57 protein-coding genes (1 of these 57 running past the window's edge) are annotated in these 55,502 nt (G+C 64.6%); 28 read left to right on the top strand and 29 right to left on the bottom strand.

The genetic code is table 11. From position 1 onward, the window contains the following. On the bottom strand, positions 1–1,204 hold the 5' portion of the coding sequence (locus VGR99_RS35675) for a CHASE3 domain-containing protein (protein ID WP_326904641.1). It extends 650 nt beyond the left edge of the window; only the first 1,204 of its 1,854 coding nucleotides appear in the window; it begins with the start codon at positions 1,202–1,204; its stop codon lies beyond the left edge, outside the window. Between the two features lie 231 nt (positions 1,205–1,435). On the opposite strand from VGR99_RS35675, the gene VGR99_RS35670 reads away from it, so the two are divergent. After that, entirely contained in the window at positions 1,436–2,776 is a 1,341-nt protein-coding gene (locus VGR99_RS35670; RefSeq protein ID WP_326904640.1) for an ABC transporter substrate-binding protein, read from the top strand. A gap of 69 nt (positions 2,777–2,845) precedes the next feature. Here the strand turns inward: VGR99_RS35670 and VGR99_RS35665 are convergent, their stop codons facing one another. After that, positions 2,846–4,753: an acyl-CoA synthetase gene (locus VGR99_RS35665; RefSeq protein ID WP_326904639.1), complete on the bottom strand. Its 1,908-nt coding sequence runs from the start codon at positions 4,751–4,753 to the stop codon at positions 2,846–2,848. Positions 4,754–5,000: 247 nt separating this feature from the next. On the opposite strand from VGR99_RS35665, the gene VGR99_RS35660 reads away from it, so the two are divergent. Together VGR99_RS35660 and VGR99_RS35655 are read left to right on the top strand one after the other, a co-directional pair. Next, entirely contained in the window at positions 5,001–6,098 is a 1,098-nt protein-coding gene (locus tag VGR99_RS35660) for a SecDF P1 head subdomain-containing protein (protein WP_326904638.1), read from the top strand. Positions 6,099–6,341: 243 nt separating this feature from the next. After that, positions 6,342–7,148 (top strand): cyclic nucleotide-binding domain-containing protein, encoded by an 807-nt coding sequence (locus tag VGR99_RS35655; protein ID WP_326904637.1) that lies wholly within the window; start codon positions 6,342–6,344, stop codon positions 7,146–7,148. A gap of 39 nt (positions 7,149–7,187) precedes the next feature. Here VGR99_RS35655 and VGR99_RS35650 read toward each other — a convergent pair whose 3' ends face one another. Continuing rightward, positions 7,188–7,940 (bottom strand): SDR family NAD(P)-dependent oxidoreductase, encoded by a 753-nt coding sequence (locus VGR99_RS35650; RefSeq protein ID WP_326904636.1) that lies wholly within the window; start codon positions 7,938–7,940, stop codon positions 7,188–7,190. 148 nt (positions 7,941–8,088) lie between these two features. Between VGR99_RS35650 and VGR99_RS35645 the strand changes: the two genes are divergently transcribed. Then, positions 8,089–8,994: a LysR family transcriptional regulator gene (locus VGR99_RS35645; protein ID WP_326904635.1), complete on the top strand. Its 906-nt coding sequence runs from the start codon at positions 8,089–8,091 to the stop codon at positions 8,992–8,994. Positions 8,995–9,013: 19 nt separating this feature from the next. Here VGR99_RS35645 and VGR99_RS35640 read toward each other — a convergent pair whose 3' ends face one another. After that, entirely contained in the window at positions 9,014–9,655 is a 642-nt protein-coding gene (locus VGR99_RS35640) for a glutathione S-transferase (RefSeq protein WP_326904634.1), read from the bottom strand. Between the two features lie 297 nt (positions 9,656–9,952). Next, complete coding sequence (locus VGR99_RS35635; protein WP_326904633.1) at positions 9,953–10,504, bottom strand: cytochrome b; 552 nt, start codon at positions 10,502–10,504, stop codon at positions 9,953–9,955. Positions 10,505–10,677: 173 nt separating this feature from the next. On the opposite strand from VGR99_RS35635, the gene murI reads away from it, so the two are divergent. From murI to VGR99_RS35595, 8 genes are all read left to right on the top strand, one after another. Continuing rightward, positions 10,678–11,469 carry a glutamate racemase gene (murI, locus tag VGR99_RS35630; protein WP_326904632.1) on the top strand — a complete coding sequence of 264 codons (792 nt, stop codon included), beginning with the start codon at positions 10,678–10,680 and terminating at the stop codon, positions 11,467–11,469. Positions 11,470–11,530: 61 nt separating this feature from the next. Next, positions 11,531–12,304, top strand: coding sequence for an HpcH/HpaI aldolase family protein (locus VGR99_RS35625; protein ID WP_326904631.1), 774 nt, complete (start codon positions 11,531–11,533; stop codon positions 12,302–12,304). Between the two features lie 170 nt (positions 12,305–12,474). After that, positions 12,475–12,858 (top strand): cupin domain-containing protein, encoded by a 384-nt coding sequence (locus VGR99_RS35620; RefSeq protein ID WP_326904630.1) that lies wholly within the window; start codon positions 12,475–12,477, stop codon positions 12,856–12,858. A gap of 104 nt (positions 12,859–12,962) precedes the next feature. Next, positions 12,963–13,730, top strand: a complete 768-nt coding sequence (locus VGR99_RS35615) for an acyltransferase (protein WP_326904629.1) — start codon at positions 12,963–12,965, stop codon at positions 13,728–13,730. 201 nt (positions 13,731–13,931) lie between these two features. Beyond that, positions 13,932–14,549: a 30S ribosomal protein S4 gene (rpsD, locus tag VGR99_RS35610; protein ID WP_326904628.1), complete on the top strand. Its 618-nt coding sequence runs from the start codon at positions 13,932–13,934 to the stop codon at positions 14,547–14,549. A gap of 114 nt (positions 14,550–14,663) precedes the next feature. Next, entirely contained in the window at positions 14,664–14,891 is a 228-nt protein-coding gene (locus tag VGR99_RS35605; protein WP_326904627.1) for a hypothetical protein, read from the top strand. Beyond that, a complete protein-coding gene (locus VGR99_RS35600; protein ID WP_326904626.1) occupies positions 14,870–15,172 on the top strand; it encodes a type II toxin-antitoxin system RelE/ParE family toxin in 303 nt (100 codons plus the stop codon). Before VGR99_RS35605 ends, VGR99_RS35600 begins: the two co-directional genes overlap by 22 nt. 36 nt (positions 15,173–15,208) lie before the next feature. Beyond that, positions 15,209–16,276 (top strand): threonine aldolase family protein, encoded by a 1,068-nt coding sequence (locus VGR99_RS35595; RefSeq protein ID WP_326904625.1) that lies wholly within the window; start codon positions 15,209–15,211, stop codon positions 16,274–16,276. Between the two features lie 103 nt (positions 16,277–16,379). Here the strand turns inward: VGR99_RS35595 and VGR99_RS35590 are convergent, their stop codons facing one another. From VGR99_RS35590 to grxD, 4 genes are read right to left on the bottom strand one after another with little or no spacing between them, the layout of a single operon-like run. Further along, complete coding sequence (locus VGR99_RS35590; RefSeq protein WP_326904624.1) at positions 16,380–17,645, bottom strand: serine hydrolase domain-containing protein; 1,266 nt, start codon at positions 17,643–17,645, stop codon at positions 16,380–16,382. Between the two features lies 1 nt (position 17,646). After that, on the bottom strand, positions 17,647–18,933 hold the full coding sequence (locus VGR99_RS35585; RefSeq protein WP_326904623.1) for a serine hydrolase domain-containing protein: 1,287 nt from the start codon (positions 18,931–18,933) through the stop codon (positions 17,647–17,649). Positions 18,934–18,979: 46 nt separating this feature from the next. Then, positions 18,980–19,531, bottom strand: coding sequence for an O-acetyl-ADP-ribose deacetylase (locus VGR99_RS35580; RefSeq protein WP_326904622.1), 552 nt, complete (start codon positions 19,529–19,531; stop codon positions 18,980–18,982). 3 nt (positions 19,532–19,534) lie between these two features. Then, positions 19,535–19,861, bottom strand: a complete 327-nt coding sequence (gene grxD / locus VGR99_RS35575) for a Grx4 family monothiol glutaredoxin (protein WP_008139425.1) — start codon at positions 19,859–19,861, stop codon at positions 19,535–19,537. A 241-nt stretch (positions 19,862–20,102) separates the two neighbouring features. On the opposite strand from grxD, the gene egtB reads away from it, so the two are divergent. Further along, positions 20,103–21,401 carry an ergothioneine biosynthesis protein EgtB gene (gene egtB, locus VGR99_RS35570; RefSeq protein WP_326904719.1) on the top strand — a complete coding sequence of 433 codons (1,299 nt, stop codon included), beginning with the start codon at positions 20,103–20,105 and terminating at the stop codon, positions 21,399–21,401. 63 nt (positions 21,402–21,464) lie between these two features. Then, positions 21,465–22,436 carry an L-histidine N(alpha)-methyltransferase gene (gene egtD / locus VGR99_RS35565; RefSeq protein ID WP_326904621.1) on the top strand — a complete coding sequence of 324 codons (972 nt, stop codon included), beginning with the start codon at positions 21,465–21,467 and terminating at the stop codon, positions 22,434–22,436. A 193-nt stretch (positions 22,437–22,629) separates the two neighbouring features. Here egtD and VGR99_RS35560 read toward each other — a convergent pair whose 3' ends face one another. Both VGR99_RS35560 and VGR99_RS35555 read right to left on the bottom strand, forming a co-directional pair. Continuing rightward, positions 22,630–23,823 carry a low temperature requirement protein A gene (locus VGR99_RS35560; RefSeq protein WP_326904718.1) on the bottom strand — a complete coding sequence of 398 codons (1,194 nt, stop codon included), beginning with the start codon at positions 23,821–23,823 and terminating at the stop codon, positions 22,630–22,632. Positions 23,824–23,850: 27 nt separating this feature from the next. Next, positions 23,851–24,087, bottom strand: coding sequence for a BolA/IbaG family iron-sulfur metabolism protein (locus VGR99_RS35555; RefSeq protein WP_008139419.1), 237 nt, complete (start codon positions 24,085–24,087; stop codon positions 23,851–23,853). Between the two features lie 198 nt (positions 24,088–24,285). Between VGR99_RS35555 and VGR99_RS35550 the strand changes: the two genes are divergently transcribed. Further along, complete coding sequence (locus VGR99_RS35550) at positions 24,286–24,645, top strand: DUF427 domain-containing protein (RefSeq protein ID WP_326904620.1); 360 nt, start codon at positions 24,286–24,288, stop codon at positions 24,643–24,645. Positions 24,646–24,712: 67 nt separating this feature from the next. Further along, complete coding sequence (locus VGR99_RS35545) at positions 24,713–25,816, top strand: alpha/beta hydrolase (RefSeq protein WP_326904619.1); 1,104 nt, start codon at positions 24,713–24,715, stop codon at positions 25,814–25,816. Positions 25,817–25,835: 19 nt separating this feature from the next. On the opposite strand, the gene VGR99_RS35540 is transcribed toward VGR99_RS35545, so the two are convergent. After that, positions 25,836–26,009: a DUF1328 domain-containing protein gene (locus VGR99_RS35540; protein WP_148773053.1), complete on the bottom strand. Its 174-nt coding sequence runs from the start codon at positions 26,007–26,009 to the stop codon at positions 25,836–25,838. Between the two features lie 179 nt (positions 26,010–26,188). Here VGR99_RS35540 and VGR99_RS35535 point away from each other — a divergent pair, with 179 nt between their 5' ends. Beyond that, positions 26,189–27,376: an acyltransferase gene (locus tag VGR99_RS35535; RefSeq protein WP_326904618.1), complete on the top strand. Its 1,188-nt coding sequence runs from the start codon at positions 26,189–26,191 to the stop codon at positions 27,374–27,376. 112 nt (positions 27,377–27,488) lie between these two features. Here the strand turns inward: VGR99_RS35535 and purL are convergent, their stop codons facing one another. After that, complete coding sequence (purL, locus tag VGR99_RS35530; RefSeq protein WP_326904617.1) at positions 27,489–29,699, bottom strand: phosphoribosylformylglycinamidine synthase subunit PurL; 2,211 nt, start codon at positions 29,697–29,699, stop codon at positions 27,489–27,491. Between the two features lie 185 nt (positions 29,700–29,884). On the opposite strand from purL, the gene VGR99_RS35525 reads away from it, so the two are divergent. Together VGR99_RS35525 and VGR99_RS35520 are read left to right on the top strand one after the other, a co-directional pair. After that, the gene (locus VGR99_RS35525; protein ID WP_326904616.1) at positions 29,885–30,364 is read left to right on the top strand and encodes a PaaI family thioesterase; all 480 of its coding nucleotides are present in this window, start codon (positions 29,885–29,887) and stop codon (positions 30,362–30,364) included. A gap of 74 nt (positions 30,365–30,438) precedes the next feature. Continuing rightward, a complete protein-coding gene (locus VGR99_RS35520; RefSeq protein ID WP_326904615.1) occupies positions 30,439–31,404 on the top strand; it encodes a DMT family transporter in 966 nt (321 codons plus the stop codon). Between the two features lies 1 nt (position 31,405). On the opposite strand, the gene VGR99_RS35515 is transcribed toward VGR99_RS35520, so the two are convergent. The 6 genes from VGR99_RS35515 to purC form a co-directional block, all read right to left on the bottom strand. After that, positions 31,406–32,143 carry a tetratricopeptide repeat protein gene (locus tag VGR99_RS35515; protein ID WP_326904614.1) on the bottom strand — a complete coding sequence of 246 codons (738 nt, stop codon included), beginning with the start codon at positions 32,141–32,143 and terminating at the stop codon, positions 31,406–31,408. A 129-nt stretch (positions 32,144–32,272) separates the two neighbouring features. Further along, the gene (locus tag VGR99_RS35510; protein ID WP_326904613.1) at positions 32,273–33,247 is read right to left on the bottom strand and encodes a tripartite tricarboxylate transporter substrate binding protein BugD; all 975 of its coding nucleotides are present in this window, start codon (positions 33,245–33,247) and stop codon (positions 32,273–32,275) included. Continuing rightward, positions 33,244–33,945 (bottom strand): phosphoribosylformylglycinamidine synthase subunit PurQ, encoded by a 702-nt coding sequence (gene purQ / locus VGR99_RS35505; protein WP_326904612.1) that lies wholly within the window; start codon positions 33,943–33,945, stop codon positions 33,244–33,246. The genes VGR99_RS35510 and purQ overlap by 4 nt, the downstream gene beginning before the upstream one ends. Further along, positions 33,942–34,196 carry a hypothetical protein gene (locus tag VGR99_RS35500; RefSeq protein WP_326904611.1) on the bottom strand — a complete coding sequence of 85 codons (255 nt, stop codon included), beginning with the start codon at positions 34,194–34,196 and terminating at the stop codon, positions 33,942–33,944. The genes purQ and VGR99_RS35500 overlap by 4 nt, the downstream gene beginning before the upstream one ends. A gap of 11 nt (positions 34,197–34,207) precedes the next feature. Then, complete coding sequence (purS, locus tag VGR99_RS35495) at positions 34,208–34,450, bottom strand: phosphoribosylformylglycinamidine synthase subunit PurS (protein WP_326904610.1); 243 nt, start codon at positions 34,448–34,450, stop codon at positions 34,208–34,210. Positions 34,451–34,463: 13 nt separating this feature from the next. Then, entirely contained in the window at positions 34,464–35,231 is a 768-nt protein-coding gene (gene purC, locus VGR99_RS35490; RefSeq protein WP_172782948.1) for a phosphoribosylaminoimidazolesuccinocarboxamide synthase, read from the bottom strand. A gap of 330 nt (positions 35,232–35,561) precedes the next feature. On the opposite strand from purC, the gene VGR99_RS35485 reads away from it, so the two are divergent. After that, a complete protein-coding gene (locus VGR99_RS35485) occupies positions 35,562–35,885 on the top strand; it encodes a DUF1476 domain-containing protein (RefSeq protein ID WP_326904609.1) in 324 nt (107 codons plus the stop codon). 92 nt (positions 35,886–35,977) lie between these two features. On the opposite strand, the gene cynS is transcribed toward VGR99_RS35485, so the two are convergent. The 4 genes from cynS to VGR99_RS35465 form a co-directional block, all read right to left on the bottom strand. Further along, complete coding sequence (cynS, locus tag VGR99_RS35480) at positions 35,978–36,466, bottom strand: cyanase (protein WP_326904608.1); 489 nt, start codon at positions 36,464–36,466, stop codon at positions 35,978–35,980. 74 nt (positions 36,467–36,540) lie between these two features. After that, a complete protein-coding gene (locus VGR99_RS35475; protein ID WP_326904607.1) occupies positions 36,541–37,464 on the bottom strand; it encodes an ABC transporter ATP-binding protein in 924 nt (307 codons plus the stop codon). Between the two features lie 5 nt (positions 37,465–37,469). Further along, a complete protein-coding gene (ntrB, locus tag VGR99_RS35470) occupies positions 37,470–38,309 on the bottom strand; it encodes a nitrate ABC transporter permease (protein ID WP_326904606.1) in 840 nt (279 codons plus the stop codon). Between the two features lie 4 nt (positions 38,310–38,313). After that, a complete protein-coding gene (locus tag VGR99_RS35465) occupies positions 38,314–39,693 on the bottom strand; it encodes a CmpA/NrtA family ABC transporter substrate-binding protein (RefSeq protein WP_326904605.1) in 1,380 nt (459 codons plus the stop codon). A 160-nt stretch (positions 39,694–39,853) separates the two neighbouring features. Here VGR99_RS35465 and VGR99_RS35460 point away from each other — a divergent pair, with 160 nt between their 5' ends. Next, positions 39,854–41,779, top strand: a complete 1,926-nt coding sequence (locus tag VGR99_RS35460) for a sigma 54-interacting transcriptional regulator (RefSeq protein ID WP_326904604.1) — start codon at positions 39,854–39,856, stop codon at positions 41,777–41,779. 10 nt (positions 41,780–41,789) lie between these two features. Here the strand turns inward: VGR99_RS35460 and VGR99_RS35455 are convergent, their stop codons facing one another. The 3 genes from VGR99_RS35455 to VGR99_RS35445 all read right to left on the bottom strand — a co-directional run bounded on the left by VGR99_RS35455 (position 41,790) and on the right by VGR99_RS35445 (position 44,442). After that, on the bottom strand, positions 41,790–42,668 hold the full coding sequence (locus tag VGR99_RS35455) for a sulfurtransferase (RefSeq protein WP_326904603.1): 879 nt from the start codon (positions 42,666–42,668) through the stop codon (positions 41,790–41,792). 62 nt (positions 42,669–42,730) lie between these two features. Beyond that, the gene (locus VGR99_RS35450; protein ID WP_326904602.1) at positions 42,731–43,864 is read right to left on the bottom strand and encodes an acyl-CoA dehydrogenase family protein; all 1,134 of its coding nucleotides are present in this window, start codon (positions 43,862–43,864) and stop codon (positions 42,731–42,733) included. 35 nt (positions 43,865–43,899) lie between these two features. Then, complete coding sequence (locus VGR99_RS35445; RefSeq protein WP_326904717.1) at positions 43,900–44,442, bottom strand: OsmC family protein; 543 nt, start codon at positions 44,440–44,442, stop codon at positions 43,900–43,902. A gap of 246 nt (positions 44,443–44,688) precedes the next feature. On the opposite strand from VGR99_RS35445, the gene VGR99_RS35440 reads away from it, so the two are divergent. Further along, positions 44,689–45,333, top strand: coding sequence for a TetR/AcrR family transcriptional regulator (locus VGR99_RS35440; protein WP_326904601.1), 645 nt, complete (start codon positions 44,689–44,691; stop codon positions 45,331–45,333). Between the two features lie 104 nt (positions 45,334–45,437). Here VGR99_RS35440 and VGR99_RS35435 read toward each other — a convergent pair whose 3' ends face one another. Next, positions 45,438–46,982, bottom strand: a complete 1,545-nt coding sequence (locus VGR99_RS35435) for an alpha/beta fold hydrolase (protein WP_326904600.1) — start codon at positions 46,980–46,982, stop codon at positions 45,438–45,440. A gap of 148 nt (positions 46,983–47,130) precedes the next feature. On the opposite strand from VGR99_RS35435, the gene mddA reads away from it, so the two are divergent. The 4 genes from mddA (at position 47,131) to VGR99_RS35415 (ending at position 51,094) form a co-directional block, all read left to right on the top strand. Further along, the gene (gene mddA / locus VGR99_RS35430; RefSeq protein WP_326904599.1) at positions 47,131–47,910 is read left to right on the top strand and encodes a methanethiol S-methyltransferase; all 780 of its coding nucleotides are present in this window, start codon (positions 47,131–47,133) and stop codon (positions 47,908–47,910) included. After that, entirely contained in the window at positions 47,907–48,884 is a 978-nt protein-coding gene (locus tag VGR99_RS35425) for an NADPH:quinone oxidoreductase family protein (RefSeq protein ID WP_326904598.1), read from the top strand. The genes mddA and VGR99_RS35425 overlap by 4 nt, the downstream gene beginning before the upstream one ends. 34 nt (positions 48,885–48,918) lie before the next feature. Further along, positions 48,919–49,671 (top strand): hypothetical protein, encoded by a 753-nt coding sequence (locus tag VGR99_RS35420; RefSeq protein WP_326904597.1) that lies wholly within the window; start codon positions 48,919–48,921, stop codon positions 49,669–49,671. A 214-nt stretch (positions 49,672–49,885) separates the two neighbouring features. Further along, positions 49,886–51,094 (top strand): GGDEF domain-containing protein, encoded by a 1,209-nt coding sequence (locus VGR99_RS35415; RefSeq protein WP_326904596.1) that lies wholly within the window; start codon positions 49,886–49,888, stop codon positions 51,092–51,094. A gap of 181 nt (positions 51,095–51,275) precedes the next feature. Here the strand turns inward: VGR99_RS35415 and VGR99_RS35410 are convergent, their stop codons facing one another. Further along, on the bottom strand, positions 51,276–52,958 hold the full coding sequence (locus VGR99_RS35410; RefSeq protein WP_326904595.1) for a tetratricopeptide repeat protein: 1,683 nt from the start codon (positions 52,956–52,958) through the stop codon (positions 51,276–51,278). Between the two features lie 95 nt (positions 52,959–53,053). After that, positions 53,054–53,947 (bottom strand): LysR family transcriptional regulator, encoded by an 894-nt coding sequence (locus tag VGR99_RS35405; protein WP_326904594.1) that lies wholly within the window; start codon positions 53,945–53,947, stop codon positions 53,054–53,056. A 116-nt stretch (positions 53,948–54,063) separates the two neighbouring features. Here VGR99_RS35405 and VGR99_RS35400 point away from each other — a divergent pair, with 116 nt between their 5' ends. Then, positions 54,064–54,816 (top strand): glucose 1-dehydrogenase, encoded by a 753-nt coding sequence (locus VGR99_RS35400; RefSeq protein ID WP_326904593.1) that lies wholly within the window; start codon positions 54,064–54,066, stop codon positions 54,814–54,816. A gap of 41 nt (positions 54,817–54,857) precedes the next feature. Next, positions 54,858–55,241 (top strand): nuclear transport factor 2 family protein, encoded by a 384-nt coding sequence (locus tag VGR99_RS35395; protein ID WP_326904592.1) that lies wholly within the window; start codon positions 54,858–54,860, stop codon positions 55,239–55,241. Positions 55,242–55,502: the final 261 nt, after the last annotated feature.

The raw sequence follows: 55,502 nt of genomic DNA, 5'->3' as shown, positions 1-55,502 counted from the left end.
AGTTCAACCCGGCCTCGACGTTCGCCACCATCGCCGCGATAGGCTGGTTGACTTCATGGGCAATCGAAGCGGTGAGTTGCCCCATCGTAGTGACGCGATTTGCGTGCGCGAGTTCCATCAGGGCTTCACGGTAGCGCCGCTCGTGTTCGCGGCTTTCGGCTTCCGCCCGCTTGAGAGGCGTCAGATCAAGGACGAAGCCGACGCCATTATCCGTACCTTCCCCAAACATGGTCCCGCCGATCAGCACCGGCACACGGCTTCCGTCCTTCCGCAGATACTCCTTCTCGAATGGTTGGGCCGACCCGACCCGCTTCAATTCCGCCACGGTATGCAAATCGCGGTCGCGCCATTCCGGCGGTGTGAGGTCGGTCCGATGCAGACGCCCTGAGGCGAGATCCTCCCGGTCGTATCCCACGATGCGAAGGAATGCATCGTTGGCCTCGAGAATGCGTCCCTCGACTTCCCAGATGATGATGCCGATGATGTTGGCATCGAACAGGCGCCTGATCTTGATATCCCGTGCTGCAAGATCGCTCTGGAGCTGGATGTTCTCCTCGGTCGCCTTTCTTCTCCGTTTCGCTTCGAGCCGCGCGAGCGCCAACGCCGCTCCGGCCAGCGCGACGAGGAGGACAACGGCGCCGGCGATCAGCCAGGTCCAGCGTCGCTCGAATGCTTCAGCGCGCGCCTCCCGGTCGGCGAGCCGAAAGCGCTCGTGATCCACCATCTGGTCGATTTGCGAGCGGATCTCGTCCATGCTGCGGATCATTGCCAGCGCGGCCAGCCCGGACGTGCCGGCCGTCTTCAGTAGCTCGTCGATTTCGCGTAGCGTTGCTGCAACGGTCAGTGCCAGATGTCCGGCCCGAAGGCCCTGCAACGGATCGTCCGCGACCAGCGTCTGCAGCGCCTGAGCCTCCCGCCGTACACTTTCGTCAGAGACGCCGTAGGCCTTGAGATAGGCGGGGTCGAGGGTCATGAGATACCCGCGCCTTTCGGTCTCCAGTTCCGCGACGATCGCCCGCAGCCGATCGAGCGTTTCGAGCACCTGGCGGCTATGCTCGGTGAAGTGATGAGCTGCTTGCCGCTCCTCCCAATATTGCAGGCCGAGGAGGCTGGTCGCGGCAAACAAGGCCGCAAGCACTGCGACCGCAAGAATCAGCGGACGAGCAAACCACCGCAGATAATAGCCAGGAGCAAGGACTGACATTGGCCGTGGATCTTCGACGCGCGTCGGACCGGAGCGTTGCCGGAACGATAGCATGGGCGGGTCCGCACAGGTGAGCGGGGAACCAGCTATTCTCGACGCACACTACACCGGCGCCGAAATCCGCCAGTTGGCGGGGCACAATGTCACGGGTGACGTCTCCTTTGTTGCAATTGACTGCCCGCAATTGGGAGCGCCAACATGGTGCCAGGCGGAAACTCAGGGAGCGGTGGGGTGTCAACCAGCCGTCGGAGCTTCGTCAAGGGATTGGGAGCGGCGGGAGCCGTCTTGCCGGCAGTCGGGCTGTTGCCAGGGCGAGGCCTGGCGGAGGATGCCCCCCCGGCCGATGCCGCCGCGATCGACTGGAAGCAATTTGCGGGACAGACTATCGCGCTCTCGGGCGCGATCCATCCGTGGTCGAATGCGATCGCGCCGCTGTTGCCGGAGTTCACCATACTCACCGGCATCAACGTCAGCATCGATTTCCAACTGGAAACCACGTACCTCGGTGCGCTGCCGATCAGGCTCGCCCGCGGCAGCAGCACGCCCGACGTCTTCATGTTCACGACCTATGGCCAGGGCATCTCGAATGGATGGCTGGAGCCGCTCAACGGCTATTTTTCCAACAGGTCGCTGACCGATCCCGCATGGTATGACGAGAGCGACCTGCTCAAGACGGCTCGAGCTTTCCCACTTTGGTCGGACCGTGAACGGTATGCCGTCCCGATTACCTCCGAGGCGATGACGCTTTTCATCAACAAGGATGCGCTGGCAGCCAAGGACCAGCCGCTTCCCCAGACTTTCGAAGAGCTGCTTGTCGCCGCCAGGACGGTCAAGACCAACGGGATGTCAGGGATCACCATGCGGGCCCAGGCCGGCGGCAATTCCTCCCCACCGGCCATGGGCTTCGTGTTCTCCTACGGTGGGGCTATGGTCGAGCACAACAGGGTCGCTTTCGCGAGCCCGGAGGCGATCGCGGCCGTCGAGATGTACGGACAGCTGCTCAGCCAGGCCGGGCCTGCCGGCGTCGGCAGCTATGAATGGTACAACGTGCTGGACGACTTCCTCCAGGGACGGACGGCGATGGCAATCGACAGCAGCAACTTCGCTACCGACATCTCCAATCCAGCGAAAAGCCGTGTCGCCAAGCAGGCTGGGTTTGCAACCTTTCCGCATCTCGCCGGCCGCGGACCCGTCCCCTTCATGTCGCACTGGCAGGCGTGCATCAATTCCAAATCCCGAAACAAGCGGGCGGCTTTCCTGTTCCTGCTCTGGGCAACGAGCAAGGCGACCTCGTTGCGGACTGCTGCTGCGGGGCTGGCGACGACACGCGTGTCGGCCTGGTCGAGCGACGGTTTCAAGACCGCGTTCGGCTCGGAGGCAGCAGAGGCGGCGCTGACCAACTTGCAGAATGCCGATGTCGACCGCGCCAAGGCGATCCTTTTCCATCCGCAATCGAGACCGATCCTGGACGCCTTCATGATCGGCGTGAATGAAGTGGTCAACGGTGCGAAATCGGCGAAGGATGCGATGACGGGCGCAGCCGAAAGGGCCAATGCGGCGATCCGCGGGTAGCGGCGATGCGCAATGCAATCGAAAGAAATGGGGCCATGCCGCATGCGGCCCCATCGGGCTTACCCCCAACTAGCCGAAAACCACCTCGTGCCGCATCACGAACGGCGCGAGCAGCGTGTGCACCTCGCCGGCGACGATGTCGCGCTGATCCGGCGGCAGACCCGCCAGCGTGACGGTCGCGATCGAGCCGTGGCTGCCATGCGCGCCGACCTTCACCTTGCAATCGATGCCGCGCTCGCTGAGCGGCCTCAGCACCTTGGTGAAGACACGCTGCGCGGCGTCCCAGCGCAGTTGCGGCTTGAACACCTTGCCGACGCCGGTGACCGGCATCGGGTCGATCGCAATGACCTGCACCGGCACCGCGGCCCGCTCCGGCGTGCGCTCGCGCACCCACGCTTCGAGCTCACCGGGCTTAACCGTCGCGCCCGGCTTGAGCTGAACGTAACCCACCGGCAGCTCGCCGGCATAGGCGTCGGGCTGGCCGACCACCGCGGCAAAGCCGACAGCGGGATGGCGGAACATGATCTCCTCGATCGGCGCCGGATCGATGTTGTGGCCGCCGCGGATCACGAGATCCTTGGCGCGACCGGTGATCCAGAGATAGCCGTCGGCATCAAGCCGGCCGAGATCGCCGGAATTGACCCAGACCTCGTCGACGAAGGCGCCTTTGTTGTGCTCGTCGTTGAGATAGCCGCCGAAAACGCCGGGCCCGGCCATGACGACGACGCCGATCTCGTCAGGCGCACAGTCGCGGATCAGGCGACCGTCGGCATCGAGCTGCACGATGCGCACGCGCGCGTAAGGCATCGGCAGGCCGACCGAGCCGAGCCTGATCGGCCGCGACGGATAGGCCAGCGTGTGCACGCTCGACGTCTCGGTCATGCCGTAGACCTCGACCACCGGCAGCTTCAGCTTCTCCTGGATCGCCGAGCCGACGGCGACCGGAATGGCCGAGCCACCGCCGGCGGCATATTTCAGGCTGGAGATATCCGCGCTGCCCGGCGGCACCGCGAGCGTTGCGGCGAGCACGGTCGGCACGCTCGACAGCGCCTCCGGCTTGAACCGCTCGACCAGTCCCCAGATGTTCTTGACGGAGTTCGGATTGCGCCAGCCGCTCGGCGACAGAACGACCAACGAGCCGCCGGCCGACAGCGTGAGCAGCACCTGCGTCAGCGATCCGCCGACGTGAAACAGCGGCATGCCGAACAGCATGTTGGCGCCGGGCTTCGCCTTCAGCAGCAGATTGAGCGCCCAGGCCTGATAGACTTGGTTGGCGTGGGTGTGCCGCACCAGCTTCGGCGTGCCGGTGGTGCCGCCGGTGTGAAAATAGGCGGCGATGTCACTGCCGAGAATCTTGCGCCCGCTGACAAGCCGGTCCGACGGCTGTTGCTTGATCAGGTCGTTGAATGCGAAAATTCCGTTGGCGGGATCGCCGCCACCGAACACCTGCACGATCGCCTTGAGGTGTTTCAGTTGCGGCCTGATCTGCTCGACCTTCTGCCAGATATCGGTGCCGGGCATCGGCCCCAGCGCCACCAGGATCTTGGTGTTCGCGGCTTCCAGGATCTCGGCGATCTGGTGCGGCTCGAGCAGCGGATTGACCGGATTGGCGATGCCCGCGGCCTCGGCGCCGAACAGCGTCACGAAGGCGTCGGGCACCAGCGGCAACATGAAGGAGATGACGTCGCCCTTCTCCGCGCCGAGCGCGTGAAACATGTTGGCGGCCTGCGTGACACGCGCGATGAAATCACGGTAGTTCACCACGACGGGCGTATCGGCCGGATCGGCATTTTGCAGGAACTGGATCGCTGCGCCGTCGGGATTGCGCGCCGCACCTAGCCTGATGGCGTCATAGGTGCTCTCGGCCGCGACGCGATCGGCGTATGGGACCTGCTCGAAAGCTCGAACCTCTTCGTCGGTCGCCAGCTCCGGATAGTCGTGGCCAATGAAGCGATCGAGCGCGTGAATGCCCGCCATGGAATTCCGTCCTCCCTCAGGTGCATTTCCCCGCCCCCTGTCTTTTCGACATTTTGGTTGCGAGGCCCCGACCGATGACCGGTCGAACGTGGACAGAATGATGGATGATTGAGCGTTCGTCCATGGTTTAACGGCTACGGTCGTAGCGCAAGTGTCCGAGGCCTTTGAACCTTCGCGCCCGATCGGGGGACCAAGAACAGGCCTTGGATTCGACTGCCAGCGTCCTGCCGCAAGACTTGAGGTGATCATGACCACGCCCCCGCGGGACCGCACTGCACGGCTGTTCGCCGCGCTCGCCATAACATCCATGATCATGGCGTCTGCGATCACCCTGCCCCGCGCGGCGCTGGCCGAGGACGGCCAGCTCGACAAGATGCGCGCCAAGATCGCGGCCTTCATCGGCGACAAGATGGAGAAGCTGGGCGGCTCGCGCATCATCTACAAGGTTGACGCCGACGGCCTGCGCGAGAGCGTCGTCACGGATTTGCGCGACGACGTCTACAAGACCCTGCGCGAGGGCAAGATCGCCTTCTCCGGTCTTGCGATCCGCGATGGCGGCGTCGAGGTGAAGATTGCCGACGCCAAGGGCCGCGACCAGCTCAAGAGCAAGCTCGCTTCGGCCGCGGAAGGATTGCCGTCGCATGCGCTCAACGTGACCGATGACGGCGACGGACTGATGAGGCTCGCACCGACCGATGCCGCATCCGCGGCACGGCTCCGCGAGCTCGTCGAGGATTCCATCGCGATGATCGAACAGCGCCTTAGGGATGCCGGCATCAAGCTCGCCGGCGTCATGCCCGATGGGGCCGATCGCATCCGCATCTTCCTGCCAGGGATGATGGAGCCTGATCGCGTGACTGCGATCTTCGCGACGAAGGTCAAGGTCAGCTTCCGACTGATCGACGTCTCGATGTCGGCGGAACAGGCGCAATCCGGCACCCCGCCCGCGGGCACGGAAGTGCTGCCCGGTTTCAAGGATAATCGCCCCTATCTGGTCGCCAAAGACAGCGCGCTCGACGGCGACGACATCAGCTACGCCGGACCGGGCTTTGCGACCGGCACCAAGGACCCGATTGCCTCGTTCCGCTTCAACGGCCGCGGCACACGGCGCTTCGCCCATGTCACCGCCGAGAACGTCGGAAGGCCCTTCGCCATCGTACTCGACGGCAAGGTGGTCTCCGCCCCCGTGATCCGCGAACCCATCACCGGCGGCTCGGGCCAGATCTCCGGCAATTTCACCCTGGAGGAAGCGAGCAGCGTCGCCATGCTGCTGCGTGCCGGCTCGCTCCCGGGGCATCTTGGCCTGGTCGACCAGCAGGTCGTGCAGCCCGCCGCCAAGCCGTAGGGCGGAGAGTGCGGGGCGTCCCCTCCCCCGCCCGGCCCAAAGCCCGCAGTCGCGGCCCGAATCACGGGTCTGACGCGGTCATACACGCAACCAACAGGCAATTGCCGAAACGCACGATCAGGCTAAAATTTGCCTCTTGCGGCATGACGGCCGGTGGCTTCATTCAAGCGGTCGTCATTCGATTTCGGCTATACGTGTCGAGCATACCGACCAGGACTGAAGGCCTTACGCGGGGTTAGTACCATGCCGTCCGGCAGCGCAGACATATCCTCGATCCTCGACCGCATTCTCGATGCGGCGACGGACAACCTCAGGATCGCGAAGATCCTGGTCCAGATGGGCCTCGATCCGAACAACGTCACCTATGACGCGATCTTCAACCGGCTGCTCGAGATCTTCGTCCACAACATCACGCTGGCCAATTTGTTTGCCGCCGTCGGCGCCGGCTTCTTCGTCGCCACGATCCTGATGCGGACGATGGTGCCCCTGCGCGTCGCCAACATGATCGGCTGCGTCTTCTTCGCCATCTTCGGCGCGCTCTCCGCCAACGTCTCGACGTTCCTGCTCTATCTCTTGATGCTTCCGATCAACGCCCTGCGGCTGCGGCAGATGCTCAAGCTGGTCAAGAAGGCGCGCCATGCCGCCGAGGGCGACATGTCGATCGAATGGCTCAAGCCGTTCATGACCGAGCGCAAATATCGCCGCGGCGACACGCTGTTCAAGCTCGGCGACCCCGCCAAGGAGATGCTCCTCACCGTCACCGGAAAATTCCTGGTCAAGGAGATCAGTGTCGAGATCGGGCCCGGCGCGCTGATGGGCGAGCTCGGCTTCCTCACGCCGGACAACCGCCGCACCGGAACCATCGAATGCATCGAAGACGGCCAGGTGCTGACGATCACCTATGACCGCCTGCTCGAGATCTACTTTCAGGATCCGCAGTTCGGCTATTACTTCCTGGTGTTGACCAGCCAGCGCCTCTTGCAGAACATCGATCGCCTGCAGAAGCAGTTGAACGCGGCGCGGGCGCCGACCACGAACCGGATCGCGTGAACCGGGCAGCCGAATGCGCTTCGGCTACCCGGCCACAACTCAGAGCTTCGAGCCGCCGTCGACGCGGATGGTGTCGCCGGTGATCCAGCGCGCGTCCGGAGAGGCGAGGAAGGCAACGGCGTCCGCGATGTCGTCGGGCTCGGCAATCCGTTTCAAGGTCTGCATGCCGAGCGTGTAATCACGCCCCGCATCGGTCTTGGCAAAGGACGACATCTCGGTCGCCACCACGCCCGGCGCCACCGCATTGACGCGGACGCCGCGCGCACCGAGCGCCGCCGCAAAATGCTTCACCAGCGTGTCGATCGCGCCCTTGGTCGCGGCATAGGCCGGCAGCGTGCCGACCACCGCATGGGCCGCGAGCGAGGAGACCAGCACGACGCTGCTGCCCTCATGCAGGATCGGCAGCAATTGCTGCACCAGGAAGAAGGGCGCACGGACGTTGACGGCAAACAACCGGTCGAAATCCTCGACCGTCGTTTCCTCGATCACGGCCGCCTTGGCGACGCCGGCATTGGCAACCAGGATGTCGAGCCGCTCGCCGACGATGTCACGCACGCGGATCGCCAGTTGATGCGGGCCATCAGGCGCGCCGAGATCGGCCCCGATGGCATCGGCCCGACCGCCGTTCTTGCGGATTTCGGCGACGACAACTTCGGCCTCCGCGGCCGCCTGTCCGTAATGCACCAGCACCTGCGCGCCGCGTTTCGCGAGCGCCAGCGCCGAGGCACGGCCGATGCCGCGCGATGCACCGGTGACGAGAGCAGTTTTTCCCTTGAGATCGGTCACGATCATTCTCCTTCGCCGGGCGCCGGCACCCTATTCCCTGCCAATCAGGTATGACGTTCGGTGCGGCGCCCTTTGCTGGAGTGCTATTTGGTGCAGGCTGGCCACTTTGAAAAAGACTTTGTAAGCTGCGGGTCATACCCAGGAGGTATGCTTCATGGAGCTGCGTCATCTCCGCTATTTCATTGCCGTCGCCGAGGAAGGCAGCCTGACGGTCGCCGCCGGGAAGCGGCTGCATACCGCGCAGCCCTCGCTCAGCCGCCAGATCCGCGATCTCGAATATGAGGTCGGCGTGCCTCTGTTTGCGCGCAGCGTGCACGGCGTCGAACTGACGACCGCTGGAAAGGCCTTCCTCGATCACGCGCGCCTTGCGCTGACGCAGGCCGATGCGGCGATCGAAGCGGCGCGGCGCGCCGGCCGCCCCGAGAAATCGCGCTTCGCGCTCGGCTTCCTCACCGGTCAGGAAATCGATTGGCTGCCGGAGGCGATGCGCGTGCTGCGCGACGAGCTGCCGAACATCGACGTGACCGTGACGAGCGATTTTTCGCCCGTGCTCGCCGAGGGGCTGAGGCGCGGCAGTCTCGACCTCGCCTTCATGCGGCGCGAGGCAAGCTCGGCGGATCTCGTCTACAAGACCGTGATCGAGGAGGCGCTGGTCGCCGTGCTGCCAAGCGACCATCGGCTCGCCAAGCTCGACCGCATCGACCTCGCCAAACTGGAGGGGACGCCCTTCGTCAACGTCTCCGACACCGCGCCCGAACTCCTCAAGATCATCAACGATTATGTTCACGCAAGTGGCCTGCCGATCGCGACGGCGCATGACGCCGACAACATCGCCATGGCGGTGTCGATGGTGGCTTCCACCCGCGGCTTCGCGCTGCTGCCGGGCTATGTACGGAACTTCCTGCCCTGGTCCGTCGTCAGCCGTCCGCTCAGAGGCAAACCGCCGACGATCGATCTCGTCGTCGGCTATCACAGGACGAATGCCTCGCCGATCCTCGCAAAATTCGTCTCGAGGCTGAGCGACCTGATCGAGCGCGCGACCAAACATATGGCGCACTGATCATGACCCGTTCTCCGGCTCAGCTCAGCAGCAGCGCCATGCCAGGATCGCCTTTCTCCATCGCACGACGATAGGCCGGACGCGCGCCGATGCGGCCGAGATATTTCACGACGTTCGGGCAGCGCTGGAGATCATAGGGCTGGAAGTAGCGCATCGTGGTGAGCGAAAAGCCGATCATGATGTCGGCGGTGGTGAAGGTCTTGCCCGCCAGATATTCGGCATCGCGCACGCGCGCATCGACCAGGTCGAAAGCGCGATCGACGCGCGCCCTGGTCGCCGCCAGCATCGGATTGTCCTCTGCGAGCTTGAGCCGGTTCAGGATCATCAGCCGGCCCATGCCGGCCTGCAGCGTGCCGTTGGCGAAGTGAAACCAGTACAGGAACTGCGCGAAATCGGCGTCGTCAGGACGAAGCGCGAGGCGGCCGTTGCCGTGCTTCGCCATGATGTAATCGACGATGGCGCCGGATTCGGCGAGCACGAGATCTCCATCGGTGATGACGGGGGCAGCCCCGATCGGATGGAGCGCCTTGTAGTCGGGCGGCGCCAGCATGGTGACGGAATCGCGCGCGTAGCGCTTCAGCTCGTAGGGAAGCTCGAGCTCCTCACAGAGCCAGACGATGCGCTCGGACTGCGACTTGCCGAGATGATGGACGGTGAGCATGACGTCTCCTGCGAACGTAAGGTGGATGACTCATCCTACTTCGTCATTGCGAGCGCAGCGAAGCAATCCAGACCGCCTCCCGCGGAAAGATTCTGGATTGCTTCGCTGCGCTCGCAATGACGGTGCGGAGAGAGCGCACCACACTCTCCTCTCGTGCCCCGGACGCAGCGCAGCGTCACTTCGACGATGCGCTGCAGAGCCGGGGCCCATACAGCCGAGAGCAAGCCATGCGGCTTGGGTCCCGGCTCTGCGCAGCAGCGTTGCACGCTGCAGCGCGTCCGGGACACGAGACGGCGCCTACCCCGCCTCGTCCGTCACCATCCGCGCCACCACGCGGTCGCGGCGGACGAAGTGGTGCCAGAGCGCGGCGACCACGTGAACCGCGATCAAGGCGAGCAGCACATAGGCGAAGAGGATGTGACGGTCCTCATAGGCGTTCGCCGCCGCGCGGTCGGGCGAGGTGAATTGCGGGACGTGAAACAGGCCGAAGAAGCTTGAATAATCCGGCGTGTGCGCGCCCGAATGCGCCCAGCCGAGCATGACGACGACGATGACGGCGAGATAGAGCGCGCCATGGCTGATGCGGGCGGCGAGCTTCTGCCAGGGCTGGCTGTCGGCCGGCAGCGCGGGCGTCGGGTTGACCACCCGCCAGACCAGCCGCAGCACGGTGAACAGCAGGATCAGGTAACCGATGTCGGCATGGATCGACCGGTAGAAGAAGCGGTCCGGCCGCGCCGGGATGTGGTTCATCCACCAGCCGAAGCCGACCATGCCGATGATCGCCAGCGCCAAAATCCAGTGCAGCCAGCGGGAAACGCTGCCCCAGCCGTTACTGGTGTTTCTGATCATGTCGGCTCCCCGGAGATTTGCGGATACGTCCCCGTCCGCAGTGCAGCATCCCTGCTGATAGCGGGAACATGCGGCAATCGCGAAATTGAATCGTTCCAAACTGGGCCGAAGCGGCCCCGTCGCAAAATCGCCCCAAAAACCGAATGGTAACCATGGGGTCTTAAGGTAGCGACGTGACCAATTCCCCGACGATCCTGGTGTTCGATTCCGGCCTTGGTGGGCTCACAGTGCTGCGTGAGGTCGTGGCCGCGCGGCCGGACGCGCATTACGTCTACGTCGCCGACGACGCCTTCTTCCCCTACGGCCACCACAGCGAGGGCGCGATCATCGCCCGCGTCGTGCCGCTGATCGGGGAACTGATCGGCACCCATGATCCTGACCTCATCGTCATCGCCTGCAACACGGCGTCCACCCTGGTCCTATCTCACCTGCGCGCCGCTTATTCCCGGCCCTTCGTCGGCACCGTGCCGGCGATCAAGCCGGCCTGCGCGCAATCGAAGACCCGCCGCGTCTCCGTGCTCGGCACCAAGGGCACGGTGAAGCGCGAATACACCAAGGCCCTGATCCGCGATTTCGCGCAGGGCTGCGAGGTGACGCTGGTCGGCTCGCCCGAGCTTGCTTCACTGGCCGAAGCCGAGCTGAGCGGCACCCCGATCAGCGACGACGCCATCCGCGCCGAGCTCGTGCCCTGCTTCGTGGGCGAGGACGCCGGCGCGCGCACCGACACGGTGGTGCTCGCCTGCACGCATTATCCGCTGCTGCTCGACCGGCTGAAGAAGCTCGCGCCCTGGCCGGTGGACTGGATCGATCCGGCGCCGGCCATCGCCCGCCGCGTGTCCGACCTGCTCGGTGCGAGCACCGGCGGCATCGCGCAGTCCGGCGCCGAGATGATCTTTACGTCGAACCGCGTGCATGGCCTCAGTGCCACGCTGACGCCGTTCTTCGGCGGGCGCGCGGTCGCCTGACTTTCCGGAGACACGGCGCGCTGCTAGGCTTCGCCGTCGCCATTCCTCCGCAGGTCATCTCATGTCGATCCAGCCAAAGCCGCTCAATCGCCTCCGCCAATTGTGGAGCGAGGGCCGCCCGGCCTTCGGTGCGATCGCGACCATTCCGAGCGTGCAGATGGTGCAGATCATGGCGCGCTCGCTCGACTGGATCATCGTCGATCTCGAGCACGGCCCGATCGGGCTCACCGAAGCCCATGCGATGATCGCGGCCACGACAGGCACGCCGTGCACGCCCTTGGTGCGGATCGCGGCGAACGAGCCGTGGCTTGCGAAGGCACCGATGGACATCGGCGCCTTCGGCATCAATTTCCCGATGATCACCAATCGCGACGAGGCCGAGAAGGCGGTGCGCAGCGTGCGCTATCCGCCGCGCGGCGATCGGCTCTGGGGCCCCTTCCACGCCCCGTTCCGCTGGGGCCAGTCGATGCCGGATTACATGGCGTCAGCCGATGACGAGATGATCTGCATGGTCACCATCGAGCATGTCGAGGCGGTCAACCGCATCGACGAGATCATGGCGACACCCGGCATCGACGTCGCCGTGATCGGTCCCGGCGATCTCGCCACGTCGATCAACAAGCGCGGCCAGATGGACGATCCGGAATTGCTCGATCTGGTCGCCCGCGCGGAAGCCGGCATCCTCAGAAGCGGCGTGCCGATCGGCGGCGTGGCGCGCACCGCCGACCAGGCCAACCAGCTGATCGACCGCGGCTACCGCGCCATTGCGCTCGGCTTCGACTGGTCGCTGTTCCAGCGCGGCATCATGGCGGCGTTCGACGGCATCAGGCGCTAGCGCACCATCCGGAACAGTGCGTAGCGGTTTTCCGAAAAAATCCTGCTTAAACAGCGACCTAAAGCAGCGATGACGCCTCATTCAAATCTCATCGCGCTTTAAGCAGGCCGATTGCTACCTTGCCGGGAACTGCGGCGCTGCTAGGGTCGGGCCGTTCCAGGGAGGAAACAATGCTCAAGAAGACTCTGCTCGCCCTTGCCTTCACCGGCCTTGCCGCTGCCGCCTTTGCCCAGCAGACCGGTATCAAACGCACCCCGCTCCAGAAGGTCGAATTTCCGGACGGCTACAACACCATCACCGCCATCGCCGAAGTCCCGGCGGGCGGCGCCGCCGGACGCCATACCCACCCCGGAATCGAGACCGGCTATGTGCTCGAAGGCGAGCTCAACCTCCTGATCGACGGTCAGCCCGAGAAAACCCTGAAAGCCGGCGATTCCTACCAGATCCCGGCAGGCGTCGTGCACGACGCCAAGGCGCATGGCGATAAGGCTATGAAAGTGCTGGGAGTTTACGTGGTCGACAAGACCAAGCCGCTGGCTTCGCCGGCGCCCTGATGCGGCGAACCGACCGGCCCCAAGCGGGTTGGTTCGTGCTAGAGCAAGCAGCGAGCGGGAACCCGCTCGCTGCACATTTTTTAATCCGCGGGAACTGGAGTGCAATGCGCGGGACGTCCAAGACCATTTCGCTGCCGCGCCGCCTGATTTGCGACCTGATGCGCGCGTCGATGGACGTGCCGTTCGTTTCGCTTTCCCGTTCGTTCAATATCCGCCCCCTGCTGGAGGCCCGCGCGGGCGCCATGGCGCCGGCCGGGTGGGCCGCGATGTTCGTCAAGGCCTTTGCCGTCGTCGCCAGGGACGAGCCGGTCCTGCGCACCGTCTACGCCAAATGGCCCTGGCCCTCGCTCTATGAGCTGCCCAAGAGCGTGGCGCTGGTCGCCATCGCCCGGGTCGAGGACGGCGAGGAATGCGTGATGCCGCAGCGAATCGCGGCCCCGGAGGCCATGGCGCTGGCCGCCGTCGATGCCGAGATCCGGCGCGCCAAGACGGCCCCGATCGACGACGTGCCGATGTTCCGAAAGATCATGCGGGCGACCCGCCTGCCGCTGCCGCTGCGGCGCCTGTCCTGGGCGGTTGGCCTCAATTTCGGCCGCCAGCGCGGCAATTGGTTCGGCAGCTTTGCGGTGAGCTCGGTGGCCGCCTATGGCGGTGGCGAGCTCCACCCGGTCACCCCTGGCCCGTTCATCGTCAGCTATGGGGTGGTCGAGCCCGACCAGACCATCCATGTCGTGATCCGCTGGGACCACCGGGTCACGGATGCGGCCCCCATCGCCCGGGTCCTGACCCGGCTGGAACAGGTCCTGAACACTGAAATCGCTGCCGAATTGCGGTCGGCCGGCGCCAAGCCGATCCGGGCCGTCGGGACCTGATTTTGCGGCCATTCGCATTGACAGAACGGCCCAAACTCCCCTAAAAGCCGCCTGCTCGCGGGCCGATTTCGGCCCGCGAAGCGTTTCGCGACCCGTGGTCTGGTCCCTTCAAGCTTTGGGGATCGGACCTGTCGGTGGCGGGCTTAAGCCTGTCACACAGGAGGGCGCGTTTCCTCAAACCACGCAACCTAAGAGGACGCGATGACTAAGCGCAGTGAGGCGAAGTACAAGATCGATCGCCGTATGGGCCAGAATATCTGGGGCCGCCCGAAGAGCCCCGTGAACCGCAGGGAATACGGCCCCGGCCAGCACGGCCAGCGCCGCAAGGGCAAGCTCTCCGACTTCGGCGTGCAGCTCCGCGCCAAGCAGAAGCTGAAGGGCTACTACGCCAACATCTCCGAGCGCCAGTTCCACGGCATCTATGTCGAGGCCAGCCGCCTCAAGGGTGACACCGGCGAGAACCTGATCGGCCTGCTCGAGCGTCGTCTCGACGCGGTCGTGTACCGCGCCAAGTTCGTCTCGACGATCTTCGCCGCCCGCCAGTTCATCAACCACGGCCACGTCAAGGTGAACGGCCGCAAGGTCAACATCTCGAGCTACCAGCTCAAGGTCGGCGACGTGATCGAGGTCAAGGAAGCCTCCAAGCAGCTCGCCCACGTGCTCGAAGCCAGCCAGCTTCCCGAGCGCGAGGTCCCCGACTATCTCGAAGTCGACCACGGCAAGATGACCGCGAAGTACAACCGCATCCCCGGCCTCTCCGACGTGCCGTTCCCGGTGCAGATGGAGCCGCATCTGGTCGTCGAATTCTATTCGCGCTGATAGTTTCGGCAGAACAACTTCAAAGGCCCCGGTTTTCCGGGGCCTTTTCGTTTGAGGCGGGCACTCCCATGTGTCAGCCCATTCGTGCTATGTTTGCACGTAGCGGAGTTGACCATGACGCGACTTCTGGACGAGGCCTTCAGCAAGGTTTCCGGCCTGCCCGATTCAGAGCAGGACGAGTTGGCGCGAGCCCTGCTTGAGCTTGCCGGGGTCGATCAGCCTCCGATCCAGCTGACGGCGGCGGAAGAGGCAGATCTCGCCGACGCCGAAGCTGAAATCGCTCGCGGCGAGTTGGCCAGCACCGACGAAGTCCGCGCGATGTGGGCCAAGCACGGGCTGTGAAGGTCCGTTACACGAAGCGGGCCCTCGCCCAGATCGATCAAGTTCTGACCTACATCGATGCGCGCTCTCCCCAGGGAGCCACCCACGTGCGCGACCGCATTGTCGCGCTCATCGCGTTGCTTGGGGATCACCCTTATGCAGGGCGGCAGACCACTCGTGCATACGTCCGTCGCTTACCGGTCAACCCTTATCCCTATCTGATCGATTATCGTGTGGCCGAGACAGAAATCGTTATTATGCGATTTCGTCACGCCGCCCGGCGTCCACCCAGAACTCGCTGACCGCGAGTGAGTGCCATTCCCTTAGGGAGCAAGTTGATGCTCTACACCCCTCCCCCGATCGATCCCAAGGCGCCGCCGGTGCGCATCAATCTGCTGTCGGACACGCAGACCAAGCCGACCGCTGCGATGCGCGAGGCGATGGCGCGGGCGGAGGTCGGCGACGAGCAGGTCGGCGACGATCCGACCGTGAATGCGCTGTGCGAGCGCGTCGCCGCGCTGATGGGCAAGGAAGCCGCGGTCTACATGCCCTCGGGCACGATGTGCAACGTCACCGCGACGCTGGTGCATTGCCGCCCCGGCGACGAGATCCTCGCGCATGAGACCGCGCATATCATCGCCCGGGAAGGCGGCGCGCATGCCGCGATCGGCGGCTTCCAGGTCACGCAGCTCAAGGGCGCGGACGGCCAGTTCACGCCGGAGACCTTCCGCAAGGCGCTGCATCCGCGCACGCGCTACCAGGCGGCGCAAACCGTCGTCAGCGTCGAGCAGACCGCCAATATCGGCGGCGGCACGATCTGGAAGAAGGCGGCGCTCGACGAGATCGTCGCGATCGCAAAACAACACGGCCTCGTTACCCACATGGACGGCGCCCGCCTGCTCAACGCCACCGTGGCGAGCGGCATCTCCCCGCGCGACATGACCGCGGGCTGGGATTCGGCCTGGATCGATTTCTCCAAGGGCCTGGGCGCGCCGATCGGCGGCGTGCTCGCGGGCACGCGCGCCTTCATCGACGCTGTCTGGCAATGGAAGCAGCGCCTCGGCGGCTCGATGCGGCAGGCCGGTGTCTGCGCGGCCGCCTGCATCTACGCGCTCGACCATCACGTCGAGCGCCTTGCCGACGACCACGCCAATGCGCGCGCCCTTGCCCGCGGACTGTCGCAGATCGCAGGGATTGAGGTGCAGGAGCCCGAAACCAATCTGGTGTTCTTCAAGCCCGACGGCGCGGGCATTCCCGGCGACAAGATGGTCGCGGCGTTACGCCAGCGCGGCGTCACGCTCGCGATGATGGACGGCCGCATCCGCGCCTGCACCCATCTCGACGTCAATGCGAGCCAGGTCGAGGAAACGATCGGATACGTCAGGGAGATCGTGCGCGGCGCGTAAGGTTCGATCTCGTAGCCCGGGTGAGCGCAGCGATACCCGGGAAATTCAAGCCGCAGAGGTCCCGGATGTCGCTTCGCTCATCCGGGCTACAAAACCACCCTCGTCACCGCCCCATCGCCTGATAGATCAGCGTCTTCAGCGCGAGCTGGATCCGGCCGCGCTGCGATGGCGTCTGCACCATGAAGATCCCGAACAGATCGTCCTCGGGATCGATGAAGAAGAAGGTGCCGCCGACGCCGTCCCAGCGGTATTCGCCAAGCGGCCACGAAGTGCCTGGCGGCACCGAGGTGCGCACGGCAAAGCCGAGGCCGAAGCCGGAGCTGCTGCCCGGATAATAGTTCTGGTCGCGCGCGACCTTGGTCTCGGGCCCGATATGATCGGACGCCATCAGCGCGATGGTCTCGGGCTTGAGATAGCGCCGTCCATCATACGTGCCGCCATTGAGCAGCATCTGCGAGAAGCGCGCATAGTCGCCGATCGTGCCGACCATGCCGCCGCCGCCTGACTCCCATTTCAGCGGTTGCCGGGGATCGCGGATCTGTGTCATCGGGCTGATCGCGCGATCCTTCGGCATCGGCTCGGCGATGCGTGGCCATTTGGCGGGATCGGCGACATAATACGCAGTGTCCGTCATCCCGAGTGGATCGAGCAGCCGCTCCTTCGCGAACGCGAACAGCGTCTTCCCCGAGATCACCTCGACGATGCGGCCGAGCACGTCGGTGGAGAGGCCGTAGTCCCAGTTCGTGCCGGGCTGTTCGGCGAGCGGCAGCGCGGCGATCTTCGCGACCAGTTCGGCATTGGTCAAAGCCTTGTTGTCGAACAGGCCGGCGTCGGCATAGAGCTTGTTCACCGGGCCCCCGCCATAATAGCCGTAAGGCAACCCGGCGGTGTGGCGCATCAGATCCTTGATCGTGACCGCGCGATTGAGCGGCTCCAGCTCCAGCGAAACCTTGCCGTCCTCGGCCTTCTTCTCGACGCCGACCTTCATCTTGCCGAAGGCCGGAATGTATTTCGAGACGGGATCGTCGAGCGAAAGCTTGCCCTCCTCGACCAGCATCATCGCCAGAACCGTCGTGACCGGCTTCGACATCGAATAGAGGCGGAAGATCGTATCCGCGCTCATTGAGATTTCGGTTGCGATGTCACGGACGCCGAAATTCTCGCAATAGACCGGCTTGCCGTGCTGCTGGAGCAGCAGGATCGCGCCCGGAAACGTTCCGGCGACGATCTCGTTGCGGATGTAGTCGGAGACCTTTGCGAGGCCCTCGGGCGAGAAGCTGTGCGCCTTGCGCGCTTCGGGGCCCGCCTTCGCACCGGCGACGCCGAACAGAAGAACGAGCGCCGCGATCAGCGCGCGGCGCCCGAACATCTCATTTCTCCATGGCTTCATAAACCAACTGCTTCAATGTCCGTTGCACACGCTGGCGCTCGGTGGGGGTCTGTTCCAGCAGGACAAAGAACATGTCCTGCTTGGGGTCGATCACGAAATAGCAGCCGGAGGCGCCGTCCCACTTCAATTCCCCGAGATCGCCGGGCGGCGGCGGTTTTGCGTTGCCGGGATCGGTGCGGACCGCAAGGCCGAGGCCGAAGCCGAAACCGTCGCCGGGGAAGTAGAAATAATCGCGATCGACGCCGGAGCCGGGGCCGATCTGATCGGTCACCATCAGCTTGAACGTCTCGGGCTTGAGGATGGTCTTGCCGTCGAGCGTGCCGCCATTGAGCAGCATCTGCGCGAAGCGCTCGTAGTCGGCCATGGTCGTCACCATGCCGCCGCTGGCGAACTGGATCTTCTTGACCACCGTCGGGTCGTTGATGCGGCCAACCCGGAAATCGCTGTCGTTCGGCACCGGCTGGGCCAGCAGCTTCTGCTTCTCGGGGTCGGTGACGAAGAAGCCGGTATCGACCATGCCGAGCGGGCCGAGCAGCTTCTCCCGTTCGATATCGATCAGCGGCTTGCCGGCCGCGATCTCCATCACCCGCGCCAGGATGTCGGTGGAATGGCCGTATTGCCACAGCGCACCCGGCTGGTTGTGCAGCGGCAGCTTGGCAATTCGCTCGGCGAACTCGGCAAGGTCGAAATCGCCGGCATAGATATTGGCCTCGCGATAGGCCTTGCGGACCAGGCTGTCGCCATAGAAGCCATAGGTGACGCCGGACGTATGGCGCATCAGGTCGAGCACCGTGATCGGCCGGTTCAGCGGCACGAGCTCGAGCGATTTGGTACCGTCATCGGCCTTCTTCTCGACGCCGACCTTCATGTTGGCGAACGACGGAATGTATTTCGAGACGGGATCGTCCAGCTTGATCTTGCCGTCCTCGATCATCTGCACCGCGACCACAGACGTGATCGCCTTGCTCATCGAGAACAGGCGGAAAATGGTCTTGTCGGTGATCGGCGCCTTGCTGGCCACGTCCTGGACGCCGAAGGCTTCGTGATAGACCGGCTTGCCATTCTGCTTGATCAGCACGGTGGCGCCGGCGATCTTGCCGGTCGCAACCTCGTTCTTGAAGAACTCGCCGATCTTGCCGAGCTTCTCCTGATTGAAATGCGCGCCGGCCGGAATCTCGTACGTGCCCTCGGCGCGCGCGAACGACATCGCGCCAAGCGACAGAAGCGCACCGCAGGCGAGCGCAGGCAATCCAGATCGTAAAATCATATCCCCTCCCCGGAACATGGCCGGCCGGAGTGTACTGACGGCGCCATCAGGCACAAGGGCTGCCGTAGCGCGCCAGAACGTCCGCGTGGAGGGCGGCGCTTGGTTCCGAGAAACAGCAGAATATGACATGCGTGACCAGCGGCGCGGCCGGCAGGGCATCAACGGTCGAATGGACCGCAATCTTCGCGGCCTGGTCGGCCGGGAAGCGATAAACGCCGGTCGAGATCGCGGAGTAGGCCAGCGAGGTCAGCCCGTTGGCCTCGGAAAGCTCGAGCGCACGGCGATAACAGGAGCGCAGCGCCTCGGCCTCGCCGCGGGTGCCGCCGTGCCAGACGGGGCCGACGGCATGGATCACATGACGCGCCGGCAGACGATAGCCCTTGGTGATCTTGGCGTCCCCGGTCGGGCATCCCCCGAGTGTCCTGCACTCGGCAAGAAGCTCGGGCCCGGCCGTCTGATGGATTGCACCATCGACGCCGCCCCCGCCAAGGAGCGACGAATTGGCGGCGTTGACTATGGCGTCAACGCCGAGTGTCGTGATGTCGGCAACGATGACCTCGAGCTCCGCGCCGCCAATCCGGCGCGACAGCACGGTCATGCGTCAGGCCGCGACGGCGACGCCCTTCTCGGAGAAGAGCTGCTGCAGCTCGCCGGCCTGGAACATCTCGCGGACGATGTCGCAACCGCCGATGAACTCGCCCTTCACGTAGAGCTGCGGAATGGTCGGCCAGTTCGAGAATTCCTTGATGCCGTTGCGCAGTTCGGCGGATTCGAGAACGTTGAGGCCCTTATAGCCGACGCCGATATGGTCGAGGATCTGGACGACCTGGCCGGAGAAACCGCACTGCGGAAATTGCGGCGTACCCTTCATGAACAGAACCACGTCGTTCGACTTCACTTCATTGGCGATGAATTCCGCGATGCTCATATCCGTGTCCTTCTGGGGCGGAGCCCTCAACGATTCCATTCGGGCCGGCTCAGCCGATCTAACCCGATACCTGCCTATATATGTAGCCCAAACCGTTGTGCATCCAAAGTAAAATGGCGGCGAACGGCCCCTGGACACCCGGCCGGGACGGCCCCGGCCCCATTACATGATGGCACGAATATCATCGCCGGGGAGGACTTTCATACCGTAACGGAGCCCCTATCTAGGACGAACCTTGGTTTTGGAACCGGGTATCGCCAACAACGTTCTCTTGTCCTGTCTGGAGAAAAACGTGACGAAACAAGCCTCCGCTACGGCCACCCCGCCGCTTTCGTCACCGTCGGCCGATTTGGGCGGCCTTGGCCGGAGGCTGGAGGCCGCGTTTCTGGCCGTCCGCAATGAGACCGAGCGCCGGGCGGCGCCGCTCTCGCCGGAGGACCAGCAGATCCAGTCCATGCCGGATGCGAGCCCGGCGAAATGGCACCGGGCCCATACCACCTGGTTCTGGGAGCAGTTTTTGCTTGGCGAGCACGCGACCGGCTACCGGCCCTTCCACCTCGATTTCGCCTTCCTGTTCAATTCCTATTACGTCAGCGCCGGCCCCCGCCATGCCCGCAATCATCGCGGCGACATCACCCGGCCCGGCGCCAGCGAGGTCGGGGCCTATCGCAGCCATGTCGATGCGGCGGTCGTCAAATTCTTCCGTGAGGCCGGCGAGGACAAGCTCCACGCCCTGGCGCCGCTGGTCGAGGTCGGCCTGAACCACGAGCAGCAGCATCAGGAATTGATGTTCACCGACATCCTGCACGCCTTCGCGCAGAACCCGGTCTATCCGGCTTACGATCCGGACTGGCGCTTTCCGTCCGCGACGCGCGCCGGCGACGACTGGCTGACGCTCAACGAAGGCATCCACACCGTCGGTCATGTCGACGACAGTTTTCATTTCGACAACGAGAAACCCGCCCACCGCGCGCTCGTCGGCCCCGTCAAGGTCGCCCGCAATCTCGTCACCAATGGCGAATGGCTCGCCTTCATGCGCGACGGCGGCTACCGGACCGCAACGCTGTGGCTGATGGACGGCTTCGCCGCGGCCAGCAAGGAAGACTGGCAGGCCCCGGGCCATTGGCGCGAGGCCGATGGCGGATGGCAGGTGATGACGCTCGCCGGCCTCAAGCCGGTCGATCCGGACGCCCCCGTCTGCCACATCAGCTATTACGAGGCCGATGCGTTTGCGCGCTGGGCCGGAAAGCACCTGCCGACCGAGATGGAATGGGAGGTGGCGGCCCGCACCAGGCAGCTCAACGATGCCTTCGGCATCGTCTGGCAGTGGACGCGTTCTTCGTACTCACCCTATCCCGGCTATCGTGCCGTCGAAGGCGCGCTCGGGGAGTACAACGGCAAATTCATGGTCAACCAGATGGTGCTGCGCGGCTCCTCGCTTGCAACTCCCGAGGGCCACAGCCGTATCACCTATCGCAACTTCTTCTACCCGCACCACCGCTGGCAATTCACGGGACTGCGGCTCGCCGACTACGACTAGCCGACGACCAAGAATCTTATCCGACGACAACCGCGCGCCGGACAGCGCGTTCAGGAGAGTATCATGAATGTGCACGCCAGCGCTTTGGCCGAAGCCCATCTCCCCGACGAGCAGACCACCGCTTTCGCCCGCGAGGCCATCGAGGACCTCTCGCAGCACCCGAAAAAACTGTCGCCGAAATATTTCTACGACGCGACCGGCTCGGAGCTGTTCGAGGCGATCACGAAGCTGCCGGAATATTATCCGACGCGCACCGAGCTATCGATCCTGAAGGAGCGCGGCAGCGAGATCGCAAGGATCATTCCGGAGCATGCGGCCCTCGTCGAGTTCGGCGCCGGCGCGACCACGAAGGTTCGCCTGCTGCTCAACCATTGCAAGTTCGCGGCCTATGTCCCCGTCGACATCTCCGGCGATTTTCTCAAGGCACAGGCCAACGGCCTGAAGCGGGATTTCCCTTCGCTCGGCATCTATCCGGTGGCGGCCGACTTCACCACGCCGTTCGAGCTGCCGAAGGCGGTTGCGGCGATGCCCAAGGTCGGCTTCTTCCCCGGCTCGACCATCGGCAATTTCGAGCCGCATGAAGCCCAGGCCTTCCTGAACAGCGCCCGCCAGATTCTGGGCAAGGGCGCGCAGATGATCATCGGCGCCGACCTCGAGAAGGAAGAGCGCGTGCTCTTCGATGCCTATAACGATGCAGCCGGCGTCACCGCGCGTTTCAACCTCAATGTGCTGGTGCGGATCAACCGCGAGCTCGGCGGCAATTTCGACCTGTCCGCCTTCACCCATCGCGCGATCTACAATCGCGAGCGGCACCGCATCGAGATGCACCTGATCAGCAAGAAGAGCCAGACCGTGCGCCTGCTCGGCACCAGCTTCTCGTTCCGCCCCGGCGAAAGCATCCACACCGAGAACAGCTACAAATACAGCATCGAGCGCTTTGCCGCGCTGGCGCAGGCCGCCGGCTGGCGGGTGCGCGAGAGCTGGACGGACGCGGCCAGGATGTTCTCGGTGCACGCGCTGGAAGTGGCGGAGTAAACGCTCCGCATTTCAGGGCGTCTCCTCGCGGCGCATCCTTCGAGACGCCCGCCGTCGGCGGGCTCCTCAGGATGAGGGCTGAGTGCGCGGCAGCAGCAGCTTCAACGGGCACCGGAGCAGATTAGCCTCATCCTGAGGAGCTTGCGAAGCAAGCGTCTCGAAGGACGAGGCGCTTGCTCAGGCTGCGCTGGATTCAGTGCTCCTCGACCTCTTCCGGCTTCGACCCCAGCGACATCGACTCCCACACCGCGACCACGATCATGATCACGCTGGTCGCGACCGACAGCCAGAGCGGCGAGAGGTCGGCGGCGAACCACCACAGCACGAGCAGCAGGATGATGCCGATGCCGTGCGAGAGCTGGAGGAAGCCGCGGATCGAGTGCTTGAACAGGATGGTGCCGATCAGGAACACCAGCGGACCACCGATCGTGCTGATGATCGTGCGCACATCGGAATGGCCAGTCGGGTGCTTCAGCACCAGCTCGTCCGAGACCGCGGTCAGGATGATGCCGGCGATGATCGGCATGTGCAGATAGGTGTAGGCGAGCCGTGCCAGACGGCCGGATTCGGTGGATTTCGAGATCCGCTCGGAGCCGGCCTCGGCGCCCTTGTGGAAATAGACCCACCACATCGCGATACTGCCGACCAGCGCCGAGACGAAAGCGAGCATGTTGTCCGCGGTCCACTCCAGCTCGGCAAAGGTCGCGCCGTTGACGACGACGGCTTCGCCGAGCGCGATGATCACGAACAGCGAGCAGCGCTCGGCCATGTGGCCGCCCTCGACGGCCCAGGCCTCCACCGACGAGAAGCCGAGCTTCGGGACCCAGAAGCGCACCGCGGGCGAGATATATTCGATCGTCAGCGCCGCGATCCAGAGCCACAGCCGCGCCTCGTCATGGGCAAGTCCCCCGAGGATCCAGAAGATCGCGGAGCAGCAGAGCCAGACCAGGATGCGGATCGCGTTGTGCCGGACGGCGGTCCGGTGGCGCGGGGTCGCCAACAGCCAGAACGCGGTGCGCCCCACCTGCATGGTCGCGTAGGCGATCGCGAACCACAGGCCGCGCCCCTCGAACGCGCTCGGGATCGTCGTGGACAGCACGAGGCCGCCCAGCATCATCAAAAAGAGCAGGATGCGGACCGGCGTCAGCTCGGGATTGAGCCAGTTGGTGACCCAGGCCGTATAGACCCAGACCCACCACACCGCGAGAAACAGCACGGTGACATGCACCGCGCCGAGCGGCGTGAAATGGTGCAGCAGCGTGTGCGAGACCTGCGTGACCGCGAAGACGAAGACGAGGTCGAAGAACAGCTCGGCATTGGTGACGCGGCTGTGCTGGTTCGGCAGGATGACGCGGAACATCGCGCCGCGCGGATTGTCCGCAGCCATCATCGTGCCCCCGGTCGCTTGATCAGATCAGGTGCCGGGTACGCCGGTTTGCAGCGCCAGCGCGTGCAGGACACCGCCCATCTGGCCTTGCAGGGACTGATAGACGATCTGGTGCTGCTGGACGCGGGACTTGCCGCGGAAGGATTCCGAGATCACGGTCGCGGCATAATGGTCGCCATCGCCGGCGAGGTCACGGATGGTCACCTCGGCATCGGGGATCGCTGCCTTGATCATCGCCTCGATATCGTGGGCGTCCATGGGCATTCGGGTCTAGCTCCTAAATCTCGGCTTCGAATCGCTTTGCCGGGGTCCGGATCTATGGAGCCAAACTTGCCGGCAGGGCCAAACTTAGCGTGAACGGGCTTCTACGTCACGCCTTCAGGCACTATATCCCTGATCCCATCAGGATAAAGGCACGACAAAGTGCCGCGCGCGGCAGATTGATCGAAAAGGCGTGAAATCATGAAGCTTCCAGGGCCGGACCACCCCATCACCATCACCCCAAACCCGAGGCGCGTCCGCGTCACGGCGGGCGATATCGTGATCGCCGAGACCAGCAAGGCGCTGACCTTGAAGGAGGCCAAATATCCGGCGGTGCAATATGTGCCGCGGGAGGACACCAACATGGCGCTGCTGGAGCGCACCGAGCGCACCACCCATTGCCCCTACAAGGGCGATGCGAGCTATTACAGCGTCAAGGCCGACGGCAAGACGCTCGACAACGCGATCTGGACCTACGAGACGCCCTATCCCGCGATGACCGAGATTTCCGGCCATCTCGCCTTCTACCCGGATAAGGTGAAGATCGAGGAAGTAGGCTAAGCTTACTGGCGCTACAAGGACGGGGCGACCATCAGGTCACCTCCCTTCGGTGGACTCTGGGCATGAGATGCCGCGCAAGGCCGCAAGACTGGTTGGGGTCTCGTTGCTGGGATTGGCCGGCGTCCTCGTCGCATTGACTGCTGCTGGGCTAGGGTTTCGCGCCTATCGCCAGCATCTTGCTGCCGAAACTCTCGCGATCCACTCGCAGAAGGGTGTGCAGGAGGGCGCGTTCGTCGATATCGGCGGCATCAAGCAATGGATTCAAATCCGCGGCGAGGACCGGGATAACCCGGTCCTCCTGTTCGTCCACGGCGGTCCCGGAGGCTCCAGCTGGCCCATGTCGTCGGGCTGGCGTCCGTGGGAAAAGCATTTCACGGTCGTGCAATGGGACCAGCGCGGCGCCGGCCGCACCTATGGTGCCGCTGGAGACGCGCTCGCGCCGGCCATGACGCTGGAGCGAATGACGCAGGATGGCGTCGAGCTGGTCGAGTATCTGCGAACCCATCTGCATAAGGACAAGATTGTCCTGGTCGGGCATTCCTGGGGCTCGTTCCTGGGCATTCACATCGTCAAGCAGCGCCCCGATCTGTTTTATGCCTATGTCGGCACGGGACAGGTGGTCGGCAGGGTGACGTTCGAGAAGTCATTCGAGCTCGCGATCACGCATCTGCAAGAGTTGGCGCAGTCCGCCGGCAACAGCGAGGCCTTGGCGGAATTGGCGCCAATTGCCGCACAGCCTCTGATGAATCCGCAGAATCGACTGGTTGTTGACAAGTGGAGCAAGGCGCTGGCGCTGCCATCGATCGAGAGCTTCCAGCTGGCGGGTCCCGTCCCGCCCCCGTTTATGCCGGATTTCTCGCTGCTGGACTGGTACAACTGGCGCAAAGGCATGGCCTTCTCCGCAAAATATCTGCGCGGACGAGATGGCCCCATGTTCAAGCGCGACGTCGCCTCGCTCGGGCTCGCGTTTCCGATCCCGGTGATCTTCATCGAGGGCGACGCGGACTACAACACGCCGAGTGGGCCGGCCGAACAACTCTTCAATCAGATCACCGCCCCGCATAAGGATTTTGTCTGGGTGCGCGGCGGAGGCCATTTCATTCCGTTCGATCGTCCCGACGAGTTCTTGGCGGAGCTGATGGCCCACGTCATGCCGTTCGCACGCGATTGAGGGCCGGCGCGGCGGCCCGCTACGCCCTGAATATCGTGAGCCCGAGTACCAGCAGCACCAGGAAGATCACGACGAAAATGTAGAACAGGAAGCGGGCGATATCGGCGGAGGCGGCCGAGATGCCGGTGAAGCCGAGCACGCCGGCCACGATCGAGATCAGTAAAAATATCAGCGCCCATTTCAGGATCGTCATTGCCAACTCCTCGAGGGCGTCGCGACTTGTGGCCCTCAACGTGTTTTGAAGCGCTAACTTCGCCGCGAGGGACTGGTTCCAGACGCATTGCGCGCGCGGTGCCTGGCGCAAACTGCGCTTGCTGAATCCGGCTCCGAACGGCACAGTCGCATTGGGGAAAGGGCGCAACCGGGGCGACCATGATCACGATGTCACATACCGCGGCGATCGGCGCAGAGGCACACGCGGCGCCGAAGGCCAAGGCGCGCAACCTGTCGCTGGACCGCGCCCGCACCTTCCTGACACTGGTGGTGCTGCTGCATCATGCCGTCATTCCCTACACCCATTTCGGTCACACCGACCCGGCCTCCTGGATCGGCTTCGACGTCGTCGTGCTCGCCACCGACAGCTTCTTCATGGCGATGTTCTTCTTCCTGTCGGGCCTGTTCACCTGGCCCGGCATCGCGCGCAAGGCGCCGTCGGTGTTCCTGCGCGACCGCCTGCTGCGGCTCGGGCTGCCGTTTATCATCGCCGCCCTCACCGTCATCCCACTCGCCTATTACGCGATCGCGCTGCGGGCCAATCCCGAGCTGAGTTTCGCGTCGTTCTGGTGGAAGACGATTACCGTCGGCCCGTGGCCGAGCGGCCCGATCTGGTTCGTCTGGGTGCTGCTGGCGTTCGACCTGACCGCGAGCCTGCTCTACCGGGTCTCCGCGCATCTCGTCGATCCCGGCAACCGCGTCTCGCTCGCGGGATTCGAACGGCCGTTCGTGTTCTGGCTGATGCTCGCGGTGGTCTCGCTCATCGCCTATGTGCCGGCGCTGCTCTATTTCGGCGGCAGCAAATGGTTCGAGCTCGGGCCGTTCTCGGTGCAGGCGAGCCGCGTCCTGCTCTACTTCGCCTATTTCTTCATCGGCGCCAGCGTCGGAGCGGCGAATTTCGATCGCGGCATCCTCAGCGCCGAGGGCCAGCTGCCGAAAAGCCGCTGGTCGTGGGTGATGATCACGCTGATCCCCTACTGCCTGATGTGGGTGATGATCTACATCAAGCGTGAAATCCTGGGGAATCCCGACCCGCAGCCGCAATGGTACCAGGCGATCTACGGCACGTTCTTCGTGCTGTTCTCGGCCTCGATCCTGCTCGCGATCCTGGCCTTCTTCCTGCACTCGAAGGCGCCGGGGCCAACCCTGCTCGACCGCATGCAGGCGGATGCCTACGGCATGTTTTTGGTGCACTACCCGATCGCGCTGTGGATCCAGTACGCGCTGTTCGATTACAGCCTGCCGGCGATCGCGAAGGCCGCGATTGGTTTTGTGCTCACGGTGATCCTGAGCTGGGGCTTGACGGCGGGCTTGCGAAAGATTCCGGGCGCGTCACACGTGTTGTGAGGCACGGCGCCCGTAGCCCGGATGAGCGCAGCGATATCCGGGAACAGTGTCAGCAAAGACCCGGATGTCGCTGCGCTCATCCGGGCTACGAGACTGAGACCGAGGCGGCGCCTTACGCCGCCTTCCCGCCCATATATTCCGGCAGCCAGCGCTCGAACGACTTGCGCAGCGTATCGATCGTGACAGGCGCTTCGCCCGCGATCGCGACGGCGTCGCCGCCGGTGGTGCCGATCCGCACGCAGGGCACCTCGCAGCCGCGCATCTTGGCGAGCACGCGGCCGGCTTCGGTTTCCGGCACGGTGACGAGATAGCGCGCCTGGTCCTCGCCGAACCAATAGGCCTGCGAGACCAGCGAGGTCGGCGCGGCCAAGAGCTTCGCACCGATGCCGCCCGCCATCGCCATCTCGGCGAGCGCAATCAGAAGACCACCGTCCGAGAGGTCGTGCACCGCGGTCGCCGTGCCCGCATGGATCATGCCGCGCACGCAATCGCCGTTGCGCTTCTCGGCGGCGAGATCGACCGGCGGCGGCGCGCCCTCCTCGCGACCGCAGATGTCGCGAAGGTAGACCGACTGGCCGAGCCAGCCGTGCGTTTCGCCGATCAAGAGGATCGCTTCGCCCTCGGCCTTGAAGGCGAGCGAAGCCGACTTGGTGAAATCGTCGAGCAGGCCGACACCGCCGATCGAGGGCGTCGGCAGGATCGCGCGGCCATTGGTCTCGTTGTAGAGCGAGACGTTGCCGGAGACGACCGGGAAGTCGAGCGTGCGGCAGGCTTCCGAGATGCCCTTCAGGCAGCCGACGAACTGGCCCATGATCTCAGGGCGCTCAGGATTGCCGAAGTTGAGATTGTCGGTGATCGCGAGCGGCTTGCCGCCGACCGCGGTTATGTTGCGCCAGGCTTCCGCCACGGCCTGCTTGCCGCCCTCGAACGGATCGGCCTCGCAATAGCGCGGCGTGACGTCGACGGTCAGCGCAAGGCCCTTCGGCCCGTCCTGCACGCGCACGACGGCGGCATCGCCGCCCGGACGCTGCAAGGTGTTGCCGAGGATGACGTGATCGTACTGCTCCCAGACCCAGCGCTTGCTGCACATGTCCGGCGTGCCGATCAGCTTCTCCAGCGCGGCACCGAGCGCCATCGGCGCCGGCACCTCGCGCGCGTGCACGACCGGCAGCGCGGCAGACGGGACATGCGGACGATCATAGAGCGGCGCCTCGTCACCAAGCTCCTTGATCGGCAGGTCGGCCATGACGTCGCCGCCATGCTTGACCACGAAGCGCTTGCTCGGCGTGGTGTAGCCGACGACCGCGAAGTCGAGGCCCCACTTCCTGAAGATCTCCTCGGCTTCCTTTTCCTTCTCGGGCTTGAGCACCATGAGCATGCGCTCCTGGCTCTCCGAGAGCATCATCTCGTAGGCGCTCATGCCGGTCTCGCGGGTCGGCACCGCGTCGAGATCGAGGTCGACGCCGAGATCGCCTTTGGCGCCCATTTCAACGGCCGAGCAGGTCAGGCCCGCCGCGCCCATGTCCTGGATCGCGATGACGCAGCCCTTCTCCATGATCTCGAGGCAGGCCTCGAGCAGCAGCTTCTCGGCGAAGGGATCGCCGACCTGCACGGTCGGGCGCTTCTCCTCGGACTTGTCGTCGAACTCGGCCGACGCCATCGAGGCGCCGTGGATGCCGTCGCGCCCCGTCTTCGAGCCGAGATAGACGATCGGCATGTTCACGCCGGAGGCGGCCGCATAGAAGATCTTGTCGGCATCGGCGAGGCCCACCGCCATCGCATTGACGAGGATGTTGCCGTCATAGCGGGTGTGGAAGCGCACCTGGCCGCCGACCGTCGGCACGCCGAAGGAATTGCCGTAGCCGCCGACACCGGCGACGACGCCGGAGACGAGATGCCGGGTCTTGGCATGCTCGGGCGCACCGAAGCTCAGCGCATTGAGGCAGGCGATCGGGCGCGCGCCCATGGTGAAGACGTCGCGCAGGATGCCGCCGACGCCGGTGGTCGCGCCCTGGTACGGCTCGATGTAGCTCGGGTGGTTGTGGCTCTCCATCTTGAAGACCACGGCCTGGCCGTCGCCGATGTCGATCACGCCGGCGTTCTCGCCCGGGCCCTGGATCACCCAGGGCGCCTTGGTCGGCAGGCCGCGCAAATGGATGCGCGAGGATTTGTACGAGCAGTGCTCGTTCCACATCGCCGAGAAGATGCCGAGCTCGGTAAAGGTCGGCTCCCGCCCGATCAGTTTCAGGATGCGCTCGTACTCGTCGGGCTTGAGCCCGTGGGCGGCAACCAGTTCGGGGGTGATCTTGGGTTCGTTCTTCATGGATTCGGGGCTTTCGGCGGCGGTTTGGCCGTTCTTAGGAACATCGGGGGGCTACGAAAAGCCCTTTATGGCGCATTTTCCCGCTGTCCCACGTTTTGCGGGCAGGCGGTCGCGGGAACAGCAATTGCACGGCGTGGACGGATCGGATTTAAGGGCTAAAGACCCGCAATTGAAGGCCCATCTCCTTGCACGAATTGACCAAAACACCCCCACCCCACCGTCCCGACCTCCATGTCGCGACCGAGGGGGAATTTACGGGCTGGCAGACCTGGATCCGCGACAGCTTTGAGAACCATATCGGCCCCTTCTGGCATCGTTTCGAGGCGGACGGCCGGGTCCGCTGCGCCTTCCGGGTCGAGAAAAAGCACCTCAACGGCTCCCGGAACGTCCATGGCGGCTGCTTCATGGCGTTCGCCGATTACTGCCTGTTCGCGATCGGCCGCCACGCCCTGCAGGGCAAGGGCGTGACCGTCAATTTCGCCTGCGAATTCCTCGACGCGGGCCATGAGGGCGAGCTGATCGAATGCACCGGCGAGGTCACCCGGGCCGGCGGCTCGCTGATCTTCCTGCGCGGGGAGATGATGGCCGGCGAGCGCCGCCTGTTCACCTTCTCCGGCACGATCAAGCGGGTGAAGCGGAAGCCGCTCCCTCAGCCAAACGCATAGCTCGGAGCTTCCCTTTTCGCGCCCCCTCGCCCAGACTTGGGCCAAGCGCACGCGCGCCGGGGAGCAAGAACAAGGTGCCGCAGAGCACATCGGGAACGGGGCGCACGGCGGCCTCCGTCGCATCGCCGCTGCCGTCCATGCCCGCCACCGGCGCGCGGAGCTGGCGTGACTATGCCCTTCTGTTCGCGCTCGCCTGCTGCTGGAGCTCGACCTATCCGCTTGCAAAACTCGCGCTGGACACCATTCCGCCCATCACCTTCATCTCGGCGCGCTCGCTGATCGCGGCCGCCTTCCTGTTCGCGATCCTGCAGATGCGCGGCGTCAGGCTGCCGACCGACGTCAAGGCCTGGAAGCTGTTCGCGACCCAGCAACTGATCAACTCGACCTTCCCGTTCCTGGTCATCACCTGGTCGCAGCAATATGTGCCGGCCTCGAACACCGTGGTGCTGGCCTCGACGACGCCGATCTTCGCCTTCCTGATCACCTCGCTGATCACGCGGCACGAGCCGGCCACGCTGTTGAAGCTCGCGGGCGCGATCCTGGGCCTTGCCGGCACCATCGCCATCGTCGGTCTCGATGCGCTGCGCGGCTTTGGCAGCGAGATCATTGCGGAGATCGCGATCCTGCTCGCCACCATCTCGTTCGCCTGCGCGACGATCTTCGGCCTCCGCCTCTCCGAATATGACCCGATGGTGGTCGCCACCGGCTCGCTGCTGTTCGGCGGCCTCGTGCTGCTGCCGCCCTCGCTGATCATCGACCAGCCCTGGACGCTGCACCCAACCCCGACGGCGATCGTCGCCACCATCGTCATGGGCATCGTCTCGAGCGCGGTGGGGCTGATGCTGTTCTACGTCTGTCTCGGCCGGCTCGGGACGCTGACGACCAACGCGCAAGGCTATTTGCGCATCCCGATCGGCGTCGGACTGTCCGTGCTGCTGCTCGGTGAGAGCGTGCCGTCGAACCTGGCGCTCGGCCTGCTGCTGGTGATGGCGGGTGTCGCCGCGATGACAGTGCCGGCGGAGAAGTTCAAGCTGCGCTAGTTCACGTCGAAAGCTGCTTCTCGGCGATCGTCAGCCATTCGGCCTGCGCCTCGCGCAGATATTTTGGCGCGCGCCGCATCTGGATCAGCAGCTCGTTGAAAACCATACGCGCCTCGGCGTTGCGGCCGACGATCTGCAGCAGCATGCCGTAGCGCACTCGCGCCTCGGCGCCGGGGAAATAGCCGGAGACGGCGTGATATTCCTCCAGCGCCTCATCGAAGCGGCCGACCTCGGCGAGCGCGCGGGCATAGAGCAGATGCGCGTCGGCGGAGTCGAAATCCGGCCATTGCTTCTGCAGATCGTCCAGCGTCACAAGCGCATCGGCCGGACGCTCCGCTGAAAACTCCGCCTGCGCCTTGCCGAACGCATAGGCGGGATCATGACCCATCGGCAGGCTCATGATGTGGTCGTAGTGCTGCTCGGCCTCACCGTAGCGCCCGATCTTCGCGCACTCTTCCGCCAGCGCCGCGCGGTTGGCGATGGTGTCGGTGGCCGCCAGGCGATCGCACAGCTCGCGATAGCGCTTCTCGGGATCGAGCCGATTGGCGACACGTTGGCGCGCCTGCCGCGCGCCGGGGCTTGAAAACCATTCCGGCACCAGCTCGACGACGATATAGGCGAGCGCGCCAATCAGCGGCACCACCAGGATGATGAAGGCCCAGGGCTGCAACCGCCCGGTCCGCGAAGCGTGATAGATCAGCGTGAGATCGAGCAGCAGAAGGACCAGAGCGACGGGCATGTGACATCCACGAGCACAACGAGAGCGCAACGTCTCGTGATGTCGCAACACCCGGACGCACGCTTGATGGCGACGAGGAGTCAGTCGTCGCCAGCGCGATGCAGGTTCATGGGATGGCAGCGAAAGCTGTTACGGCTTGGCGTCGTCCGCCAGCATCTTCCGGTACTTTTCGACGTCGCGCGTCACCAGTTGCTGAAGCAGCTCCGGCGTATGCTCGTTGTCATCGGGCGCGACGGTGGAAAGATCGGCAAAACGCTTCTTCACAGCGTCGGTCTCGACCGCGGTACGCGCCGCTGCATTCAGCTTGGCGATGACCGCCGGCGGCGTGCCCTTGGGCGCGAACAGGCCGTTCCAGCCCTGCGCCTCGAATTCGGGCAGGCCGGCTTCCGTCGAAGTGGCGAGGTCAGGCAGCGTCGCGAGCCGCACGGTCGAGCCGACCACGAGGCCCCTCACCAGCTTCTCGTTGATCGACTGCGAGACCGAAGCAGCGGCATCGCAGACGCCGTCGATCTGGCTGCCGATCGCGTCGGTGAGCGCGGGCGCAGCGCCGCGATAACCCACCAGCGTGGCGTCGATGCCGGCGGCCGTCACGAAGCTCTTGCAGATGAGGTAGTTTGACGAGCCGACGCCGGCATGGCCGAGATTGATCTTGCCCGGATTGGCCTTGGCGTAGGCGATGAACTCTTTCAAATCCTTCGCCGGAAAGTCCTTGCGGATCGCGATGATGCCGAACGTCTTCGCCACCATCGCGATGGGCACGAAGGATTCGGGCGTGAACGGCAGTTTCGGATAGATCGTGTAGGTCGCAGCATTTGTGCCGGCATTGCCGATCGCGATGGTGTAGCCATCGGGCTCGGCGCGCGAGGCACGCGCCAGCGCGGTGGAGCCGCCGGCGCCGGCAACGTTCTCGATCACGATGGTCTGGCCGAGCGCGATGCCCATCTGCTCGGCCACCGTGCGCGCGATCACGTCCGACGTGCCGCCGGCCGCGAACGGCACGATCATGGTGATCGGACGCTTGGGAAAATCCTGCGCGAATGCGGTGGTTGCGAACGCAACGACAGCAATTGCGGCCGACAGCCGCTTCACCACGAACGAGATCACGCGGCCTTTTCCAGATGCGCGGTGAGGCCGGCGAACAGGCCGCGGCCGTCGGTGCAGCCCATGATGTCTTCGACGTGGTTTTCCGGGTGCGGCATCATGCCGAGCACATTGCCCTTGTCGTTGAGAAGGCCAGCGATGGAATGCGCAGCGCCGTTGATGTTGTGGGTCTCATCGACCGTTCCGTCGGCCGAGCAGTAGCGATAGAGCACCCGCCCCTCGCCTTCGATGCGCTTGATGGTCTCTTCATCCGCCTCGTAATTGCCCTCGCCATGGGCGACGGGCACGCGGATCACCTGGCCGGCATTGTAGCCGCGGGTGAACGGCGTGTCGGAGCGCTCGACCCGCAGATGCACGTCCTTGCAGATGAATTTCAGCCGCGCATTGCGCATCAGCACACCCGGCAAGAGGCCGGACTCGCAGAGGATCTGGAAACCGTTGCAGACGCCGAGGACGAGGCCGCCCTTGGCCGAATAGTCACGCACCGCGTCCATTACCGGCGACCGCGCCGCGATCGCGCCACAGCGAAGATAATCGCCGTAGGAGAAGCCGCCCGGCACCACCACGAGGTCGGTGCCCGCAGGCAGCGACGTCTCGGCATGCCAGACCATCGCGGGCTCGTGACCCGAGATGAGCTTCAGCGCACGAGCCATGTCGCGCTCGCGATTGATTCCGGGGAAGACGAGGATGGCGGCTTTCATTGTGCGGGTGCGTCGTTCAGTTCGAGGCGGTTTTCAATACGGTCTAAGCGACCTTCGTGGCGGACTAGGGTGGCATGCACGCTGGAAATCTCCTGAAAAACGCTGGTGATTTCGTGGCGAATGCCTGTCTGAGACGTTCGCATGGCCTGCACTTCCTGCTTGAGCTCGTCGATTTTTCCATCGACTTGCGCAAGCCGGGCCTGAAGCGGCTTCATCACCTCGAACATCAATTCCGGTGTGACGTCGGCCATACGGTCCGTCCCTAAGCCTTCATCTCGATCGCGTAATTCTCGATCACGGTGTTGGCGAGCAGCCTGTCGGCGGCTTCCTTCAGCGCGGCTTCCGCCCTGGCCTTGTCGGCGCCGGCGAGCTCGATGTCGAACACCTTGCCCTGGCGGACGCTGGCAACGCCGTCGACGCCGAGCGACTTCAGCGCGCCTTCGATGGCCTTGCCCTGCGGATCGAGGATGCCCGTCTTCAGGGTAACGGTAACACGTGCCTTCACGTCAAAATCCTCTTCAGCTCTTCACCAGCACGGGACCCGTGCCCTGCGGACGCTCGTTCTCCATGAGGATGCCGAGGCGCTTTGCGACTTCCGTGTAGGCCTCGAGCAGGCCACCGAGATCGCGGCGGAAACGGTCCTTGTCGAGCTTCTCGTTCGACTTGATGTCCCACAGACGGCAGCTATCCGGCGAGATCTCGTCGGCGACGATGATCCGCATCATCTCGTTCTCGAACAGCCGGCCGCATTCCATCTTGAAGTCGACGAGGCGGATGCCGATGCCGAGGAAGAGGCCGGTCAGGAAATCGTTGACGCGAATGGCGAGCGCCATGATGTCGTCGATCTCCTGGGGCGTCGCCCAGCCGAACGCGGTGATGTGCTCTTCCGACACCATGGGATCGTTGAGCTGGTCGTTCTTGTAGTAGAACTCGATGATCGAACGGGGCAGCTGCGTGCCCTCCTCGATGCCGAGGCGCTGCGACAACGAGCCGGCGGCAACGTTCCGCACCACCACTTCCAGCGGCACGATCTCGACCTCGCGAATCAACTGCTCGCGCATGTTGAGGCGGCGGATGAAGTGGGTCGGCACCCCGATGTCGTTGAGGTGCTGAAACAGGTACTCCGAGATCCGGTTGTTGAGGACACCCTTGCCCTCGATCACCTGATGCTTTTTCGCATTGAACGCGGTCGCGTCATCCTTGAAGTGCTGGATCAGGGTACCGGGCTCGGGACCTTCATACAGAACCTTTGCCTTGCCTTCATAAATGCGACGCCGACGGCTCATGGGGATGTACCGTGTTTTGTTGAAATCCATGTATTTGGTGTGCTCCGGTTACCAGGTTACGACCCACAGCGGAGCTGCCGTGAACGGCCCGGAACCCGCCTGCAACTCGCGGAAACAGAACGGGAACCAAGCCTTCAGGCAACCTATCCGATTGGCTGTCCCAGCACAATCGATCCGGCCCATCCGACGCTGACTTATACCGCCTTGCCTGCGGCTTAACGGCTCGTTGTTTTGCCGATTCCTGCCCCCTATCTAGGCATGCGCCGCGGCCCTCGCAACGAGGGCGGCCAAAGGGCGGCCAGGTCCAGCCAGCTAGGAATTGGAAGAGGAATGAGCGAAATCAACAAGCGCGAGGAAGGCTTTGAGAAGAAGTTCGCCCTCGACGAGGAGCAGAAGTTCAAGGCGGAGGCCCGCCGCAACCGTCTGCTCGGCCTGTGGGCGGCCGAAAAGCTCGGAATCACCGGCGAAGCCGCCACCGCCTACGCCAAGGAGGTCGTCGCGGCCGATTTCGAGGAAGCCGGCGATGCCGACGTCCTGCGCAAGGTTATGGGCGATTTCGCAGCCAAGAACGTGGCCGTTACCGAGCAGGCGATTCGCGCCAAGATGAGCGAGCTGATCGCGGTCGCGGCGGCCGAGGTGAAGGCGGGAAAATAACACCATTGTCATTCCGGGGCGGTCCGCAGGACCGAACCCGGAATCTCGAGATTCCGGATCGCCGCTGACGCGGCGTCCGGAATGACGGCGGATTAACCCTCCTTGAAGCCGTATTCCGGCACGTTGCCGCTGGCGCCGTAATATTTGTACGGCAGGAACTTGCCTGACATCGTGATCTTGACGCGGTCGCCCTTCGGGTTCGCCACGCGCTCGATCCCCATGTCGAAGTCGATCGCCGACATGATGCCGTCTCCGAATTCCTCCTCGATCAGCGCCTTCCAGGCCGGCCCATTCACCATCACCATCTCGTAGAAGCGGTAGATCAAGGGATCGGTCGGCGGCATCGGCGTGCCGGTGCCGCGCATCGGCACCTCGTTCAGCATCGCAACCTCCGCCTTCGACAGGCCGAACAGCTCGCCGGCATTGGCGGCCTGCGGCTTGGTCAATTTCATCTGGCCAAGAATGGCACCGACGATCAGCACCTCCGCATAGCCGCCGACCTGCTCGCAGATGTACTTCCAGGTCCAGCCCTTCTCGCGCTTGATGTCGAGCAGCTTCTCGGTGAGGTCTTCGCGTTTCATGTTGGCTTCTCCTTTCAAAAGCATGATCCGGAAAAGTGTGAAGCGGTTTTCCGAAGCTCATGCGTCAACAAAAATCAGGCACTTAAGCCGGGATTGGTCCCCGGCATCCGGGTCTGTCGCGGCTCATCGCCGTTTGATGCGATCGAGAGGCCGGGCTTGCCGATATGAACGACCGGCACGTTGCGCGGATCGTGATCGGGCTTCTCGGTGGTGAACGTCTTGCTGCGCGTCACCAGGAAGTCGATGATGTGGTTGCGCAGCGCGTAATAGAGCGGATGGCGGTGCAGATCGGTACGGCCGCGGTCCCTCGGCAGCGGATTCTCGACGACTTCGGCGAGCACTGCGCCCGGACCGTTAGTCATCAGGAAAATCTTGTCGGCGAGATAGATCGCCTCGTCTACGTCATGGGTGATCATGAACGCGGTCTGTCCGGTCTCGAGACAGATGCGCCGCACCTCGTCCTGGAGCGTGCCGCGCGTCAGCGCGTCCAGCGCCGAGAACGGCTCGTCCATCAGCATCATCTTCGGCGTGATCGAGAGCGCCCGCGCGATGCCGACGCGCTGCTTCATGCCGCCCGACAGTTCCGAAGGACGCTTGTGCTCCGAGCCCGTCAGCCCGACGAGATCGATGAAGGTCTGCGCATGGGCCTTGACCTTGGCGCGGTCCCAGCTCCGCCATTTCGAGCTCACGGCATAGGCGACGTTGCCGAGCACGGTGCGCCAGGGCAGCAGCGCGTGGCTCTGGAAGATCACGGCGCGGTCGAGGCTGGTGCCCGAGATCGCCTGCCCGTCGACGATGACCGCGCCTTCGCTCGGCGCATCGAGACCGGCGAGGATGTTGAGCACCGTGGTCTTGCCGCAGCCGGAATGGCCGATCACGCAGCAGAACTCGCCGCGCGCCATCGACAGCCAGAGATTCTCGAACACGGTGGTCGTGGCGCCGCTTGCGCCCGGATAGCGCTTTGCAATGCCCTCGATGGAGACGAATTTGTCGGTCATGCCCCCTACTCCGGAAAGGTGACCATACGCGTGAAACGCGCGAGGATCTGGTCGAGCAGCATGCCGACGATCCCGATCAGCAGGATCGCGATGATGACGTTGGTGATCGACAGGTTGTTCCACTCGTTCCAGACGAAGTAGCCGATGCCGGTGCCGCCGACGAGCATTTCGGCTGCGACGATCACGAGCCAGGCGATGCCGATGGAGATGCGCATGCCGGTCAGGATCGTCGGCGCCGCCGCCGGCAGGATCACGGTGAAGGCGCGCCTGACGGTGCCGACCTCCAGCGTGCGCGCCACGTTGATCCATTCCTTGCGCACGCTGGCGACGCCGAACACGGTGTTGAGCAGCATCGGCCAGATCGAGCAGATGAAGATGACGAAGATCGCCGAAATCGAGGAATCCTTGATCGTGTAGAGCGCAAGCGGCATCCAGGCCAGCGGCGAGATCGGCTTCAACACCTGGATGAACGGATCGAGCGCCTTGCTGAGCAGCGGCGACATGCCGATGAGGAAGCCGAGCGGGATCGCGACCAGCACCGCAAGCAGATAGCCGGTGCCGACGCGCGCGATGGAATAGGCAAGCTGGATACCCAGCCCCTTGTCGTTCGGCCCGTTGTCGTAGAACGGGCGCTTGAGATGCTCCCAGAGCTTGGCGCCGACGTCGAGCGGCCCGGGCATTGCCGACTTGCCCTGCGTCGCGGTGAGGCCCATCAGCTTGGCGTATTCCGGGCTCATCGTCGTAACAGGCGCCGTCGAGCGCGTCGCGAGATGCCAGATGCCGAGGAACGCGGCCAGCAGCGCGATCGAGACGAGGCCGGCGCGGAGGCGGAGGGAGGGTGTCATCTCGTCACGACGCCTTCCTGATCTTGAAGCTCGCGACGTAATCCTCGGGCTTGGCCGGATCGAACGTCTTGCCCATCACCGCGAACGACTTGTATGCGCTCGCCGGCGGCGACAGGCCCATCTCCGTCATCAGCTTCTTGGTGTCGGTCGCCAGATAGACCTGCTCGGCCACCGCCTTGTAGTCGACATCGCCCTTGATCTGGCCCCAGCGCTTCATCTGCGTCAGCATCCACACCGCGAAGGACTGCCAGGGGAACGGATCGAAATCGACGCGCTTGGCATCGGTCTTCACCCCGCCGAGGCCGTCGGCATAGGTGCCGGTCAGGACCTGCTCCAGCACCGTGACCGGCGCGTTGATGTAATTGGCGGGTGCGATGGCTTCCGCGATCTGCTTGCGGTTCTCCGCCTTCGACGCATAGGCGGTGGCATCGACGATGGCGCGCGTCAGCGCGGCAAAGCTGTTCGGTGCCGTGGTGATGAACTCCCTGCTGGCAGCGAAGCTGCAGCAGGGATGGCCGTCCCAGATCTCCTTGGACAACAGATGCATGAAGCCGACGCCGTCATAGATCGCGCGTTGGCAGATGTTGTCTGGCGCGAGGAAGCCGTCGATGTTGTCGGCGCGCAGGTTCGCGACCATTTCCGGCGGCGGCACCGAGCGGAGCTGCACGTCGGTATCGGGGTCGAGCCCGTGCTCGGCGAGATAATATCGCAGCAGGTAATTGTGCATGGAGTAGTCGAAGGGGATCGCGAATTTCAGGCCCTTCCAGTCCTTCGGGTCGCGCTTGTCCTTGTGCTTGGTGGCGAGCACGATGCCCTGCCCGTTGATGTTCTCGATCGCGGGCACGACGAAGGGAATCGCGTTGGCGCCGAGACCCAGCGAGATCGCGATCGGCATCGGCGCCAGCATGTGCGCGGCGTCGTATTCCTTGTTGATGGTCTTGTCGCGGATGACGGCCCAGCCGGCGGTCTTGACCACCTCGACGTTGAGGCCGTGCTTGGCATAAAAGCCCATCGGCGCCGCCATGATGATCGGCGTTGCGCAGGTGATCGGGATGAAGCCGACCTTGAGGTCCTTCTTCTCGGGGGCGCCGGTCTGCGCAAAGACTTCAGTCGCCGTCTTCAGCGGGAAGAACTGCGACAGCGCCGCAAGCGCCGTCGATGCTCCAACCGATTTCAGGAAGGCACGCCGCGCCACATCCTGCGGGAACATCGCGCGCATCACGGCGGAGGCGACGACGCCCTCGTAACGCTTCTCCTCGCTTTCGACGGGATCACAACGCAGCGCCGCAGCCTGCGCATGCTCCGCCGCGGATTGGTGCTGGCCGCAGAGGCAGCCGGCTCGAAGGTTACGATCGGGATCAAACGGATTGTCGAACGTGGACATCGGACCTCCTGCGCGTCATTGCGAGGAGCAATTACGCAAGGAGCATGCCATCCCTTTCCGGCCGGCCAGTGCCTTGATGACGCAGCACTTTCAGGCCCACTTGGCCACTACGAAAACTCGTGATAAACGAAATCTCGTAGTTCAATTACGAGATTTCGCAATGGCACCGACGCCGATGCCCGGCCAGGACGATGCGGCCCCAGCGCTCGACCCGCGCGTCGCAGCGTTCGAATCCTCCGTCGAGGCGACGCTGCTGGTCGATCCCTATGGCGACCAGATCGTCGATGCCAATCCGGCCGCCTGCACCCTGCTCGGCTACGACCGTGCCCTGCTGCGGCAGACCAAGGCCAGCACCCTGCACGCGGGCGAGCTTCCGGCCCTCACCGTCTTCACCCAGGCGGTGCTGCACAAGGGCGCTTACTGGACCACGACGCTCAATCCCCGCCATGCCACCGGCCAGGATCTCAGGCTCGAATATTCGGGCTGCGTCCTGCCCCATGACGGCCGCACGCTGGTGCAGCTCACCCTCACCGATCTCGACGCCCGCCGCCGCCGCAATGTCGATGCCGCCGCCGAGGACCACATGCGCAGCGGCATCTCGACCTGGCAGCGGGTCGAGCGTGTGTTCCAGGACATTGAGCGCGAGAACCAGTTGATCCTGCGCGCCGCCGGCGAAGGCATCTATGGCGTCAATGCCGAGGGCAAGACCACCTTCGTCAATCCCGCGGCCGAGCGGATGCTGGGCTGGACCGCCGAAGAGCTGGTCGGCAAGGAAATCCACCCGATCGTCCACCACACCCATCACGACGGCAGCCACTATCCCGATCACGATTGCCCGATCTATGCGGCGTTCCGCGACGGCGCCGTGCACCAGGTCGATGGCGAAGTGTTCTGGCGCAAGGACGGCTCGCCGGCCTGGGTGGAGTACACCTCCACGCCGATCCGCGACCGCGGCGTGGTGGTCGGCGCGGTCGTGGTGTTTCGCGACGTCAGCCAGCGCCGCGAGGCCGACGAGAAGCTGCATGCCGCGCTCACCGAAGTGGATCGCCTGCGAGAGCGGCTGGAGCTGGAGAACGCTTATCTGCAGGAAGAAATCCGTATCGAGACCAATCCGCGCGGCATCATCGGCGGCAGCGAGGCGATCCAGAAGACGCTGCGCCAGGTCAAGCTGGTGGCGCCGACCACCGCGGCCGTGATGATCACCGGCGAGTCCGGCACCGGCAAGGAGCTGATCGCCCGCGCCATCCACGAGGATTCCACCCGCAGCGACCGGCCGCTGATCCGCGTCAACTGCGCCGCGATCCCGCGCGAATTGTTCGAGAGCGAGTTCTTCGGCCATGTCCGCGGCGCCTTTACCGGCGCGACGCGCGACCGCATCGGCCGCTTCGAGCTCGCCGATGGCGGCACGCTGTTTCTCGACGAGGTCGGCGAGATCCCGCTCGAGCTCCAGGGCAAGCTGCTGCGTGTCTTGCAGGAGGGGAATTTCGAACGCGTCGGCCAGGAGCGCACCCGCGCGGTGGACGTCCGCGTCATCGCCGCGACCAATCGCGATCTCAAGCAGGAGGTGCAGCGCGGCCGTTTTCGCGAGGACCTCTATTTCCGCCTCAACGTGTTCCCGATCGAGACCGTGCCGTTGCGCGAACGGCGCGAGGACATTCCCCTGCTCGCCCAGCATTTCCTGACGCGCGAGAGCAAGGCGCTGAAATCCAATCTGCGCCTGTCGGAAGGCGACGCGCGGCGGCTGACCCGCTACGACTGGCCCGGCAATGTCCGCGAATTGCAGAACGTGATCGAGCGCGCCGCGATCCTGTCGCAGAACGGCCGCCTGCGGATCGACCTGCCCGATCCCTCCGGCATGCAGCCTCCGACCGGAACGTCGCGTCAGAAGGCCGACGCGCGCCCGGCGGTGATGACGTCAGCAGAAATGCGCGACCACGAGCGCGCCAACATCCTGGCCGCGCTCGAGGCCTGCGCCGGAAAAGTGTTCGGCCCCAATGGCGCGGCCGAGATGCTCGACATCAAGCCGACCACGCTGGCCTCGCGGATCAAGGCGCTGGGGATCGCGCCCCGTCCGCGGGCCATGTGATCGCGCGCGCTCAGGCCGCCTTCGTGGTGACACCCGATGCAATCGGCAGCCCCTGCTCGATCGGCAGCGAGGGATCGCGCGACCATTCGTTCCAGGAGCCGAAATACATCCGCACGTCCTTCACGCCGGCGTTCTTCAGCGCAAGGAAGGTGTTCGAGGCGCGCGCCCCCTTGAAGCAGTAGAGATAGACCGGCGTCGTGGTCGAGATGCCGACGGTGGCGCATTCCGCCAGAATCTCGTCCTTGGACTTGAAGCGCGGGCCTTCGGCGGTCGGCTTCATCATGCGGTACCATTCCAGCCAGACGGCGCCGGGGATGCGGCCCTTGCGCGGGCAGAAATCCTTGCCGTACGGCGACGAGCTGTCGCCGATCCACTCATCGACGTCGCGCACGTCGAGGATGGCGATGCCGGGCTTGCCGACGGCGCCGAGCATGGTCTTGGCATCGATCAGGATCTCACCCGCTTCCGGCACGATCGCGAACGAGGCCTTTGCCGGCGTCGGCACATCCGTCGTCACCGGGAAGCCGGCCGCCGACCAGGCGTCGAAGCCGCCATGCAGCACCTTCACCTTGGGATAGCCGAGCATGGTGAGCAGGTAATAGCCGCGGCAGGACTGGCCGAAGCCCGAGTTCATCGACTGCTCGTAGATCACAGCCGTCTCCTTGCCCGACAGGCCGGCACCGCCGAACGCATCGGCGAATTTGGTCTTGAGCTCGGTGATGCCTTCGGGCGTCGAGGTCGCGAGGAACGTGAAGATCTCATGCACGTTGACGGCGCCCGGCAAATGCCCGGCGGCGTAGGCATCGGGATTGCGGGTGTCGACGATGACACACGGCTCGCTCTTCAAGAGATCGGCGAGTTCGACGGCAGTGATCAGGACGTCAGTCATGGCAGCCTCTCCGTTGAGGTTGGGGGTCGTCTTGGGGTCGTCTTGGGGTGGACTCGTAGAACTCAGGCATCGGCGAGCATCTTGCGCAGTTGCTTGGTGGCGGGCGTGACGATCGCGACGAAATAGGCCTCGCGCAGGCGCCGCTGCGCGCGGTGGCTCTTGAGGTAGCCGCGCGCGCCACAATGCAGCATCGCCGCATGCGCCGCCGCGACGCTGGCCTCGCCGGCGCGAAGCCTGAGCGCAATCACCTTGCGCCAGTAGGTCTCCTCCTCGTTGTAGGGATCGCGCGCCAGCGCCATGGTCTCGGTCTCGAGCTCGGCGGCAAGATCGCGGAAATGCACCGGCTGCTGCGGCAGGTAGCGGTTGATGTGACCGAGCGGAGAATCGACCTCGTCCATGATGTTGATGCAGTCGCGGATAACGCCGAGCGCCATCCCGGCCTGGAGCAGGATGAAGCCGGCGCGGATCTTCTTGACGAAGGGGCCGGCGGGATCGGCGAGGATCAGCTCGTCCGGCACGAAGGCGTCGCGGAACTGCACGCCATAGGTGCCGGTGCCGTCCATCGCGAGGAACGGCTTGCACGGCGTCAGCGTGATCGCGGGATCGGAGCAATCGGCGAGGAACATGACCGTGCCGGGCTCGCCGCTCGCGATGCCCTGCTCGTCCTCGCGTTCGAAGATCGTCCCGAAATAATGATCGGGGCCGAGATTGGAGACCCAGGGCAGCGCGCCGCGCACGATGTAGCCGCCCTCGACCTTGCGCCCCTTCAGCTTCAGTTTCTCGATACCGAAGAAGCTCTTCATCGGATTGGAGAGCCCGGTGCCGCCGAGCACGCGGCCGGTCGAGAAGGCATCGCCAAAACGCTTGGCCAGCTTCAGATTGGTCGAGTTGGCGGCGTACCAGACCAGCGTGTTCTGGCACCAGGCCATGAAGGCGGTGGCGCCGCAGACCTCGCCGATCCCGGCCATCGCCTGGATCGCGCAGCGCAGATCCGCAGGGCCTTCATGCGGCACGTGACTGCCCCACGCCCCGACCGCACCGAATGCGCGCAGCACCTCGGCCGGATAGACCGTGCCCTCGTCGATACCCGCGGCGAGCGGGGCGAGCTGCTCCCGCGCGATCCGCGCCACCTCCCCTGCAATAGACGGTGCGGGCTGATCCAAAATTTCGACCCGCGATAAAGCCAGTGAACCCATGGTCATCTCCCGCACCTTGTCCTGATTGCTGTCTGCTAGATGCCGACCTCGAGATTGACCGGGCGGGTGAAGGTGTTGGCGACCGGCGACCATTTCTTCACATGGGCGACCAGCGCGTTGATCTCGTCCGGCGAGATGCCCTCGCACTCCATGTCGACCTTGACGCGCACATCCGTGAAGCCGACGGGCTTGTCCGACATGTCGCCGGTGCCCCAGACCGCGGTGATGTTGAGGTCGCCCTCGAGCTCGAGCTCGAGCTTGTTGACGATCCAACCGCGATGCACGGCGTTGGCGTGCAGGCCGACCGCAAGGCAGGAGCCGAGCGCGGCGAGCGAGGCCTCCGACGGGTTCGGCGCGGTGTCGTCGCCCAGAAGCCCCGGTGGCTCGTCGACGATGTAGGGCGGCAGATTGCGGATGTAGTTGGCGTGGCGGAACTTTCCTTCCGCGACCGTCTTGCATTTCAAGGTCTTGACGACCTTCGGATTGGCCTTGCCGTTGGCGATCAGTTGCTCGAGGCCATTCTTGTCGATGGGTGCGAGGCAACCCGTCAGCACTGTCTTTTGAACGACGGCAGTCATCATCTTCTCCCTGGCAGCCGTGGAATCCGGCAGGATACCGAACGGTCTGTTTCCCTGCATGGAGCGTGCCAGAGAGGCCCAAAAACAAAAGGCGAGGCATTGAAGCCGCTTAGCGGTGACTGCCTGCGGATTGACCAGCCGCCGCTTGCTCAAAGGCGATGCAGATGCGCTTTTCCATGCGAATTTTTTCAGCGCGGAACAGTTGCGGCTTGCTGATGCGGCGCGGCTGCGGGTAAGTTTGGACTCATGGCAAAGACGTCATCGAAGAAGAATTCCACATCGCCGCATTCGGGCGCGGGCGACGACGAGTCCGCGCGCGGTCGGCTGCTCAGCGCGGCGACGCATCTGTTCTGCAAGAACGGCATCAACGCCACCGGCATCGATGCGATCATCGAGGAAGCCGGCACGGCGAAGACGACGCTCTATAAATTGTTCGGCTCCAAGACCAACCTCGTCAACGCGGTGCTGGAGAGCGAAGGCAAGCAGTGGCGCGAATGGTTCATCGGCGCCATGGAGCAAGGCGGCGGCGATGCGCAGGCGAAACTGACGCGGATCTTCCCGGCGCTGAAGAGCTGGTTCGCCGAGGAGCGCTTCTACGGCTGCCCCTTCATCAACGCGGTCGGCGAGCACGACAAGGACGCCAAGCAGTTCCGCAACATCGCGCTGAAGCACAAGAAGATCGTGCTCGGCCACATCGAGAAGCTCGCCAGCGAGTTCGGCTCCAGCGAACCCGCCGTGCTCGCCCACCAGCTCGGCCTCATCATCGACGGCGCGATCGTTGCCGCGATGATCTCGCGCGACCCGGGCGTGGCGGATACGGCAGCGCTCACCGCAGGCCCCCTGCTCGGCCAGGCGAAGACGAAGAAGAAGCGCGAGTTGGAGGCGGTGTAGGTCCGTAGGGTGGATTAGCCGAAGGCGTAATCCACCTCTTTGATTTCCGCGGAGGCAGACGTGGTGGGTTACGCCCTGCAGATGCGCTTCGCGCATCTGCAGGGCTAACCCACCCTACGAATAAACGCCTTGACCGCCGCGAGCACCGGCCGCTGATCGCCGGCAAAGAACCAGTGATCGTTGCCTTCGAGCTCGACGAATTCCGCGCCCGCAATCCGGCTCGCGATATCGCGGCCGGCCGCGATCCGCACCGCCCTGTCGTCGCGACGGTGCAGCACCAATGTCGGCACGGCGATCTCAGGCAGGAGGTCGCGCACATCGGCATCGCGAAACGCCTCCAGCACCGCCGAGATGCCGCCGGGACTGGACGCCGCACGCAACAGCCCGGCCCACCACGCGCGCGCCTGAGGATCATTGGCAAGGCTCGGCGCAAAAGCCTCGATCCCGACCGGACCGCCCCATTGCGCGACCAGGTGCCTGCTCCAGGCATCATACTGGCTGGCGCGGAGCGCATACGGATAGTCCTCGGCCCAGCATCCTTTTGCCAGCGCACCGAACAGGATCAGCCCAGCGACGCGGCGCGGTTGATCGACCGCGAACTTGATGCAGGCCGGCCCGCATTCCGATGCACCGAACAGCACGACACGGCGCGAGCCCGCCGCCTGCAGCACGGTGCCGATATCCTCCGCGGTGACGTCGATCCCGGGCGCCGATCCGACCCGGTCCGACAGCCCGATGCCGCGGCGGTCGAAAACAACGAGGCGCCCCAGCTTCATCAATGACGTCAGGAAGCTCCGGCTCGCCGGATGCTCCCAGGCGCGCTCCACATGCGAGACGAAGCCGGGCATGACCAGGATGTCGAGCTCGCCGCTGCCATAGGTCTGATACGCCAGATGCACGCCGGCGCCCTTGACGTAGCGCGTGACCGGCACGGCATCGCGCAGCGAGCCTGCCGGACTCATCAACGCTTCGGTCTCGGCTTCCGGCGCAACGCCAAGCTCGTCGCGCAGGCGCTGCGTCAGCGCCGCGTGATGCCGCTCGGCCCCGCTGCGGTCGCCGGCGAGCAGCAGGCTGCGGATCAGATGCCGGCCATAGACCTCGCTGAGCGGATCGAGCTCGACCAGACGTCCCGCATAGGTGGTCGCCGCAAAATGGTCGCCGGCTGCATTCTTGTCCTGCACCAGGCGTTCGAGCGCATGGACGAGCCGTCCGCGCAGAGCCTCGCGGCGAAAGAACGCCCAGTCGTCGAACTCGGACGAATCTTCTGGGGAGAAGCCCGCGAGGAAGTCACTCCGATAGATCTGGCACGCCGCTTCGAAATCGCCGCGATCGCAGGCGCTCTCGAACAGATGCGTGTCGATCCGCAGCGCGACTTCCACAGACCATCGCACGCTGGTGCGATCGGTCTCGAACACCTTCTGGCCGAGTGTGAGCTCGATGCGGTGAAGCAGGCGCCGCAATCGCGCGAGGCTGGTCTGTCGGGCCGTCTCGGGCCACAGCAGCGTCGCCATGACGTCGCGCGTGACCGCCCCCTTGGCCTCGGCGAGATAGACCAGCAGCGCGAGACCCTTGCGCAAGGCCAGCTTGATCGGACGGCCGTCCGCATGGACCTCCGGGAACCCGAATGTCTCCAGCAGGAAAGCCGTCATGAAAATCCTTCCTCCCATCGCTGCCTCCCCGGGGGACGCACAGGGGACGGTCGGGCGGTAGTCACCGGGCCAGATCGGGTCCGCGCGCCGGCGAGCGCTTCAGGCTCCTGCATGCGGCACCGCCGTCACAGGCACAATAGGAGAAACCATGTTCGCGCGTCTCGCAATCCTGCTCTACGCCCTCGTGAGCTATGGCGTATTCACCGTTTCGTTTCTCTATGCGCCCGGTTTCGTCGGCAATTATGTCGTACCCAAATCGATCGATGTCGGCAGAGTTTCGAATGTGACCGAGGCCACGCTCGTCAATTTGCTGCTGCTCGGCCTGTTTGCCATCCAGCACAGCGTCATGGCCCGCCCGGCCTTCAAGCGATGGATCGTCAAATTCATTCCAGCGGCGTGCCAGCGCAGCACCTATGTGCTGCTCTCCAGCCTGATCCTGCTGCTGCTGTTCTGGCAGTGGCGTCCGATCCCGACACCGATCTGGCAGGCCAGCGGCGTTGCGGCTTGGCTGCTGACCGGCATCCATTGGCTCGGCTGGCTGATCGCGTTCGCCTCGACCCATATGATCGATCATTTCGATCTGTTCGGCCTGCGCCAGGCCTTCGCTACGTGGCGCGGGGCCGAGATGCCAAATCAATCCTTCAGGACGCCGCTGCTCTACAAGATCGTGCGGCATCCGCTGATGCTGGGCTTTCTGCTCGCGTTCTGGGCGACGCCCGAGATGACTGCCGGGCATCTGCTGTTCGCGCTCGCCAACACCGCCTACATCCTGGTCGCCCTCCAGTTCGAGGAACGCGACCTGATTGCCGAGTTCGGTGCGACCTATCAGGAGTATCGCCGGCGCGTTCCCATGCTGCTGCCGCGTCTGTTCACGCATCACCGGATCGACGATCGCCAGCCGTCCCGGCCTGTTGGAGCACCCCGATGAAAGCGATCCTGTGCCATTCCTTCACCGGCCCCGGAGATCTGCGCCTCGGTGAGATCGACGAGCCGCACCCGGCGGCCGACGAGATTCTCATCGACGTCCATGCGGCCTCCGTCAGCTTCATGGACCAGTTGCTGGTCTCGGGCCTCTACCAGATGCGGCCGCCGACCCCCTTCGTGCCCGGCACGGAAGCATCCGGTGTCGTCGTCGCGGTCGGCGACCAGGTCACGACGTTCAAGCCCGGCGATCGCGTGGCATGCAGCAGCTGGATCGGCGGCTACGCCGAACGGATGACCGCCAAGGCATCGAAGAGCGTGCGCCTGCCCGATAGCGTCGCGTTCGAAACCGCGGCCGCATTTTTGCACAATTACGGCACGGCCTATTATGCGCTGGTCGAGCGGGCACGGGCCGCGCGCGACGAGACTTTGTTTGTGACGGGCGCCGCCGGCGGTGTCGGGCTCGCCGCCGTCGACCTCGGCCGCCATCTCGGCCTGCACGTCGTCGCCGGAGTCGGCTCCGACGACAAGGCCGGCCTGGTGCGCCGCTACGGCGCGCGCGAGGTCATCAATTATCGCAGCGAGGATCTGCGCGACCGGATCAAGTCGGTCACATCAGGCCAAGGCATCGATATCGGCTTCGACAATGTCGGCGGCACCATCCTCGAGCAGATGGCCCGGCTGATGAACTGGGGCGGACGCCTGATGCCGATCGGCTTCACCAGCGGCGCCATTCCGTCGATCCCGATGAACCTGCCGCTTCTGAAGAACTATGCCATCGTCGGCGTCTTCGTCGGCGCCTGGGCGGAGAAGTTTTCCACCGAGGCCGCGCAAATGAATGAGACGCTGGTGCAGTTGCTGGCGGGCGGACACATCCGCCCGCATATCGACCGCGTCCTCCCTTTGGAGGAGGCCGCGCACGCCATGCAGGCCGTGGCCAATCGCACGGTTCAGGGACGAATTGTCCTCAAGATAAGATAGAGTGCGCGAGGCACGGCAAGAGAGGAACACACCGGTGACATCGATCATCATCGACAAGCGCTTTTGCGGTCCTCCGAACTCCGGCAACGGCGGCTATGTCTGCGGCCGGCTGGCCCAGCACATTCCCGGCGGTGCCGAGGTGACGCTGCGCGCGCCGCCTCCCCTCGACACACCACTCGATGCAGCCGCGACGAACGACGGCACATGGGAGCTTCGCGACGGCGCCAAGGTCGTCGCGACCGGCCGTGCGGTGAGCGTCGAGCTTGCGCGGCTGGAGACCGCCAGTTTCGAGGAGGCCAGCGCCGCCGAACTGCTGACGCCGGTCAAGCCGCACGAGCATCCGCTGCCGACCTGCTTCGTCTGCGGCCCGGCGCGCGCGAAAGGCGACGGCCTGCGCATCTTCGCCGGCCCGCTCGGCCGTCATGCACACGCGCCCGTTCTCGCAGCGAGCTGGACACCCGATCCCAATCTCGCCGCCGAGGACGGCCTCGTCGCGCCCGAATTTCTCTGGTCGGCGCTCGACTGCCCCACCGGCTTCGCCAGCAATTGCGATCCGCAGAGCGGCGCCGCCGACCGGACACCGCTCCTGCTGGGCCGGATGTCCGCCCGCATCGAAACCCGCCCGCGCCCCGGCGACCGCTTGATCATCACCGCCTGGCCCACCGGCCGCGACGGCCGCAAGCGCACGGCCGAGGCCGCACTCCATGATGAAGCCGGGAGGTTGCTGGCGGTGGCGAAGACGACGTGGATTGCGGTGGAGCGCGAGGTGCAGCTCGGGCGCGGATGACGGTCTCGCAGGGTGGGCAAAGGCGCGCAGCGCCGTGCCCACGATCTCTCCCAGCTCGCTGCTCCCTGCACCAATCCGTATCTTCCTGCACGACTACGGTCCCGGCGGCGCCGATTTACCTTGCGTCAAGCACGGTCGGCGATCGGTCGCTGCCTTAAAAGGCTATTAGGAGCGATCGTCGTTGTTGGCGCCCGGAATACGGGGACGGTCGGCAATGCAATCGAACGAGGGACTCTACAGTGCGCCGCGCTGGCGCCTGACGCGCTGGCTGGCTGAGCCGGGGCTTGGGGTCCCCGACGACATCCGCGCCGCGCTCATTGCCCAGCTCCATGGATCGCTGCCGGTCTTTGCCGCCGGCGCCGTCAACACCATCGCCGTCGCGGCCGTGATCGCCGTCCGCAAGCCGGCCGCACCGTTCATTGCCTGGCTGGTGATGGAGATCGCGATCTGCCTGGCCCGCCTCGTCGTGCTCGTCTGCGCGCATCGCAGAGCCCGGGCGCATCGCCCGACCCCGACCGACCTTCACCTTCTGCTCGCGGTCGCCTGGAGTGCCAGTGTCGGTTTTGGCGCCATCGTCAGCCTTGCGAGCGGCGACTGGGTCGTGGCCATGCTGGCCACGCTGTCGGCGGCGGCGATGGTCGGCGGCATCTGCTTCCGCAATTTCGGCGCGCCACGGCTGGCCGGGACCATGATCCTGCTGAGCCTCGGTCCGATCGTCCCCGGCGCCGCGCTTGCCGGCGAGCCGCTGTTCTACATCGTGTACCTCCAGGTCCCGATGTATCTGGCTGCGATGACCGCCGCCGCCTTCCGCCTCAACCGGATGCTGGTCACCACCATGCGTGCCGAGCGCGAGAACAACCATCGCGCCCATCACGACGCGCTCACCGGCCTGCTCAATCGCGCAGGTATCGTCGAGGCGCTCGGCGCCAGGCTGGGCACCCATGCCGAACGGCCGTTCGCGGTGCTGTTCTTCGATCTCGATAATTTCAAGCCGATCAACGACACGTTCGGCCATGCAGCCGGCGATGCGGTGCTGAAAGCCGTGGCCGGCCGCGCGCGCCGGGCGCTGCCTGACGGTGCGATGGTAGCCCGGATGGGTGGCGACGAATTCGTCGTGCTGGTCGATGGCCTCACGGCCGACATGGCGCTGGAGACCGGACACCGGCTCATCCGCGAGGTTGCCGTCTCCTATGATCTGGGCGGCGAGATGTGCGCCAGCGTCGGTGCCAGCGTCGGCATTGCGATGTCGCCGGATCACGGTGCCACGGTCGCTGAATTGCTCGCGGTCGCCGATGCCGCGCTCTACGAGGCGAAGTCTGGCGGCAAATCGCGCTGCTGCTTCGCATCGGTCGAGACCAATGTCGCGGCGTTACGCCGTCTCCAGCAGAGCAACCCGAAGGGGCCGGTCGCGAGCGCCGCTTGATGGAGCGATGCGCGCTCCCTCCCCGCGGCCCGGTTTCGTGGGCAAAGGCGCGCAGCGCCGTGCCCACCATTGTCACCTGAATTGATCGCGCGAAGCATGGTGGGCAGGCTTCCTGCCTTCGCTCTTCGAGCTACGGCGGACAAGTCGCTTCGCGCACCATGGGAGGCTGTGCCTGACGGCGTCAGCGGCTCGCCCGCAACGAGCTGAGCTCGAAATCCGCGGCCTGTTTCTCGACGAAGGTCTTCGGGCAATCGGCAACAGCGAGGTCGAACAACCGCGAAGCTTCTTCCCTGGAGCCACGTTGCAGGGTCAGTTCACCAGCATAGAAATGCGCCTCGCAGACCTGTCCCTTTCTTCTCCTCGGATCTGGATCGTTGGCAGCGTCGAGCACTTGCTCCGGCGTCGTCGTGCCAAGAAACAGGTTGATGATCGGCGCAGGCCATTTCGTCATATCGAGCTGCGTTGCGGCCTCGGCCAACCGATCTGGTTCGTGACTGCGCCTTGCAATGATCTCACGCCACAATGCCGCGTAGGCATTCTTGGGGTCGAGCCGGACCGCCTCATCCAGATCGGCCAACGACTTGGCAAGTGAACCGGCCTGCCAATGAGCGCTCGCGCGGGCGCGGTAGGCGCGGACGTCCCGGGGATCGAGTTGCACGAGCTGATCGTAGTCCGCAATCGAGCGGCTGAAGTCTCCCTTGGCCTTGTACGCGTTGGCACGCAGCCCGAGCGAATCCTTGTCCCTGGGATCAAAGCGGATCGCCTCATCATAGTCTGCGATGGCACGATCGAAGTCCCCTTTCGCATAATAGGCAGTTCCCCGGGCGCGGAGCACAGGGCCATCTCCCGAAGCGAGTACGATCGATTCACCGGCGACGGACGCGGAAATGGGATCGGCGTCCTGACCTTGAATCTGACTCTGCCGATCGCCGGCGTTTCCTTGATCCTGATGTGCCAGGCGGATCGCCTCATTGTAATCGGCAATGGCGCGATCATAGTCGCCTTTTTGAGCATAGGCGACGCCGCGACAGCCATAGACATACCGGCTTCGTGGGTTCAGCTCGACGATCCGGTCATAGTCGGCGATAGCGCGGTCGAACTCACCGAGCTGAGAAAAAGATTCGGCTCGGAAATAGTAGAAAGAGTCGTTCCTTGGCTTGATCGGCATTGTTTGATCGAGTTCAGCCAAAGCACGCTCTCTGTTGCCCTTGGCGAAGTAGACCCGGCCACGGCACAATTGGCCGCCGCCGGTTTGGGGGCTGAGCTCAACCGCTCGATCACAGTCGGCCATGGCCCGATCCGGATCACCCTTGCGAACGTAGGCGAGGCCTCGGTCGACATGCGCGATGACATTGTCCGGATGGATCAGCAGAGCCTGATCATAGTCGGCGATGGCGCGGACGAAGTCGAGTCTCGCCAGGTAGATTTGAGCGCGCCCTATGTAAGCGTAGGTATTCCTGGGATCGAGCTCGATGATTTTGGTGTAATCAGACATTGCGGCCGCAGGCTCTCGCTGTCGGAGATGCGCAAAAGCCCTGTGGAGTCGGGCGGGCAGATTGTCTGGGTAGCGCTCGATGATCTGGTCGTAATCGGCAATTTCGCGGTCGATCTCGCCTTTCTGGCGGTAGAACATGGCGCGGCGCATGTGTGCCATGACCAGGCCTTGCTGCATGGCCGGCGCCGCCTCGATCAGGGCGGTACAACCCGCGATCCGGTCATCGACACTGAAATTTCCGACCGCATTGCACTTGGCGGACAAGGGCATTTCCGCGCGGGCGTTCGATATTTCGAGCAGGACCGTTAGCGCCAACACACCCACGCCTGCTGCCGCACCAACGAGCGCGCGGCCTGTCATTCCAAACATGCAGTCCCCAACTCAATTCCCGGGAACTGTCATAGCAACAGGCGACGCGTCTGCACAGCCCTTGGTTGCGGCGCTGGCCCATCCTGCGAGACGACCTACACCAACGTCTTGGAAAATCCCGCCGCGAGATGATCGATCAGCGCGCGAACCGCCCGCGGCAGACCGCGTCGTGTCGTGAAGACGAGATGCACCATGCCGCGATGACCGCGCCAGTCTGACAGCACATGGACGAGCCTGCCTTGCTCGAGTGCGTCCCGGCAGAGGTGATCGGGCAGAAGCGCGATACCGAGGCCCGCGACCGCCGCATCGCGCACTGCGCCGAAGTCGCCGCATCCCATGCGCGGCTCGTGCCTGTGGATGCGAGCCTGTCCGTCGTCCGTCTCCAGATGCCATTCGACCAGCGCGTCGTCATCGGATGTCGCGAGCGTCGGAAGCGCGGCAAGATCGTCCAGAGTTCGCAGGCGGCTTGCCAGCTGCGGGCTCGCGACGAGGATGCGCGTGGACGTGCCCAGCGAGCGCATGGTGAGCGCAGCATCACCGACAAGGACGGATCGGACGCGCAGGGCCACGTCGATCCGCTCCTCGATCAGATCCACGGGACGGTCGATCGCGACGAGTTGCAGGCGCACCTTGGGATAGCGCGTCAGGAAGCTCGCCACGAGCCCGGACATCTCCGCGACCATGCCGGTCGGGCAACTGAAGCGAATGCGGCCATGAGGTTCAGACTGCGCTTGCGTCACGAGCGCTTCGGCCTGCTCGGCTTCCGTCAGGATCGCACGACAGCGCTCGTAGAAGGCCTGCCCCACCTCGGTGACCCGAAACCGCCGGCTCGATCGTTCGATGAGGCGCAGCCCCAGGCGCTCCTCTAGGCCAGCAATCCGCCGGCTGAGCTTGGACTTGGGCTCGCGCAAGGCCCGCCCGGCCGCGGCAAACCCGCCGTGCCCAACCACCTCGGCAAAATAGGCAAAGTCGTTCAGGTCGATCTTCATCGTTCCTCTCATAGAACGCTGAGTACCATATCTGACGACTACTCGCATCATCGTTCCGCAGGCATCTACGAAGGGCAGCGGCGCTTCCCGCCAGATGCTTCCAAAGGAGACGGACGATGACTGACAGGTTCAACAACAAGGTCGTGGTGGTGACCGGCGGCACGAGCGGCATCGGCCTTGCGGCTGCCAAGGCTTTTGCAACTGAAGGCGCCTCGGTGTTCATCACCGGCCGCCGCCAGGACGCGCTGGACGCGGCGGTGAAGGCGATCGGCGGTCGCGTGACCGGCGTTCAAGGCGACATGGCCAATCTGGCCGACATCGACCGGCTCTACGACGCCGTCCAGAAGAAGCACCAGCAGATCGACGTCATCTTCGCCAATGCCGGCGGCGGCGAGTTCGCACCGCTCGGCACGATCACCGAGGAGCATTATCAGCGCACGTTCGACACCAATGTGAAGGGCGTTCTCTTCACTGTCCAGAAGGCGCTGCCCCTGCTTCGCGACGGCGCCTCCATCGTCCTGACGGCATCGACCACCAGCGTCTCGGGTACGCCGGCTTTCAGCGTCTATTCGGCAACCAAGGCCGCCGTGCGCAACTTCGCGCGCAACTGGATCCTCGACCTGAAGGATCGGCGCATCCGCGTCAACGCGATCAGCCCCGGCGTCACCGAGACGCCCGGGCTGAACCATCTGTTCGGCGCCGGTGAGCAGGCGGAAGGCACGAAGACCTACCTCGCAGGACTCATCCCGGCCGGCCGCGTCGGCCAGCCCGACGAGATCGCCAAGGCGGTGCTGTTCCTGGCCTCCGACGAGGCGAGCTTCGTCAATGGCGTGGAGCTCTTCGTCGACGGCGGCCAGGTTCAGATCTGAAGCGCCGCCTTCAGCACAATTCACGGAAATGGAGAAGACCGATGACCCGGACGAATGAATCGACGGATCGAATCCACCAACTGCTTCAGCGCAACCTTCAGGAGGTCTTCGGCGAGGGCGACGCCAGGCGTCGCCGCGCCGCGATCGACGAACTCTGGACGGAGAACGCCGCGCTGTACGTCCCGCCAGGCGTCTTCGTCGGGCGCGATGCAATCGACAAATTCGCGGGCGAGCTGCGGGCCACTCATCCCCACTTCGTCTACACGCCGACTGGCGAGCCACAGGCGCTTCACAATGCCGGACGGCTGGCCTGGACATCGGGTCCCCGCGGCGAAGCGCCTGATTACACAGGATGGGATGTGATCATCGTGGAGAACGGCAGGATCGCCGCGCTCTACGTCTTCCTCGACCAACCCGGAAAGTGAAGGCTGACCTCGCGACCGGTTCGTAGGGTGGATTAGCCCGCGGCTGCGCGAAGCGTAGTCGTGGGCGTAATCCACCGCTGTAGCTTCCGCAGAGACGAACATTGGTGGGTTACGCCTTCGGCTAACCCACCCTGTACCTTTCTCGCGTTCGGCGTCAGTCTACCGATATAGACTGGACACACGGGCCGATCCGCCGTGAGCTGCCTAATCCACCTGTGCCATGAGCACCTGCGTAGGACCTGCGCCGCGGTGGAACGGCTG

The sequence above is a fragment of the Bradyrhizobium sp. genome (assembly GCF_035935975.1).
GTDB lineage: Bacteria > Pseudomonadota > Alphaproteobacteria > Rhizobiales > Xanthobacteraceae > Bradyrhizobium.
The sequence above is the reverse complement of the archived record's forward strand: the minus strand, read 5'-3'. Positions and strand labels throughout refer to the sequence as shown.

What these genes read in the sequence shown, in the direction of transcription:
- VGR99_RS35665 (WP_326904639.1), bottom strand. Translation starts at nt 4,753, where the DNA reads ATGGCGGGCATTCACGCGCTCGATCGCTTCATTGGCCACGACTATCCG.
- VGR99_RS35660 (WP_326904638.1), top strand. Translation starts at nt 5,001, where the DNA reads ATGACCACGCCCCCGCGGGACCGCACTGCACGGCTGTTCGCCGCGCTC.
- VGR99_RS35655 (WP_326904637.1), top strand. Translation starts at nt 6,342, where the DNA reads ATGCCGTCCGGCAGCGCAGACATATCCTCGATCCTCGACCGCATTCTC.
- VGR99_RS35650 (WP_326904636.1), bottom strand. Translation starts at nt 7,940, where the DNA reads ATGATCGTGACCGATCTCAAGGGAAAAACTGCTCTCGTCACCGGTGCA.
- VGR99_RS35645 (WP_326904635.1), top strand. Translation starts at nt 8,089, where the DNA reads ATGGAGCTGCGTCATCTCCGCTATTTCATTGCCGTCGCCGAGGAAGGC.
- VGR99_RS35640 (WP_326904634.1), bottom strand. Translation starts at nt 9,655, where the DNA reads ATGCTCACCGTCCATCATCTCGGCAAGTCGCAGTCCGAGCGCATCGTC.
- VGR99_RS35635 (WP_326904633.1), bottom strand. Translation starts at nt 10,504, where the DNA reads ATGATCAGAAACACCAGTAACGGCTGGGGCAGCGTTTCCCGCTGGCTG.
- VGR99_RS35625 (WP_326904631.1), top strand. Translation starts at nt 11,531, where the DNA reads ATGTCGATCCAGCCAAAGCCGCTCAATCGCCTCCGCCAATTGTGGAGC.
- VGR99_RS35620 (WP_326904630.1), top strand. Translation starts at nt 12,475, where the DNA reads ATGCTCAAGAAGACTCTGCTCGCCCTTGCCTTCACCGGCCTTGCCGCT.
- VGR99_RS35615 (WP_326904629.1), top strand. Translation starts at nt 12,963, where the DNA reads ATGCGCGGGACGTCCAAGACCATTTCGCTGCCGCGCCGCCTGATTTGC.
- rpsD (WP_326904628.1), top strand. Translation starts at nt 13,932, where the DNA reads ATGACTAAGCGCAGTGAGGCGAAGTACAAGATCGATCGCCGTATGGGC.
- VGR99_RS35605 (WP_326904627.1), top strand. Translation starts at nt 14,664, where the DNA reads ATGACGCGACTTCTGGACGAGGCCTTCAGCAAGGTTTCCGGCCTGCCC.
- VGR99_RS35595 (WP_326904625.1), top strand. Translation starts at nt 15,209, where the DNA reads ATGCTCTACACCCCTCCCCCGATCGATCCCAAGGCGCCGCCGGTGCGC.
- VGR99_RS35590 (WP_326904624.1), bottom strand. Translation starts at nt 17,645, where the DNA reads ATGTTCGGGCGCCGCGCGCTGATCGCGGCGCTCGTTCTTCTGTTCGGC.
- VGR99_RS35585 (WP_326904623.1), bottom strand. Translation starts at nt 18,933, where the DNA reads ATGATTTTACGATCTGGATTGCCTGCGCTCGCCTGCGGTGCGCTTCTG.
- VGR99_RS35580 (WP_326904622.1), bottom strand. Translation starts at nt 19,531, where the DNA reads ATGACCGTGCTGTCGCGCCGGATTGGCGGCGCGGAGCTCGAGGTCATC.
- grxD (WP_008139425.1), bottom strand. Translation starts at nt 19,861, where the DNA reads ATGAGCATCGCGGAATTCATCGCCAATGAAGTGAAGTCGAACGACGTG.
- egtD (WP_326904621.1), top strand. Translation starts at nt 21,465, where the DNA reads ATGAATGTGCACGCCAGCGCTTTGGCCGAAGCCCATCTCCCCGACGAG.
- VGR99_RS35560 (WP_326904718.1), bottom strand. Translation starts at nt 23,823, where the DNA reads ATGGCTGCGGACAATCCGCGCGGCGCGATGTTCCGCGTCATCCTGCCG.
- VGR99_RS35555 (WP_008139419.1), bottom strand. Translation starts at nt 24,087, where the DNA reads ATGCCCATGGACGCCCACGATATCGAGGCGATGATCAAGGCAGCGATC.
- VGR99_RS35550 (WP_326904620.1), top strand. Translation starts at nt 24,286, where the DNA reads ATGAAGCTTCCAGGGCCGGACCACCCCATCACCATCACCCCAAACCCG.
- VGR99_RS35545 (WP_326904619.1), top strand. Translation starts at nt 24,713, where the DNA reads ATGCCGCGCAAGGCCGCAAGACTGGTTGGGGTCTCGTTGCTGGGATTG.
- VGR99_RS35540 (WP_148773053.1), bottom strand. Translation starts at nt 26,009, where the DNA reads ATGACGATCCTGAAATGGGCGCTGATATTTTTACTGATCTCGATCGTG.
- VGR99_RS35535 (WP_326904618.1), top strand. Translation starts at nt 26,189, where the DNA reads ATGATCACGATGTCACATACCGCGGCGATCGGCGCAGAGGCACACGCG.
- purL (WP_326904617.1), bottom strand. Translation starts at nt 29,699, where the DNA reads ATGAAGAACGAACCCAAGATCACCCCCGAACTGGTTGCCGCCCACGGG.
- VGR99_RS35515 (WP_326904614.1), bottom strand. Translation starts at nt 32,143, where the DNA reads ATGCCCGTCGCTCTGGTCCTTCTGCTGCTCGATCTCACGCTGATCTAT.
- purQ (WP_326904612.1), bottom strand. Translation starts at nt 33,945, where the DNA reads ATGAAAGCCGCCATCCTCGTCTTCCCCGGAATCAATCGCGAGCGCGAC.
- VGR99_RS35500 (WP_326904611.1), bottom strand. Translation starts at nt 34,196, where the DNA reads ATGGCCGACGTCACACCGGAATTGATGTTCGAGGTGATGAAGCCGCTT.
- purC (WP_172782948.1), bottom strand. Translation starts at nt 35,231, where the DNA reads ATGAGCCGTCGGCGTCGCATTTATGAAGGCAAGGCAAAGGTTCTGTAT.
- VGR99_RS35485 (WP_326904609.1), top strand. Translation starts at nt 35,562, where the DNA reads ATGAGCGAAATCAACAAGCGCGAGGAAGGCTTTGAGAAGAAGTTCGCC.
- cynS (WP_326904608.1), bottom strand. Translation starts at nt 36,466, where the DNA reads ATGAAACGCGAAGACCTCACCGAGAAGCTGCTCGACATCAAGCGCGAG.
- VGR99_RS35475 (WP_326904607.1), bottom strand. Translation starts at nt 37,464, where the DNA reads ATGACCGACAAATTCGTCTCCATCGAGGGCATTGCAAAGCGCTATCCG.
- ntrB (WP_326904606.1), bottom strand. Translation starts at nt 38,309, where the DNA reads ATGACACCCTCCCTCCGCCTCCGCGCCGGCCTCGTCTCGATCGCGCTG.
- VGR99_RS35465 (WP_326904605.1), bottom strand. Translation starts at nt 39,693, where the DNA reads ATGTCCACGTTCGACAATCCGTTTGATCCCGATCGTAACCTTCGAGCC.
- VGR99_RS35460 (WP_326904604.1), top strand. Translation starts at nt 39,854, where the DNA reads ATGGCACCGACGCCGATGCCCGGCCAGGACGATGCGGCCCCAGCGCTC.
- VGR99_RS35455 (WP_326904603.1), bottom strand. Translation starts at nt 42,668, where the DNA reads ATGACTGACGTCCTGATCACTGCCGTCGAACTCGCCGATCTCTTGAAG.
- VGR99_RS35450 (WP_326904602.1), bottom strand. Translation starts at nt 43,864, where the DNA reads ATGGGTTCACTGGCTTTATCGCGGGTCGAAATTTTGGATCAGCCCGCA.
- VGR99_RS35445 (WP_326904717.1), bottom strand. Translation starts at nt 44,442, where the DNA reads ATGACTGCCGTCGTTCAAAAGACAGTGCTGACGGGTTGCCTCGCACCC.
- VGR99_RS35440 (WP_326904601.1), top strand. Translation starts at nt 44,689, where the DNA reads ATGGCAAAGACGTCATCGAAGAAGAATTCCACATCGCCGCATTCGGGC.
- VGR99_RS35435 (WP_326904600.1), bottom strand. Translation starts at nt 46,982, where the DNA reads ATGACGGCTTTCCTGCTGGAGACATTCGGGTTCCCGGAGGTCCATGCG.
- mddA (WP_326904599.1), top strand. Translation starts at nt 47,131, where the DNA reads ATGTTCGCGCGTCTCGCAATCCTGCTCTACGCCCTCGTGAGCTATGGC.
- VGR99_RS35425 (WP_326904598.1), top strand. Translation starts at nt 47,907, where the DNA reads ATGAAAGCGATCCTGTGCCATTCCTTCACCGGCCCCGGAGATCTGCGC.
- VGR99_RS35415 (WP_326904596.1), top strand. Translation starts at nt 49,886, where the DNA reads ATGCAATCGAACGAGGGACTCTACAGTGCGCCGCGCTGGCGCCTGACG.
- VGR99_RS35410 (WP_326904595.1), bottom strand. Translation starts at nt 52,958, where the DNA reads ATGTTTGGAATGACAGGCCGCGCGCTCGTTGGTGCGGCAGCAGGCGTG.
- VGR99_RS35405 (WP_326904594.1), bottom strand. Translation starts at nt 53,947, where the DNA reads ATGAAGATCGACCTGAACGACTTTGCCTATTTTGCCGAGGTGGTTGGG.
- VGR99_RS35400 (WP_326904593.1), top strand. Translation starts at nt 54,064, where the DNA reads ATGACTGACAGGTTCAACAACAAGGTCGTGGTGGTGACCGGCGGCACG.
- VGR99_RS35395 (WP_326904592.1), top strand. Translation starts at nt 54,858, where the DNA reads ATGACCCGGACGAATGAATCGACGGATCGAATCCACCAACTGCTTCAG.